This is a genomic window from Variovorax sp. Varisp85 (genome assembly GCF_047304045.1).
GTDB lineage: Bacteria > Pseudomonadota > Gammaproteobacteria > Burkholderiales > Burkholderiaceae_C > Variovorax.
In genome coordinates this window covers 55543-111067 of the sequence record NZ_JBGLYN010000004.1, presented here as the reverse complement: position 1 = coordinate 111067, position 55525 = coordinate 55543, and the positions used below count along the sequence as shown (strand labels likewise).

Genomic DNA, 55525 nt, shown 5'->3' with positions numbered 1-55525 from the left:
ACTTCATTTCGTCCATTTCGGCCGCGGGCTTGAGCGAGACACCGCCGGTATCGAAGGTGATGCCCTTGCCGACAAGCACCACGGGCGCCTCGTCCTTGGGCGCACCGTGGTAGCGCAGCACGATGAAGCGCAGCGGCTCCGCCGAACCTTGAGCCACGGCCGCGAAGGCACCCATGCCGAGCTTCTCGACTTCTTTCGGGCCCAGCACTTCGCACTTGATGTTCGGCAGCTTGGCCAGCCCCTTGGCGACCTCGGCCAGCAGCGTGGGCGTGGCATGGTTGGCCGGCCGGTTGCCCCATTCCTTGGCCAGTTCGATGCCCTGGACAGCGGCGCGGGCGGTGTCGAAGGCGCCGGTGACGACGGCGGCATCGGCCACGCCGACGATCAGCTGGCGGATGCTGCGGGGCTCGGCCTTCGACTTGGTGGTCGTGTAGACATAGCTGGCGTCGGCCGCCGCCGTGACGGCGCTCGCTACCGCCGCGCCGTCAGCGGGCTGCGCAAAGACGATGGCCACGCGCTTGGGCCCCTGGGCCTTGACCGCGTTGACCGCCGCGATCACCCCGCTGCGCACCGAGGCGGGCTTGCCGTCGCCGATGGCGGCGAGCACCACGCGGGACGCGACCACGTCTTCCGGACGGTAGAGCCCCAGCTGCTTGCCAGCCTTGTCGGGCAGGTCGCCGGCCTTGCGGGCACTGGCGGCGAGCACCGACAACGGGTCTTTGGAGGTGAGCGGAGCGCTGCCCACGAGCACGATCAGGACATCGGATTTCTCGGCTGCAGCCTGGGCGACGGTGAGGGTCTTGAGTTGAAAGTCCATAATCCTTTTTTTCCTCGAACGATGTTATTCCATTCTTCCCTACGCAAGGAGCTGTCCCGCAGCTTCGGAGCAACCCTCGTGGTCCTGGTCACCATCGTGATGACCATGATGCTCATCCGCACCCTGGGGCTCGCGTCCAAGGGCAGTGTGAACCCGCAGGAGGTGTTCCTGGTGATGACTTACACGGTGCTCGGCTACATGCCGACCATCCTGAGCCTGAGCCTGTTCATCGCCATCGTCGGCACCCTCTCGCGCATGTACCGCGACAGCGAGATGGTGATCTGGTTTTCCAGCGGGCGCGGCCTGATCGACTTCGTCAAGCCGCTGTTCCGCTTCGCCTGGCCAGTGCTGATCCTGATCGCGGTGATGGCGCTGGTGGGCTGGCCGTGGGCCAACTCGCAGACCATCGGCATGCGCAAGCAGTACGAGCAGCGCAGCGACATCGAGCGCGTGGCGCCGGGTGAGTTCCGCGAATCCGCCGGCCGGGTGCGCGTGTTCTTCATCGACAAGGAGACGGCGGACAACTCCAAGGCCACCAACGTCTTCATCTGGTCGATCGAGCGCAACATGCAGATCACGACCTCGGCGCGCAGCGGCAGCATCGAGAACATCGGCAATTCGCGCTACCTCTTGCTCAACAACGGACAGCGGCTCGAGCAGCCCATTGCCCAGACCGGCCTGAAGATCAGCGAATTCAAGACCTACGGCACCCGGGCTGGCGGCAACAACGGCCTGACCAACGACGCAACGCCGCCGCGCGCGCGCAACACGCTGTCCCTGCTGACCGATCCGAGCGACCCGAGCCGCGGCGAGCTGGCCTGGCGCATCGGGATGCTGCTGACGGCCGTCAACTTCGTGCTGCTGGCGCTGAATGTGTCGAGCGCCAACCCGCGCGTCGGCCGCAGCGGCAACCTGCTACTGGCGCTGTTCGCTTTCGTCGTCTACTACAACATGCTCAACCTGGGGCAGAGCTGGATCAGTTCAGGCAAATACAGCCTGGGTGGCTTCATGGTGCTGCTGCATGGCGGCGTGCTGCTGATCAACCTGGCATGGCTCGGCATACGCCAGAACAACTGGGGACGGCCGGGCAAGCCACGTCCGTCCGCCGCCGCGCTGCCTACACCCAAGATCGAACCCACGTGAAAACGATAAGACGCCTGATCTACGTGGAGGTGCTGAAGGCCGTGGCGTTCGTGACGCTCGGCTTTCTGAGCCTCTTTTTCTTCTTCGACTTCGTCGACGAACTGCAATCCATCGGCAAGCCGGACAGCCTCAACTACGGGCCGGCGCAGGCGCTGGTCTACGTGACGCTGCTGATTCCGAGCCACCTCTACGAACTGCTGCCGATCACGGTGCTGATCGGCTCCATCTTCGTGATGGCCCGGCTGGCGCAGAGCTCCGAATACACGATCCTGCGCACCAGCGGCCTGGGGCCCTGGCGTGCGCTGCGCACCCTGCTGCTGCTGGGCATCGGTTTCGTCATGCTGACCTTTGCCATCGGCGACTATGTCGCACCGGCGTCGGAGCGCACGGGCCAGCTGCTCAAGGCCAAATACCAGGGCGTCTATTCCCTGGCCGGCAACACGGGCGCCTGGCTCAAGGAAAAACGGGGCAATGTGTCGTTCGCAGTGAACGTGCTGTCGATCGACCGCAAGGGCGCGCTGAAGAGCCCGCGCATCTTCGAGTTCGATGACAACGGCTACATAAGCACCCAGATCGTCGCGGGCTCGGCCCGCATCGACAACGGGCACTGGATGCTCACCGACGTCGAAGAGCAGAAGTACGACACGCGCAGCTCGGCCGACCAGGCCCGCATTGCCACGACCAGGATTCCGCAGCTGAACTGGCCCACCACGCTGACCGCCGAAATGGTGTCGGTCGCGCTCCTGCGCCCCGACCGCATGGGCACGATCGACCTGTTCGACTACATCCGCCACCTCGACGCCAACGGCCAGACCGCGCAGCGCTACGAGATCGAGTTCTGGCGCAAGGTGTTCTATCCGCTCTCGTGCCTGGTGATGGTGGTGCTCGCCCTGCCCTTCGCCTATCTGCACTTCCGCCAGGCCGGCATCACCACCTACGTGTTCGGCGGCGTGATGATCGGCATCAGCTTCTTCCTGCTGAACAACGTGTTCGGCTATCTCGGCAACCTGAGCAACTGGTCGCCATGGCTCACGGCGGCGGCACCGGGAATGATCTATTCGGTGATGTCGTTGACGGCCTTCAGCTGGCTGGTGCTGCGACGATGACCCAGGGCATCGTCCTGCTGGCGCATGGTTCGCGCGACGAACGCTGGCGCCAGCCCATCGAGGCCGTGGCCGAGCGCGTGTGCAGGAACGAGCCCCGCGCCCGCGTAGCCTGCGCCTACATGGAACTGGCAACGCCCGACCTGCCCACGGCGACAGCGGCGCTGATTGCCGGCGGCGCCACCGCCATCCGCGTGGTCCCGCTGTTCCTCGGCATGGGCAAGCACGCGCGCGAAGACCTGCCGCACCAGCTCGAGGCGCTGCGCCAGCGCTGGCCCGACGTTGGCTTCTCGCTCGCCCGCATCGTTGGCGAGGAGCCCGAACTGGTCGATCTCCTGGCCAGAATTGCGGTCAAATCCTGAACATCCGGCAATTTCGATAGATTCCGAAGGCATAATAAATTCCGTAATAAGACGGAATTTGATATGAATCTGCACCAGTTCAAGTTTGTTCAGGAAGCCGTGCGGCGCAACCTGAATCTCACGGAGGCGGCCAAGGCGCTCCACACCTCGCAGCCCGGCGTTTCCAAGGCCATCATCGAGCTCGAGGAAGAACTGGGCGTTGAAATCTTCGCGCGCCATGGCAAGCGCCTGAAGCGCGTGACCGAGCCGGGCCAGCACGTCATCGCCAGCATCGAACTCATCATGCGCGAGGTGGGCAACCTCAAGCGCATCGGCGAGCAGTTCAGCGCGCAGGACAGCGGCACCCTCTCCATCGCCACCACCCACACCCAGGCGCGCTACGTGCTGCCCGTGCCCGTGGCCAACCTGCGCGAGGCGTACCCCAAGGTCAACGTCAGCCTGCACCAGGGCTCGCCCGACCAGGTGGCTCGCATGGTGATCGACGAGATCGCCGAGATCGGCATTGCCACCGAATCGCTCGACGGCTACGCCGAGCTCGTGACCCTGCCCTGCTACGAATGGCAGCACGTGCTGGTGCTGCCCAAGGACCATCCACTGGCCGCCAAGGAGCGCATCTCGCTCGAAGACCTGGCGAGCGAGCCGATCATCACGTATCACCCGTCGTTCACCGGACGCACGCGCATCGACCATGCGTTCGCGCAGAAGAAGCTCACGCCGCGCATCGCGCTCGAAGCCATCGACTCCGACGTGATCAAGACCTACGTGCGCCTCGGGCTGGGCGTGGGCATCGTGGCCGAGATGGCCGTGCGCGACGAATCGAACGCCGACCTCGTGGTGCGCCCGATGGGCCACGTGTTCGGCCAGAATATCGCGCGGGTCGCGTTCAAGCGCAGCGCCTACCTGCGCAACTTCGTCTTCAAGTTCGCCGAGCTGCTGTCCGACCGCCTCGACCGCAACCTGATCGCCAAGGCCCTGAGCGGCCATCAACAAGACTACGAACTATGAGCACAGCTCAATCCCCACGCACGCCCGACATCGCCACCAAGCTGCCGGCTGTAGGCACCACCATCTTCACCGTGATGTCGGCGCTGGCCGCCGAGAAGAATGCGGTCAACCTCGGCCAGGGCTTTCCGGATTTCAACTGCGATCCGAAGCTGCTCGAAGACGTGACGGCCGCCATGGCCGCGGGCCACAACCAGTACCCGCCGATGCCCGGCATCCCGGCGCTGCGCGCAGCGATTGCCGGCAAGATCGCTGCGCTCTACGGCCACGGCTACAGCGCCGCCGACGAAATCACGGTCACCGCGGGTGCGACGCAGGCCATCATCACCGCCATCCTCGCCGTGGTGCGCGCGGGCGACGAGGTGATCGTTCTCGAGCCCTGCTACGACAGCTACGTGCCCAACATCGAACTGGCCGGGGGCAGCGTGGTGCGCGTGCCGCTCGTGCCCGGCACCTTCCGCCCCGATTTCGACAAGATCGCCGCGGCGCTCACTCCGCGCACGCGCGCAATCATCGTGAACACGCCGCACAACCCGAGCGCCACGGTCTGGACCGCGGCCGAGATGCGCAAGCTCGAGGAACTGCTGGCCCCGACCGACGTCCTCGTGATTGCCGACGAGGTCTACGAGCACATGGTCTACGACGGTGCGCGGCACGAAAGCGTGGCGCGCTTTCCGGGCCTGGCGGCACGCAGCTTCATCGTGAGCAGTTTCGGCAAGACCTACCACGTCACCGGCTGGAAGGTCGGCTACGTGGCGGCACCGGCGCCGCTGATGGCCGAGTTCCGCAAGGTGCACCAGTTCAACGTGTTCACCGTCAACACGCCAATGCAGCATGCGCTCGCGCAGTACATGGCCGAGCCGAAGCCCTACCTCGAGCTGCCCGCCTTCTACCAGCGCAAGCGTGACCTGTTCGCGGCCGGCCTGGCCGAGAAGACCCGCTTCAAGCTGCTGCGCAGCGAGGGCAGCTATTTCCAGTGCGTCGACGTCTCGGCGGTGAGCGACCTGTCCGAAGCCGAGTTCTGCCTGTGGCTGACCCGCGAGATCGGTGTTGCGGCGATTCCGCTGTCGGCGTTCTACGGCAATGGCTTCGACCAGCGCGTGGTCCGATTCTGCTTCGCCAAGAAGGACGAAACGCTGGTCGCGGCGCTAGATCGGCTTGCACGACTCTGATCGGCTCGCACGGCTTGAATGCCGACGACACCGGTAGGAAAGCCCTGACCGTCGAAGAAGCGGCTATCCGGCGTGTCTCCGGTCTCCGGACATCGAGCATGAATGCTCGACAACAAGGCCCAGGAGAAACACATGTCCCTCTCGTTCATTCTGCTGATCGTTCTGATCCTGCTGCTGGTAGGTGCGCTGCCGAGCTGGGGCTACAGCCGGAGCTGGGGTTACTGGCCCAGCGGCGGCGTGGGCCTGATCGTGCTGATCCTCGTCATCCTGGTGCTCATGGGACGCATATGACGCTTCCAGACATTTCGCGCATCTGAAAGAAGCCCGCGGCAAGCGGGCTTTTTTTTCGCCATGCTGCCGTCAGGCCTGCAGCTGGGCCCAGGCCTTGTCCAGCCGCTTGACGCTGACCGGCTGCGGCGTGCGCAGCTCCTGCGCGAAGAAGCTCACGCGAAGCTCCTCGAGCAGCCAGCGGAATTCGAGCATGCGCTCGTCCACCACGCCCTTGCGCTCGGCCACCAGCCGCCAATAGCGTTGCTCCTGCGGCCGCAGTTCGGCCAGCTTGGCGGTGTCGCGCGCCGGGTCGCTGCGCAGCTTGTCGAGCCGCAGCACGATGGCCTTGAGATAGCGCGCGAAATGTTGCAGCTGTGTCCACGGCGCGTCGGCAATGAAGCGCTTGCCGACCAGGCGCTGCAGCTGCTGCGCAGCGTCCTGCACGGCTTCGGGCTGGATCCTGGTGTCCTTGATCTTGCGCGCGGCGGCCGCGTACTCGGCCAGGATGGTCGAGGCCAGCCGCGCCACCTCGTTGGCGATCAGCGTGAGCCGGCCCCGCCCCTCTTCCAGGCGGCGCTTGAAGGCGAACTCGTCGGTGGGCAGCGGCTCTTGCAGAAAGGCCCTGTCGATCGCCACATCGATGATCTGCGTGCGCAGCTCCTCGGAGGTACCCAGCGGCATGTAGGCCACGGCCATCTTCTGCAGATCGGGGATGTTCTTCTCGAGGTACTTGAGCGCGTCCTTCAGTTGCAGCGCAAACAACCGGCGCAGGCCCGCGCGATGCTTCGCGGCGGCCACGGCCGGTTCGTCGAACACCTCGATGGTGACGGCATCGCCCTCGTCACGCAGCGCCGGAAATCCGATCAGCGATTGCGATCCGCGGCGCACTTCCATCAGCTCGGGCAGCTCACCGAAGCTCCAGCCCGTGTAGCGCTGGCCCGCGGGCAGGCTGGGCGCGGCGGGTGCCGGCGCCGCGCTGTTGCCTTTGGCCTGGCCGCCTGCGTCGATGGTGTCGGCGGGCTTTCGCTCGGCGGAAGCCTTCACGTTGAGGCCCGCCAGCGCCTGGAAAGCGCCTCGTGCCTGCGCGCCCAGTTCCGCCTTGAGTGCGCCCAGGTTGCGTCCCATGCCCAGCTGGCGCCCGTGTTCGTCCACGATGCGCAGGTTCATGAACAGGTGCGGCGGCAGCATGTCGAGCTTGAAGTCGGCACGCTTGACGTCGATGCTCGTTGCGTCGCGCACGCGCTTGAGCAGCACGTCGGTCAGCGAGCCGTGGCCGAAAACCTCGGGCGCCGAAAGCTCTTCCGCCAGCTTCGCCGCCGACTCGGGCAGCGGCACCAGCCGCGAGCGCGGGCGCTGCGGCAGGCTCTTGAGCAGCGCCTGGATCTTGTCCTTGAGCATGCCCGTCACCAGCCACTCGCAGCGTTCCTCGCTCACCTGGTTGAGCACGAACAGCGGCACGCTAACGGTGAGGCCGTCCTTCGCGTCGCCGGGCTCGTGCAGGTAGGTCGCAGCACAATCGACGCCGCCCAGCCGCAGCGTGGCCGGAAAAGACTGCGTCGTGATGCCAGCCGCCTGGTGGCGCATCAGTTCATCGCGCGTCAGGAACAAGAGACGTGGCTGCTCCTTCGAGGCATGGCGGTACCAGTTCTCGAAGGTGATGCCGCTGGCCACGTCGGCGGGCAACTGCGCGTCGTAGAAGGCGAAGATCAGTTCGTCGTCGACCAGCACGTCCTGCCGGCGCGACTTGTGCTCCAGCCCTTCGACCTCGCGCACCAGCTTGCGGTTGGCCGTGAGGAACGGGAACTTGCTCTCCCATTGCCCACCGACCAACGCCTCGCGGATGAAGATTTCGCGCGCCGCGACCGGATCGACCTTGGTGAAGTCGACGCGGCGCCCGCTGTATACGACAAGCCCGTACAACGTCGCGCGCTCCAGCGCCGACACCTGCGCGCCCTTCTTCTCCCAGTGCGGGTCGAGCAATTGCTTCTTCAGCAGATGCCCCGCCACCTGTTCGAGCCACTGTGGCTCGATGTTGGCGATGCCGCGCCCGAAGAGCCGCGTGGTCTCGACCAGTTCGGCCGCAACGATCCAGCGGCCGGGCTTCTTCTTCAGATGCGCACCCGGGTGCTTGTAGAACTTGATGCCGCGCGCACCGAGATACGCCTCGTCATCTTCGAGCTTCCAGCCAATGTTGCCGAGCAGGCCCGCGAGCATCGACAGGTGCAGCGGCTCATAGCCAGCGGGCTCGGCGTTGAGGCGCCACTTGTGCTCGGTCACGACTGTGAGCAGCTGCGAGTGGATGTCGCGCCACTCGCGCACACGGCGGATGTTGATGAAGTTCTGGCGCAGCAGCTGCTCGTACTGGCGGTTGCTGAGCTTGTGCGTGTCTCCGTGGCCGCCGCGCGCGTCGGCGATCCACTTCCACAACCGCAGGTAGCCGCTGAACTCGCTCTTCTCGTCGTCGAATTTCGAATGTGCCTGGTCGGCCTGCTGCTGTGCGTCCATCGGGCGGTCGCGCACGTCCTGTACGCTGAGGGCCGAGGCGATGACCAGGACTTCTTCGAGCGCGCCGCGCGATCGGGCTTCCAGGATCATCCGGCCGACGCGCGGGTCGAGCGGCAGCCGCGACAGCTCGGCACCGGTTTGCGTCAGTTCGTTGGCGTCGTCGACCGCGCCGAGTTCGTTGAGCAGTTGGTAGCCATCGGCAATCGCGCGCGGCGATGGTGCCTCGAGGAACGGAAAGCGCGCCACGTCGCCCAGCCGCAGCGACTTCATTCGCAGGATCACGCCCGCGAGCGAGGAACGCAGGATTTCCGGATCGGTGAAGCGCGCCCTGCCTTCGAAATCCTTTTCGTCGTAGAGCCGGATGCAGATGCCGTTCGCCACCCGCCCGCACCGGCCCGCGCGCTGGTTGGCCGCGGCCTGGCTGATCGGCTCGACCAGCAACTGCTCGACCTTGCTGCGAAAGCTGTAGCGCTTGACGCGCGCCGTGCCGGTGTCGATCACGTAGCGGATGCCCGGCACGGTGAGCGAGGTCTCGGCCACGTTGGTGGCCAGCACGATGCGCCGGCCCGTGTGGCCGTCGAATATGCGGTCCTGCTCGGGACCCGACAGGCGCGCGAACAGCGGCAACACCTCGGCGTTGCGCAGCAGCGGCTGGTGACTCAGGTGGCGGCGCAGGTGGTCGGCCGCTTCACGGATCTCGCGCTCGCCGGGCAGGAAAACAAGGATGTCGCCCGCGTTGTGCGGGTCGCGCCAGAGTTCGTCGACACCATCGGCGATCGCATCGTTCAGGTCGTGCTCGCGCGACTCCTCGAACGGGCGGTAGCGCTGCTCCACCGGGAAAGTACGGCCGGAGACATAAATGATCGGCGCCGACCCCTTCCTGGACGCGAAGTGCTGCGCGAAGCGGTCGGCATCGATGGTGGCCGAGGTGACGATCACCTTCAGGTCGGGCCGGCGCGGAAGAATCTCGCGCAGGTAGCCCAGCAGGAAGTCGATGTTCAGCGAGCGCTCGTGGGCCTCGTCGATGATCAGCGTGTCGTAGGCCTTCAGCAGCGGGTCGGTCTGCGTCTCGGCCAGCAGGATGCCGTCGGTCATCAGCTTGACCGAGGCGTCGCGGCTCAACCGGTCCTGAAAGCGCACCTTGAAGCCGACCACGTCGCCCAGCGGCGTCTTCAACTCTTCGGCGATGCGCTTGGCGACCGAGCTCGCAGCAATGCGGCGCGGCTGCGTGTGGCCGATGAGCCGGCCCTTGCCTGGCTCGGCGTTGAGCTTGCCTCGACCCAGCGCCAACGCGATCTTGGGCAGCTGCGTGGTCTTGCCCGAGCCCGTTTCGCCGCAGACGATAACGACCTGGTGCGCCGAGATGGCGGCCATGATTTCGTCGCGCCTGCCCGAGACAGGGAGCGATTCGGGAAATTCGATGCGAAGAGGTGTCGTGGTCGTCAAGGGAAGGCAGTCGTCGGGCTGGCGCGGCGGGCAAACCGTCGATTATCGGTGCGCACGGCAGTTGTTGCAGGGCGCCCACAGTGCGCCGCCCCATGGCAACACGTCGTGTAAATAGTCTTTACTCCGCTGCACCCTCTCGCTACGATCGCGTCCATGTCCTGCCTTGCCCCCACCACCTTGCGCCGTCGCTGCGCAAGCCGTGCGCCCACCGCGCATGGACGGGCCAAGTTGCCTCGCCCGGCCTGAAGCCGCGCCCCCGCGCGCTTCGAGCACAGAAGCGCCGCGACCGCTCCCACAGCGTCTGACTGCCGACTCCTTCGCGCGAAGGAGCGGCCGCTTTTCCGTACCTGTTCGATAAAAAAGAAAAACACCATGTCCAAAGACATCCATTCCCGCCTGCACGCCGAGCTGTCCGAACGCACGCGCCATCTGCAGACCGTCGCCGAGGCGCTGAAGGCCGAACTCTTCGGCATCGATGACATCATCGACCGCGTGATCGATTCGCTGCGCGCCTGGTATGTGCTGCCGCAGCTCATCAGCCGCCCCGTGGTCATCTGCCTCTGGGGCCTGACCGGCACCGGCAAGACGCAGCTCGTGCGCCGCCTGGCCCAGCACCTGGGCTTCTACGACCGATTCATCGAAGTGCAGATGGACGGCTTCAGCCACGGCTCGGGCTATCACAGCCGCGGCTCCATCTCGGCCATGCTGGCCGAATCGGGCATTGCCGAAAGCACGCCCGGCATCCTGGTGCTCGACGAGTTCCAGCGCTTCCGCACCGTCGATGGCAACGGCAACGAGGCCAAAGTCGAGCGCTACCAGGATGTGTGGGCGCTGCTGTCCGACGGCCGCCTGCCGCCCGCGCTGTCGATGCTGGGCGAGATCGAATCGTCGCTCGCGCAGGCCGAGTACGTGCAGGACCGCGACGGCCCGGCCGACAGGAAGAAGGACGACAAGAAGCGCAAGCTGCACCTCTCGCCCTGGGAGGCGCGCGAAGTGAAGCGCTGCCTGAAGCTTTCCGAGACCCTGCTGCAGATCATGGCCTGGAAGCCCGCCGAGGTGCATGCGCGCCTGCGCGCCTTCCGCGACGCGCAGCAAGACTGGGAGACCGACTACAGCAGGCTGCTGGTGTTCGTCTCGGGCAATCTCGACGAGATGTACGCCGAGACGGCCCGCCGCGTCGAGGACTGCGACACCGACGCCGACATCTTCCACACACTGACGAAGAAGCTCTCCGTCATCGACGTGAAGAAGGCGCTGGCCGAGCGTTTCCGCCCCGAGCAGATCGCGCGCCTGGGCAACAACCACGTGATCTACCCGTCGTTCAACCGTGCGACCTACGTGCGCCTGATTCTGTCGATCTGCGACCGCTACGTGGGCGAGATCCAGGAGAGCTCCGGCGTGCGCTTCGTGCTCGACGCGAGCGTGTACGAGCAGATCTACGCCAACGCCGTGTTCCCGGCGCAGGGCACGCGCCCGCTGTTCTCTTCGATCCACGCGATCCTGAGCGCCACGCTGGTCAATGCCGCGCTGTGGGCGCTGGAGCAAGGCGCCGACGGCGGCGAGCCGGTGTGGCTCACGCTGGATGCGGGCGCCTCCTGCATCCAGGCCAAGTACCGCAAGGTGCGCCGCCAGTTCCCGGTGTCGCTGGAGCTGAACCGCCTCAAGCAGCGTTCGAGCGAGGACTTCCGCGCCCTGCTCGCCGTGCACGAGGCCGGCCACGGCGTGGCCTACGGCCTGCTGTTCGGCCGCGCACCGCAGGAGATCAAGATCAACGTCGCCTCGTTCGAGGGCGGCTACAACAGCTACGAGCAGCGCAAGGCCTGGTCGAAGGAGAACCTGCGCGACCGCATCTGCGTGAGCCTCGCGGGCCGTGCCGCCGAGCAACTGGTGTTCGGCGAGCAGGCCTGCACCTCCGGCGCCGTGCAGGACTTCATGCAGGCTACCGCCTGCGCGGCACAGTACGTGCGCCACTTCGCCTTCGGCACGCGCCTGAGCCGCACCGACGTGGCGAACGACCCGGAGGACAACCGCAATACCGACGTCGATGCCACCAACCCCGAGATCGAGGCCCTGCTCGCGCAGGAGCATGCGCGCGCCCTCGCGCTGCTCGACGCGCACACGCCGGCGCTGGTGGTGGTGGTCGACGCGCTGATGCGCGAGGGTTCCATCGCGCCGGCCGAACTGGCGGCAATGCTCGGCCTGCCAACCGCTCCCACCGGAGAGCCGACCGACGCCTATGCGGCGCTGCTGGCGAGCTTCCGCGCCCGCCATGCCGACCTGCTGCCCCCGGCGCAACCAGAGGCCGCCGCGGCAGCCGTTCCCGCCAGCGCGGCCCGCGTGCTGCGGGCGATCGCCTGAATCGCCCGAGTCAGGCAAACGACGCTCCATGAATGCACAATCACGCCCCATGTCCACCGTTTTCAACTTCACCTTCGTGCCCTGGTTCCGCTCGGTCGCGCCCTATATCCACACGCACCGCGGCAAGACTTTCGTGGTCGCCCTGGCGGGCGAGGCGATCGCGGCGGGCAAGCTGCAGAACATCGCGCAGGACTTGGCCCTGATCCAGAGCATGGGCGTGAAGATCGTGCTGGTGCACGGCTTCCGTCCGCAGGTCAACGAGCAGCTCGCAGCCAAGGGCCACGAAGCTAAGTACTCGCACGGCATCCGCATCACCGACGAGGTGGCGCTCGACTCCGCGCAGGAAGCCGCGGGACAGCTGCGCTACGAGATCGAGGCCGCCTTCAGCCAGGGCCTGCCGAACACGCCGATGGCGGGCTCGACGGTGCGGGTGATCTCGGGCAACTTCATCACCGCGCGACCCGTTGGCGTTGTCGACGGGGTGGACTTCAAGCATTCGGGCCTGGTGCGCAAGGTCGACTCGGCCGGCATCCGCCGCACGCTCGATTTCGGTGCGATGGTGCTGATGTCGCCCTTCGGCTTCTCGCCCACGGGCGAGGCCTTCAACCTGACGATGGAAGAGGTGGCCACCAGCGTCGCCATCTCGATCCAGGCCGACAAGCTGATCTTCCTGACCGAGATCCCGGGCATCCGCATCGACAGCGAGTTGCCCGAGAGCGAGGACAACCCGATCGACACCGAGCTGCCGCTGGATGCCGCGGAAAAACTGCTCGCCTCGCTGCCACCGCCGCAGAAGCCGACTGACACGGCTTTCTACCTGCAGCACTGCGTGAAGGCCTGCAAGGCCGGCGTTGAGCGCAACCACATCCTGCCCTTCGCGCTCGACGGCTCGCTGCTGCTCGAGGTGTACGTGCACGATGGCGTCGGCACGATGGTGATCGACGAAAAGCTCGAGAGCCTGCGCGAAGCCTCGGTGGACGACATCGGCGGCATCCTCCAGCTGATCGAGCCCTTCGAGCGCGACGGCACGCTCGTGAAGCGCGACCGCACCGAGATCGAGCGCGACGTGGGCCACTATACGGTGATCGAGCACGACGGCGTGATCTTCGGCTGCGCAGCACTCTACCCATACCCCGAGGCGCGCACCGCCGAGATGGCCGCGCTCACGGTGTCGCCTCAATCGCAGTCGCAGGGCGACGGCGAACGCATCCTCAAGCGTGTCGAACACCGCGCCAAGGCGATGGGCCTGGACAGCATCTTCGTGCTCACCACGCGCACCATGCACTGGTTCCTCAAGCGCGGCTTCCAGCAGGTCAACCCCGACTGGCTGCCCGAGGCGCGCAAGCGCAAGTACAACTGGGACCGCAAGAGCCAGGTGCTGGTCAAGAAGATCTGACCGACTGCTGAAATCCCCGAGAAGGAGACTGCCCCGATGACGCTCGCCACAGCCCTGCTCTTCGCCATCGTGGCCTTCGCCGCCATCGCCACGCCCGGTCCTACCGTCCTGCTGGCGCTCAGCAACGGCTCGCGCCACGGCGTACGGCGAGCCTTGCCGGGCATGCTCGGCGCGGTGCTGTCGGACTTCGTGCTGGTCGGCGCCGTGGCCCTCGGCCTTGGCGCGCTGCTGGCCGCGTCCGAGTTCTGGTTCTCGATGCTGAAGTGGGTCGGCGCGGTGTACCTGGCGTATCTCGGCCTGCGCATGCTGCGCTCCAGGGGCGGCGGCTTCCATCTGCCTGCCGCCGACGGCGCGCCGTCGACCACGGCGGGCGAGAGCAAGCGCATCTTCTTCAAGTCCTTCCTCGTGGCGGTGACCAACCCCAAGGGCTACATCTTCTGCTCGGCGCTGTTGCCGCAGTTCATCGATCCCTCGGCCGCGCAGGCGCCGCAATACTTCGTCATCGCCCTGATCTTCGCGGGCCTGGACATGGCGGTGATGCTGGCCTACGCCTTCGTCGGCGCCCGCGCGATCCGGCTGCTGACCGTATCGGCCACGCGCTGGATCGACCGCGCCTGCGGCGGCATGCTGCTGGCGCTGGCCGGCTCGCTCGCCTTCTACCGGCGCGGCGCGGCCTGACGACGACACCTGTCGCCGGCCAGTAGCCGCTTCGCCAGGAGCGGTAACAGCCGTCACCGATAATCCCGGGCATGAATCCCCTGCTTTCCCGGTTGCAACCCTATCCCTTCGAGCGGCTGAAGCAACTGTTCGCGGGCGTCACGCCCAATCCCGAGTTTTCCGCCATCAGCCTGGGCATCGGCGAACCCAAGCACGCCACGCCGGGCTTCATCAAGGACGCCTTGAGCGCCAGCCTCGGCGCGCTGGCCGCCTATCCCGCGACCGCCGGCGACGTTGCGCTGCGCACCGCCTTCACCGACTGGCTGAAAACCCGCTACAGCCTCGCCCTCGACCCGGCCACGCAGGTGCTGCCCGTCAACGGCTCGCGCGAGGCGCTGTTCTCGCTGGCCCAGACCGTGGTCGACCCAACCGCCTCGCCGCAGCCGGTGGTGATGTCGCCCAACCCGTTCTATCAGATCTACGAGGGCGCGGCCCTGCTCTCGGGCGCCGAGCCGTACTACGTGGCCAGCGTGCCCGCGCGCAATTTCGCGGTCGACTGGGACAGCGTGCCCGACGACGTCTGGGCCCGTACGCAACTGGTGTTCGTCTGCTCGCCGGGCAACCCGACGGGCGCCGTGATGTCGCTGGACGAGTGGAAGAAACTCTTCGCACTGTCCGACCGCCACGGCTTCGTGATCGCCGCCGACGAGTGCTACAGCGAAATCTACTTCCGCGACGAGCCCCCGCTCAGCGGCCTCGAAGCCTCGGTGAAGCTCGGCCGGCCCGACTTCAGAAACCTGATCGCACTGACCTCGCTGTCCAAGCGCAGCAACGTGCCCGGCCTGCGCAGCGGCTTCGTGGCGGGCGACGCGTCCATCATCAAGAAGTTCTTGCTCTACCGCACCTACCACGGCAGCGCCATGAGCGGCACCGTGGCCGCCGCCAGCATCGCGGCCTGGGGTGACGAGTCTCATGTGGTCGATAACCGCGCGCAGTACCGCGCCAAGTTCGCTGCCGTCACGCCGCTGCTCGAACCCGTGCTCGACGTGCGCCTGCCCGACGCCAGTTTCTACCTCTGGGCCGGCGTGCCCGAAGTGTGGGCTGGCGACGACGAAGCCTTCGCCCGCGCGCTCTACGCTCAATACAATGTGACGGTTTTGCCAGGCAGCTATCTGGCGCGCCATACGACATACGGGGCGCACAGCGCCAACCCCGGCCGGGGCCGCATCCGCATGGCGCTGGTGGCCGGAACGGCCGAGTGCGTCGAGGCCGCCGGACGCATCGTCCGCTTCTGCAACGAGGGCACGGACGCCCGCCGCTGATCCGCTTTCCCGCTCCCATTTTTCACCCGAGACCTTCTCCATGACCCAGCAACTGCAACAAATCATCGACGCCGCGTGGGAAGACCGCGCCAACATCTCGCCCTCCGCCTCGTCGGCCGAAGTGCGCGATGCCGTCGAGCACGTCATCACCGAACTCAACAACGGCAAGCTGCGCGTGGCCACCCGTGAAAGCGTCGGCAAGTGGACCGTGCACCAGTGGATCAAGAAGGCCGTGCTGCTGTCGTTCCGCCTGAAGGACAACGAGCAGATGCAGGCCGGTTCGCTCGGCTTCTACGACAAGGTGCCGACCAAGTTCTCGCACCTGTCGGCCAACGAGCTGAAGGAGTCGGGCGTTCGCATCGTGCCGCCGGCCGTGGCCCGCCGCGGCAGCTACATCGCCAAGGGCGCGATCCTGATGCCCTCGTACGTGAACATCGGCGCCTACGTGGGCGAAGGCACCATGGTCGACACCTGGGCCACCGTGGGTTCGTGCGCGCAGATCGGCGCCAACGTGCACCTGTCGGGCGGCGTCGGCATCGGCGGCGTGCTCGAGCCGCTGCAGGCCGGCCCCACCATCATCGAAGACAACTGCTTCATCGGCGCGCGCTCCGAAGTGGTCGAAGGCGTGGTGGTCGAAGAAAACTCGGTGCTGTCGATGGGCGTGTTCATCGGCCAGAGCACCCCGATCTACGACCGCGCCACCGGCGAAACCCACTTCGGCCGCGTGCCCGCGGGCTCGGTCGTCGTGGCCGGCAGCCTGCCCAAGGACAACGGCCGCTACAGCATGTACGCCGCCATCATCGTGAAGAAGGTCGACGCCAAGACGCGTTCCACGACCTCGCTGAACGACCTGCTGCGCGACTGAACGGTCCCAGGACCAATCCCTTTTCCCCTTAGAGAAAACAACAGCACCCGAGGAGAGAGACCGATGAACATGATGGAGCGGATTCTTCGTTTGATGGCCGAGCGCAAGGCCTCCGACATCTACCTCTCGGCCCACTCCCCGGTGCTGATCCGCATCAACGGCATCTGCGTGCCGATCAACGCGCAGGTGCTGCCGGCCACCGCGCCGCTCGCGCTGCTGTCCGAGGTGGTGCCCCCCGCCCGCATCCAGGAGCTGGAAAGCACGGGCGAACTCAACATGGCCGTCGCTCTCGAAGGCGCCGGCAACTACCGCATCAGCGCCATGCGCCAGCGTGGCACCTACGCGGTGGTGGTGCGGCACATCGCCTCGACGATTCCAAGCTTTGCCGACCTGAACCTGCCCGACATCCTCAAGACGCTCATCATGGACAAGCGCGGGCTGATCCTGATGGTGGGCGCCACCGGCGCCGGCAAGACCACCACGCTGGCCTCGATGCTCGACTACCGCAACGAGCACGCCAGCGGCCACATCCTGACGGTGGAGGAACCCATCGAGTTCACCTACACCAACAAGAAATCAGTGGTGAACCAGCGCGACGTGGGCAGCGACACCACCTCGCTGCAGATGGCGCTGAAGAACGCGCTGCGCCAGGCGCCCGACGTGATCCAGATCGGCGAAATCCGCGACCGCGACACCATGACCGCCGCCATCGCCTACGCGCAGTCGGGCCACCTGTGCGTGGCCACGCTGCACGCCAACAACAGCTACCGCGCGCTGAACCGCATCCTGAGCTTCTTCCCGGTCGAAGTTCGGCCCACGCTCCTGGGCGACCTGGGTGGCGCGCTGCGCGCCATCGTTTCGCAGCGCCTGCTGCGCACGCCGACCGGCGGCCGCGTGCCGGCGCTCGAAGTCATGCTCAACACCGCGCTGGTGGCCGAGCTGATCGAAAAGGGCGACTTCTCGGGCGTCAAGGAAGCCATGGAAAAGTCGATGGCCGAAGGCTCGCAGACCTTCGAGGAAGACATCGCCCGCCTCATCACCGAAGAGCGCGTGACCCGCGAGGAAGGCCTGTCGCACGCCGATTCGCCCACCAACCTGATGTGGCGCCTGCAGAACCGCGCCGCGCCCAAGCAGCAGGTGGATGACCGCCACCTGACCGACCAGGTCGACGAACCCACCTTCACCGACATCACGCTCGACGTGAAGTTTTGAACCAAGCCTTTTCCCGATGTCCCGTACGCTCCAGCTCGCCGAACAACTCATCTCGCGCCCCTCCGTCACCCCCGACGATGCGGGCTGCCAACAGATCCTCGGCGAGCGGCTGGCGCCACTGGGCTTCACCCTGGAAACCATCGAGAGCGGCCCGGCCGACTTTCGGGTGACCAACCTCTGGGCGGTGCGCCGTCCCACCAACGCGGCTGCGACCAAAACGCTGGTGTTCGCCGGCCACACCGATGTGGTGCCCACCGGCCCTGTCGAGCAATGGACCAGCCACCCTTTCACCCCCACGCATCGCGACGGCAAGCTCTATGGCCGTGGCGCCTGCGACATGAAGACCTCGGTGGCCGCCTTCGTGACCTCGATCGAGGAATTCCTGAAGGCCGTGCCCGACCCGCAGCTCACGCTCGCGTTGCTGCTCACCAGCGATGAGGAAGGCCCCGGCGTCGACGGCACCGTCATCGTCTGCAACACGCTGGCCGCGCGCGGCGAAGTCATCGACTACTGCATCGTCGGCGAGCCCACGGCGGTGGAGCGCTGCGGCGACATGATCAAGAACGGCCGCCGCGGCACCATGAGCGGCAAGCTCACCGTCAAGGGTGTGCAGGGCCACATCGCCTACCCGCACCTGGCGAAGAACCCCGTGCATTCGGTGGCGCCCGCGCTGGCCGAACTGGTGGCCATCAACACCGCGGGCGGCTGGGACACCGCGAGCAACCCCTACTTCCAGCCCACCAGCTGGCAGATCAGCAATTTCCATTCGGGCACCGGCGCAAGCAACGTGATTCCGGGCAGCGCAGTGATCGACTTCAACTTCCGCTTCTCGACCGAATCGACGCCCGAATCGCTGCAGCAGCGCGTGCACGCCGTGCTCGACGCGCACGGCATCGACTACACGCTGGCCTGGACCGTCGGCGGACTGCCCTTCCTGACGACGCCCGGCGAACTGGTCGCGGCCGTGCAGGGCGCGATCCGCGCAGAGACCGGCATCGAAACCGAGCTGTCGACGAGCGGCGGCACCAGCGACGCGCGCTTCATCGCCAAGATCTGCAGGCAGGTGGTCGAACTCGGCCCGGTGAACGCCAGCATCCACAAGATCGACGAGCACATCGACGTGGCCGAGATCGAGACGCTGAAGAACATCTACCTGCGCACGCTGAAGCAGCTCGATGCTGCACTCGCGGCATGAGCACCGTCATCGAGCTGATCGAGTCGGGCGCCAAGCGGCTCGAGGAAGCCGGCGTGGCTTTTGGCCACGGTACCGCCAACGCCTTCGACGAAGCCGCCTGGCTCGTGCTGTGGCGCCTGAAGCTGCCGCTGGACGACCTCGACAGCGTCGCCGACACGCCCGTGTCACCCGCAGAAGCCGGCAAGGTCACCGCGCTGATCGAAGAACGCATCGCCACGCGCAAGCCCGCCGCCTACCTCACGAAAGAGGCGTGGCTGCAGGGCGTGCCCTTCTACGTGGACGAGCGCGCCATCGTGCCGCGCAGCTTCATCGCCGAGCTGATCGCCGACGGTTCCATCGACTACTGGCTCGGCGAGCACACGCGGCGCGTGCTCGACCTGTGCACTGGCAATGGCAGCCTCGCGGTGCTCGCGGCGCTGACCTATCCGGACGTGACTGTGGATGCGGCCGACCTGTCGGCCGAGGCCCTCGAAGTGGCGGCCATCAACGTCACCCGCCACGAGTTGGACGCGCGCGTCACGCTCATCGAATCGGACGGCCTGGCGAACACGCCCGGCCCGTACGACCTCGTGCTGTGCAACCCACCCTACGTGAACAGCGCCAGCATGGCCGCCCTGCCCGCCGAATACCGTGCCGAGCCCGAGCTCGCACTGGCCGGCGGCACCGACGGCATGGATTTCGTGCGCCAGCTGTTCGCCGGCGCGCCTTCCTGCATGAGCGAGCGCGCCGTGCTGGTGCTGGAAATCGGCAACGAGCGCGACTACTTCGAGGCCGCCTTTCCGCAGCTCGAGGTCGTCTGGCTCGAAACCTCGGCGGGCGAGGACCAGGTCTTGCTGGTCACACGGGAGGCGCTGCTGAAATCGGACTTCCGGACGCAGAAGTAATACAAAACCATTTTTTGGTTTTCCTTTTGCGCTCTCTGCGAAATCTTCGCGTCCTCTGCGTCCGGTAACCCGCATTCGCGGCCCCCTTCAGCCCACCCGGGATAATCCCGGCCTAGGCCCATTTTCATGATCACTCTCAAAAACGTCATTCTTCGCCGCAGCGCCAAGGTTCTGCTCGACGGCGCCACCGTCACCCTCAACCCCGGCGAGAAGGTCGGCCTGGTGGGGCGCAACGGCGCCGGCAAGTCGACCCTTTTCGCCCTGCTCAACGGCACGCTGCACGAAGACGGCGGCGACTTCTCGGTGCCCAAGCACTGGCGCATGGCCCAGGTGGCGCAGAACATGCCCGAGACCGAGGAGTCGGCCACCGACTTCGTGGTGGGCGGCGACACCCGCCTGACCGAGCTGCGCGAGTCGCTGGCCGCCATCGAGGCCGCCTACACCGAGAACCCCGACGACGCCGACATCGGCATGGAGCTGGCCCACGCCTACACCGACCTGGCCGACGCAGGCGAGCACGACGCCGTGCCGCGCGCGCAGGCGCTCATCCTGGGCCTGGGCTTCAAGTCGCACGAGCTCGACGAGCCCGTCAACAGCTTCTCGGGCGGCTGGCGCATGCGCCTGCAGCTGGCCCGCGCCCTGATGTGCCCGAGCGACCTGCTGCTGCTCGACGAACCGACCAACCACCTGGACCTGGACGCCCTCGTCTGGCTCGAAGCCTGGCTGCAGAAGTACCCGGGCACCATGATCGTCATCAGCCACGACCGCGAGTTTCTCGACGCCGTGACCGACGTCACCCTGCACATCGCCAACGCCCAGCTCACGCGTTACGGCGGCAACTACAGCAAGTTCGAGGACATGCGCGCGCTGCAGATGGAGCAGCAGCAAGTGGCCTTCAGCAAGCAGCAGGACAAGATCGCCCACCTGCAGAAGTTCATCGACCGCTTCAAGGCCAAGGCCAGCAAGGCCAAGCAGGCGCAAAGCCGCGTCAAGGCGCTGGAGCGCATGGAAAAGGTGGCGCCGCTCCTGGCCGAGGCCGACTTCACCTTCGAGTTCAAGGAGCCGGGCAACATCCCCAATCCGATGCTGTCGATCAGCAACGCGAGCTTCGGGTACGAGATCGAGAACGAAGCGCCCAAGACCATCCTTCGCGGCGTGAGCCGTTCGGTGCTGGCGGGCCAGCGCATCGGCATCCTGGGCGCCAACGGCCAGGGCAAGTCGACGCTGGTGAAGACCATTGCGCGCGAAATGGGCGCGCTGGCCGGCCAGGTCACCGAAGGCAAGGGCCTGAACATCGGCTACTTCGCGCAGCAGGAACTCGACGTGCTGCGCCCGCAGGACACCCCGCTCGAGCACATGGTGCGCATGGCGCGCGAGCTCGGCAGCAGCGTCAAGGAAGCCACCGGCGAACAGGCCCTGCGCGGCTTCCTCGGCAGCTTCAACTTCAGCGGCGACATGGTCAAGCAGCCCGTGGGCACCATGAGCGGCGGCGAAAAGGCCCGCCTCGTGCTCGCGATGATGGTGTGGCAGCGCCCCAACCTGCTGCTGCTCGACGAGCCCACCAACCACCTGGACCTGGCCACCCGCGAGGCCCTCGCCGTGGCGCTCAACGAGTTCGAAGGCACGCTGATGCTCGTGAGCCACGACCGTGCGTTGCTGCGTTCGGTGTGCGACGAGTTCTGGCTGGTGGGCCGCGGCGTGGTCGGCGACTTCGACGGCGACCTCGACGACTACCAGCGCTACCTGCTCGACGAGGCCAAGCGCCTGCGCGAAGAAGCGAAGATGGCGACGCGCGAGGCCGTCAGCATCGCCGCTGCTGCCGCAGCAGCCGCGCCGGTGGCGGCGCCCGCCGCTGCGCAGCAACGCAAGCAGGACGCCCAGGAGCGCCAGCAGCGCAGCGACCAAGCCAAGCCGATCAAGCGCGAGATCGCGCAGATTGACGAGCGCATGGCCGCCGCCGGCACCGAACGCACCGCGCTCGAAGCGCGCCTGGCGCAGCCGCTGCCTCCTGCGGAGATTGCCGAAGCGGGCAAGCGGCTGAAGGCGCTCAACGATGAAATCGGTCGCCTCGAAGAGCGCTGGCTGGCCCTGTCGGACCAGCTCGAAGCCCTGGCGGCCTGACCTGGAACCAGGCAAGGGGAATCACCGGATGCCGTCCGCCATCGACCTGGCCCGGGGTGACGAGAAACTCGTCGCCGCCGTGCACCGCAGCCGCCGGCTCATCACCCGCAAGGCCCTGATGGCCGCCGCCGCCAGCGCCGTGCCCCTGCCCGGCATCGACTGGATGGCCGACGCCGCCCTGCTCTCGCGGCTGGTGCCGCAGATCAGTGCCGAGTTCGGCCTCTCGGTCACCCAGGTCGAAAAGCTCGCGCCCCACCAGCGCGAGCGCATCCAGAAGGCGGCGACCACCGTCGGCGCCCTGCTGGTCGGCCGGCTCGTCACGCGCGACCTGCTGATCCGGCTGGCCAAGCACGCGGGCGTGCGCCTTACCGCCAAGCAGGCAACCAAGTACGTGCCCATCGCCGGGCAGATCGTGTCGGCCGCGCTCGGCTATGCGGCACTGCGCGCGCTCGGCGAGCAGCACATCAAGGACTGTGTGCGCGTCAGCACGACCCTCGCTCTCGCGCCGCCCGAACCGCACGCGAACGCCTGAGCGACTCGCGGTCGAACAGCACCTGCGCCGCCCAGCCTGCACACACCAGTCCGAAGCAACCGGCTCCCGCGACGGCGGGGCGCGCCGCCATCAGCCCGACGATCAGCCCCACAAGGGACAGCAGCGCCAGCAGCGCGCACAGCACGCGATCAAGCCAAAGGCCCGACAGGCATCGTCTGAGCACGGTTTACTCATCGGCTGACGGTTGGCGCAAGGCCCGCGCAGCGGATTTGAGCGCCTCTTCCCGTACCTGCTGCTCGTAGGCAGCCAGCAGCGCAATGTAGTGGCGCGACATCACGTCGCTCACCCGTCCCAGGCCGATCTTGCTGATCGTCGGCTGCGGAATGCCTGTTCTCTGCTCGATCTGCTTCTGCGTGAGCCCCATGGCCCTCAGCGCCAGGACCAATTCGCGTGGCTTCATGGTTTTCTCCCTTTTTCTCATATTCTAAAGTCCAGGAAGAATATTCATCTGAGCTTAAATCCCGCTCGATGGAGACCATTGCCACACGCGCCTTGGCCGCGCGCAAATTCGCCAAGATGACGCAGAAGCAGGCAGAGGCAGCTTCCGGCGTCAAGCAGTCCAGCATTTCCAAGATCGAGCGGGGAGACACCAGCCGATCGATGAGCGTGCTCGCGCTGGCGCGCGCCTACCGTGTCGACCCCAACTGGCTGGACACCGGCGACGGGCCGGCTCCATGGGACGAAGACCAGATCCGCCAGGCCCGCGACAAGGCCAACGAACCGCCTGGCCCCTATCGCGTGACGCGCACTCCGCCGTCGATCCCCTCGTTCAATCCCCGCACTCCCGGTACCGTGCCGCTCATCGCGTGGGCGGATGCCGCCAACTGGGACAGCCTCGAAGTTTCGCAGCAGCCCAGCGCCGAGCGCTGGATCCCCTGCATCGCCCATCACAGCCTTCATACCTATGCGCTGCGCGTGCGCGGCGACAGCATGACCGCGCCCAGCGGCCATCTGAAGAGCTATCCGGCGGAGTCGATCGTGTTTGTCGACACACAACTGAAGACACCCGATGACGGCGAACGCATCATCGCGAAACTCGACGACAGCGGCGAGATCACCTTCAAGGTGTTCAAGGAAGACGACGGGCGCCGCTGGCTGCTGCCGTTGAACCCGACGCACGAGCCGGTGCGCCAAGCCTTCACAGTGCTCGGCACCGTCATCGGCAAATGGGAAGACGAAGACTGAGGCCGTTGAAACGAGATTCCATCAAGGTCAGCTTCCATGCAGGTTCACAGGCGATAGTCATGGCTCTCCCTGTGGCCTGCATTCTCTGATCCTCCCTCCTCCAGCAGGTCACCTTCCAGCCCGCCTTCGTGCGGGCTGTTTTTTTGTTGTTCCAGGTGCGCGCGCTTCGCGTTACCTCGCCGGGTAACTTTGAACGCCGCAAATGAAAAAGGCCGCTGGAAGGCGGCCTTGATCAACGTGTTTTCAGAGGAGAAGGGTTCTGGTAGGACGTACTGGATTCGAACCAGTGACCAACGGATTAAAAGTCCGCTGCTCTACCAACTGAGCTAACGTCCCGGAACCATTTTTTCTTCTAGCCGGTATCGAATCCGGCAAAGCCTAAGATTATAGCGTGACGTTTGAGGCGATTTGGTCGAGAACCCAACCCGCTGCACATTGACCGAAGGTCGCGGTGACGCTGACCACCGATCCGTAGCCATGGCAGTTGAGCGAGCCGTCGCCTTCGATGGCGCATGACGCGTCGGGCGGCGCCACGCTTTCGCGGCTGAAGACGCAGGCAATGCCGATCTTGCGGCCTTCGCGCGGCGCGCCGTGTTCCTTGCGCAGGCGCTGGCGCAATTGCGCCAGCAAGGGGTCGTGCGTGACGAGCGACAGGTCGTCGATGTCGACCTTGTGCGCCTGCCGCTTGCCGCCCGCCGCGCCCACTGTGACGAACGCAGCGCGCGATGAAGAAGATGCACGCGCCCACGCCGCCATGGCCACCTTGGCCTTCACCTGGTCGCAGGCATCGATGACGGCCGTTGCCGGCCCGTTCGCGGCCTGCGCCGCATCGAGCAGCGATGTCCAGTTGCCGGGCTCGACGAAATCGTCGATCGCCTGCACCTTGCATCCGGGGTTGATCTGCGCGATGCGGTCGCGCATGGCTTCGACCTTGGCCTGTCCCACGGTGGCATCGAGCGCATGGATCTGGCGGTTGATGTTCGACTCCGACACGTGGTCGAGGTCGATCATCGTCAGCCGCCCCACCCCGCTGCGCGCCAGCGCCTCGACCGCCCACGAACCCACGCCGCCGATGCCGACGACCAGCACATGCGCGTTGCGGATGCGCGCGGCACCGGCAACGCCGTACAGCCGCTCGAGTCCGCCGAAGCGGCGCGCAAGATCGGGCACCGCGGTGTCGGTGAGGACATCCGCGGCGGTGGGAGGAGTGGTGAAAGCGTCGATGACGATGGCACTCAAGCGCAAGGCTCCGCCGGCATCAACGCAGGCGCGAGAGGCGCTCGCGGCCGGCCTGCGCGGCTTCGGACTGCGGATAGGCCTTGGTCAGGTCTTCCAACGTGCGGCGCGCGGCGCGCGTGTCCTTCAGCTCGATCTGGCAGTTCGCGATCGACAGCACGGCCTCGGGGGCCTTGGCATGGTCGGGCGCGAGCGAGAGCATGGAGCGGAAGTTCGCGATGGCCTCGTTGTAGTTGCGCGTGGCGTACTGCGCATTGCCGAGCCAGAACAGCGCAGAAGCGTTGTAGCCGCTCTGCGGGTAGCGCTTGACGAATTCGGCGAACGCGGTCTGCGCCTGCGCGAACTGGCCCGAGCGGAACACGCCGAGGGCGGCGTCGAAGTCGGCCTTTTCCTTGGGATCGGCGGTGAACTCGCGGCCGTCCACCGATACCTTCGAGGGCTCGCTCTGCTTGAGCTTGTCGTCGATGGTGCTCTGGCGCGACTGCATCTCGCTCAGCGTGCGCGTGAGCTGCTCGTTCTGACCGGTCATGCGGGCGAGGTCGCCACGCATCTGCTCGATCTGGTTCTGCAGGTCGAGCAGGCTGCGGCGCAACTGACCGTTCTCGTCGGTCAGCCGCTGGTCGGTCTGCTGGCGCATGGCCTCGACGCGCTGGCGCAGATCGAGGATGGCGCGGCGAGCCTCGTCATCCTCGAACAGTGCGGCCTGCGACCCCATCGAGACGCAAAGCAGGGCGGCGGCCAGCGCCGCGCCTCGCATGAGAGCGCGTGGCATCACCGGGTGTAGCGGAGTTCGGCGCGGCGGTTCTGTGCCCATACTTCCTCACCCGAGCCCGGGACGGCAGGCTTTTCCTTGCCGAAGCTCACGGCCTCGATCTGGCCATCGCTCACGCCCAGCAGGGTCAGCGCGCGGCGGACGGCTTCGGCACGCTTCTGGCCGAGCGCCAGGTTGTATTCACGCCCGCCACGTTCGTCGGTGTGGCCTTCGATCGAGACGCGGCGCTGCGGATTGGCCTTGAGGAACCTGGCGTGGCCGTCGATCAGCGACTGGAATTCGGGCTTGACGGTGTAGCTGTCATAGTCGAAATAGACGATGCGCGCCACGCCAACCGGACCCTGCGCGGTGCCGGCGTTCTGATCGGCATTGACTGGCGTCACGGTGCTGGCGCCGCCGCCCTGCTGGCCCGCGGTGCCGCGCCCGTCGGTCACGGGCGTGTCGGTGAGCTTGGTGCCCGACGAGCAACCGGCGATGAGAGCCACGATGGCCAGCGAATAAATCGTACGTTTCAACATTTTTTCAAACTCCTCAAATAAACCTTGGTCATTGCTTTTGAAACGGACCCCAGTCCGGTTCCCTGATGTCTCCCGCCTGTCCCGCAAGCCGTGCCTTTATTTTTCCATCGAGCGTGGTCGTCATGAGCGCTTCGCGGCCTTGCAGGTGCGTTGCGTAGACGATCAGCTTGCTGTTCGGGGCAAAGCTTGGACTTTCGTCCGCGGAGGTGTCGGTGATCGCGCTGACGTTGCCGGTTGCCAACTCCATCACATGGAGTTTGAAGGCACCGCCCACGCGGGAGATGTAGGCCAACCACCGGCCATCGCCGCTGACAGACGGAGAGATGTTGTAGGTGCCGCTGAAGGTCACCCGCGTCGGGTTGCCGCCGCTGGCGCTCATCTTGTAGATCTGGGGCGCACCGCCGCGATCGCTCACGAAATAGATGGTGCCGCCGTCGGCCGAGTACACAGGCTCGGTGTCGATGCTTGCGCTTTGCGTCAGGCGACGCGGTTCGCCGCCGCCGGCCGGGATGGAGAACAGCTGCGAGCCGCCGTCGCGGCTGAGCGTGACGGCGAGCGAATTGCCGTCGGGCGCCCAGGCCGGTGCGCTGTTGGAACCCTTGAAGTTCGCAAGCAGCCGGCGCTGGCCGCTGGCCACGTTGTGCACGTACACGACCGGCTTGCGCGATTCGAAGGACACGTATGCCAGCTGCTGGCCATTGGAGGACCAGCAGGGCGAGATGATGGGTTCGGGGCTGGCGAGCGCGGCTTGTGCGTTCTCGCCGTCGGCATCGGCCACCCACAGCGAGTAGCGGCTGCCACCCTTGGTGACGTAAGCGATGCGGGTCGAGAAGATGCCCTTTTCGCCGGTCAGCTTCTCGTAGACGTAGTCGGCAATGCGGTGCGAGGCAAGGCGCAGGTCGCCTTGCGGCACGGTGTAGCTCTGGCCACCGAGATCCTGCCCCTTCACCACATCCCACAGGCGGAACTTCACGTCGAAGCGGCCGTCGCCCAGCCGGGTGACGCTGCCCACCACGAGCGAGTCGGCGGTGCGCTGGCGCCACAGCGACAGGTCGGGACGGGAGGCTTCGTCCAGCGCCTGGCCCGAGGCATCCACGCCGCGGAACTGGCCGCTGCGTTCCAGGTCGGCCTGGACGATGTCCGAGATCTTCTGGGGCGAGCCTTCCTGGCCCTTGAAAGGAACGAGCGCGATCGGCAACTGCGTGAGCCCGACGCCCGACACCTCGACCCGGAACTGGGCCAGTGCAGGAATCATGGGGGTGGCAGCGAGGGCCGCAATGAGAGTGCGGCGTGCAAAAAGTGATGAAGAAGGAGTTGGAATTGGAGTTGGCAACGGCTTGTTCATGCGATTCGGAGAGGTTTCCGGGTAAAAAGTTCTCCCCGGCTTTGTCGGGCCACATGTTACACACTGGCTTGGGGCGGCCGTCACAAAACGTTTATCGAGCGGCGCGGTCCTACAGAAGCAACCGCGGCAAGCGCTGAACAAGGCCCCCCGTAGAATCCGCCGCCATGCAAGCATCCCCCGGCGGCGAGAACGCCCGCCCTCCCCTGATGCGCCGTCTGGCGCGACTCATGACCTGGTTTGGCGGTTCGCGCCAATGGTGGGCCCTCGGACTGAGCGGGGCGATGCTGGCTGCAATCACCGAGCCGCTAATGGCCGCGCTGTTGAAGCCACTGCTCGATCGCGGCTTCACGCGCGGCGAAATGCCCCTGTGGTTCGTGCCTGCCGCCGTGCTGCTGCTGTTCGCGGTGCGCGGCATCGCCCAGTTCATCTCCCAGTACGCCCTGTCGCGCATCGCCAACGAAGGCATGCAGAAGCTGCGACGGGTGCTGTTCGAGCACCTGCTCGGCGCCGAACTCGCGCTGTTCGCGCGCCAATCGGCCAGCACCCTGTCGAACACGGTGGTCTACGAAGTGCAGACCGGCGCAATGCTGCTGGTGCAGGCGCTGCTCGGCCTTTCGCGCGACGGCTTCACGCTCATCGCGCTGCTCGGCTATCTGGTTTACCTGAACTGGAAGCTCACCCTGATCGTCGCATTCCTCGTGCCCAGCATCTCTTGGATCATGAAGGTGTTCTCCAAGCGGCTGTACCGCCTCACCCAGCAAGGCCAGCAGGCCACCGACGAACTGGCCTACGTGGTCGAGGAGAACGTGCTCGCCCACCGCGTGGTGCGCCTGCACGGCGCGGAAGGCGCGCAGGGCCGCCGCTTCGAACAGCTGAGCCAGCGCCTGAACCGTCTGGCCGTGAAGTCGACCATCGCGCAGGCGGCCACCACGCCGCTCACGCAGATGATGGCGTCTCTCGCGCTGTCGGTGGTGGTGATGATCGCGCTCTGGCAAAGCGGCAAGCAGGGCTTCACGGTGGGCGGCTTCGTTGCCTACATCACGGCCATGCTGATGCTGATTGCGCCGATCCGGCGCCTCGCCGAAGTGGCCGGCCCGATCACGCGCGGCCTCGCCGCACTGGAGCGCGGGCTGGTCCTGATCGACAACGTGGCACCGGAGTCGCAGGGCACGTTCCAGGTCAAACATGCGGAAGGACACATCGAGCTGCGCAATGTGCAGGTCAGCTACCGAGGCGAAGACGAACAACGCGCGCTCGACGGCGTGAGCCTGACCATCGAGCCCGGCCAGGTGGTCGCATTCGTCGGCCCCTCGGGTTCGGGCAAGACCACGCTGGTCAATCTGCTGCCCCGCTTCGTTCAGCCCAGCGGCGGCCAGGTGCTGCTCGATGGGCACGACACCAGCGAATGGCAACTGAAGAGCCTGCGCGCCCAGTTCGCCATGGTGAGCCAGGACGTCGTGATGCTCAACGAGACGCTGGCCGCCAACGTGGCGCTGGGCGCAGAGATCGACCGCGAGCGCGTGCTGCAGTGCATCGCGGCGGCCAACCTCAGTGCGCACGTCGAAAGCCTGCCCCAGGGCATGGACACGGTGCTCGGCCACAACGCCACACAGCTGTCGGGCGGCCAGCGCCAGCGCCTCGCCATTGCCCGCGCGCTGTACAAGAACGCCCCCGTGCTGCTGCTCGACGAAGCCACCTCGGCCCTCGACACCGAGTCCGAGCGGCTGGTTCAGGACGCCCTGCAGCGCCTGATGCAGAACCGCACGACGCTGATCGTGGCCCACCGCCTCTCGACCATCCAGCACGCCGACCGGATCATCGTGATGGAGCAAGGCCGCATCGCGGAGCAAGGCAGTCACGCACAGCTCATGGCGCTGGACGGGCTCTATGCGCGGCTGCAGACACTGGCCGTGCGCAGCGCCACGCCGGGGCAGGATCCGACGCTCTAAAGCAGCACGATGTCGTACTGCCCCTGCCCGATCGCGGGCTCGGACTGCAGCGAAATCGGCTTGCCGATGAAGTCGCTCAGCCCCGCCAGGTGCTGGCTTTCCTCATCGAGGAACAGCTCGATCACCTGCGGCGACGACACGATGCGGAACTCGCGCGGCGTGAACTGCCGCGCCTCGCGCAGGATTTCGCGCATCACGTCGTAGGCCACGCTGCGTGCGGTCTTCACGATGCCCTGCCCGCCACAGGCCACGCAGGGCTCGCACAGCATGTGCGCCAGCGATTCGCGGGTGCGCTTGCGTGTCATCTCGACCAGTCCGAGCTGCGAGAAACCGCCGGCCGTGGTCTTCACTCGGTCGCGCGCAAGCTGCTTGCGGAATTCCGCCAGCACCTGCTCGCGGTGGTCGTCGCGGCCCATGTCGATGAAGTCGACGATGATGATCCCGCCCAGGTTGCGCAGCCGCAGCTGCCGTGCGATGGCCTGTGCCGCCTCGAGGTTCGTCTTGAAGATGGTGTCGTCGAAGTTGCGCGCGCCGACGAAGCCGCCGGTGTTCACGTCCACCGTAGTCAGTGCCTCGGTCTGGTCGACCACCAGGTAGCCACCCGACTTGAGCTCGACGCGCCGGCCCAGCGCCTTCGCGATTTCCTCGTCGACCGAATACAGATCGAAGATCGGCCGCTCGCCCCTGTAGTGCTGCAGCTTGCCGGCCGCCTTGGGCATGAACTCGAGGCCGAACTTCAACAGCACCTCGAACTGCTCGCGCGAATCGATGCGGATGGTCTGCGTTTCCTCGCTGGTCATGTCGCGCAGCACGCGCTGCAGCAGGCTCAGGTCCTGGTGCAGCAGCGACATCGGCGGCATGCGCATCGATGCCTCGCGGATGCGCGACCAGGTCTTGCGCAGGTAGGCGATGTCTTCGGCCAGTTCGGGGTCGCTGGAATCTTCGCCGTTGGTGCGCAGGATGAAGCCGCCCGTGTTGACGGGCACGACGCCGCCGCTGTCGGCAGCCGCGGCCGCCTCGATCAGCGCGAGCATGCGGTTGCGCAGCGACTCGCGCTGGTCCGACGGAATCTTCTGCGAAACGCCGATGTGGTTGTCCTGCGGCAGGAACACCAGCAGCCGACCGGCAATGCTGATCTGCGTCGACAGCCGCGCGCCCTTGGTGCCGATGGGGTCCTTGATGACCTGCACCAGCAGCGACTGGCCTTCGAACACCTGCTTCTCGATCGGCACCATCGGGCCGCCGTTGCGATGGTCGCGCTCAGGCGCCGGTGCGCTGGGCCGCGAGCCCGGCGTGAACGGCGAGACGATGTCGGCCACGTGCAGGAAGGCAGTGCGCTCCAGGCCGATGTCGATGAAGGCCGACTGCATGCCCGGCAGCACGCGCGACACCTTGCCGAGGTAGATGTTGCCGACGAGTCCGCGCTCGAGCGTGCGCTCGACGTGCAGCTCTTGCACCGCGCCGTGCTCGACCAGCGCCACACGGGTCTCCTGCGGAGACCAGTTGATCAGGATGTCTTGCATGGAATTCTCAGGTATTGAAACCGGCGCTTCGAAGCAGCTGCGCGGTCTCGAACATGGGGAGGCCCATGATGCCCGAATAGGACCCGCTGATGTGCTCGATGAACGCGGCCGCCGCACCCTGGATGGCATAGGCCCCGGCCTTGCCGAGCGGCTCGCCGCTGTCGGCGTAGCGGGCGATCTGCGCATCGGTGATGTCGGCGAAGCGCACGCGCGACACGCTGAGCGCCGCATGGCGCTGCGTGCCGTGCTGCAGCGCCACGGCCGTCAGCACGCGATGCGTGCTTCCTGACAGCATCCGCAACATGCGCGCGGCATCCTTCTCGTCCTCGGGCTTGCCGAGGATGGCGCGGCCAAGCGTAACCGTGGTGTCCGCGCAGAGCACCGGCGCCTCGGCCAGTCCGCGGCTCCGGAGCCGGGCCACGGCGGCATCGAGCTTCAGCGCCGTGACGCGCTGCACGTAAGTCGCCGGGGCCTCATTGGGCAGCACGGCTTCGAGCGATTCGGCGTCTTCGCCGGCATCGGCCAGCAGCAATGCATGGCGAACGCCGAGCTGGCCGAGCAGTTGGGCGCGGCGGGGGCTTTGTGAAGCGAGGTAGATGAAATCCGACAAGGCTCAGTGCTCCTGAAGGGCCGAGCGGCGGCCGCCCGGGTCCGAAAAGAAAGTGAAGGACTGCAAGGCCACCGATGAGGCATCGAGCCGCGCGGCCCGCCCGTCGGTGCTGGTCATTCGCGGTGGTAGGGATGACCTGCGTTGACCGACCACGCCCGATACAACTGCTCGACCAGCAGCACCCGCGCCATCGCGTGCGGCAGCGTCAGGTCGGACAGCCGGATGCGCTCGTGGGCTGCAGCCTTGAAGGCCGGGTCGAGGCCGTCGGGCCCGCCGATGACCAGGGCCACGTCATCGCCCTCGCCCTGCCAGGCCTGCAGCCGTGCAGCAAGCGCCTTGGTGGTCAGTGCCGTGCCGCGTTCGTCGAGCGCGACGATGCGCATGGCGCGCGCCGAGCTTTTGGCAATGGCGCCCTCGATGCGTTCGCGCTCGGCGGCATACAGCGTTTCCAGCGACTTGGAGCCGCGCGGCTCGGTCTTGACGGCGCGCAGCTCGAGCTTGAGCTCGGGCGGGAAGCGCTTGGCGTAGTCGTCCCAGGCAGTCTGAGCCCAATCGGGCATGCGTTGCCCGACGGCGACCACCAGCAGCTTCATGCGCGGCGGGCTGGCGCCTTCTTGGCTGCCGCCGCCTTCTTCGCAGCGGGCTTCTTGGCGGCGGGCTTGCCGACGACCTTGACCGGCACGCGCGCGGTGGTTGCCTTCTTGGCAGGCACCTTCTTCGCAGGCACCTTCTTCGCAGCCGTTTTCCTGGCCGGGGCCTTAGCGACCTTGGCTTCCTGCTCGGCTGCGCGGATCGCGGTCTTGGAGGCGCTCGAACGGCGCAGCGTGGGCTCCTTGCCGGCGGCCTTCTTCTTGCCTTCGGGTTCGTCCTTGACCGACGAGCTGGTCGCCATGGCAGGCTTGGCGCCGCCGAGCTTGGCGCGCACCGGCTTGTCGCCCCAGATCTCTTCGAGGTGGTAGTACTGGCGGATGGCGGGCTGCATGATGTGCGCCACGGCCGCGCCGCAGTCCACGATGATCCACTCGCCGTTGTCCTCGCCCTCGATGCGCGGCTTGCCGAAACCGGCTTCGCGCACCGCATCGCGCACGCTGGCGGCCAGCGCCTTGGTCTGGCGATTGGAGGTGCCCGACGCGACGATCACGCGCTCGAACAGCGGCGAAAGATGTTCTGTGTCGAATACCTGGATGTCCTGCGCCTTGACGTCTTCGAGACCATCGATGATGGCTCGCTGGAGTTTCTGGGTGTCTTTCTTGGCGGCGGCTTCAGTGGTCATCAGGCAGAGCGGTAGAGGTGGTGTTGGTCAATATAGCGTGCAACCGTGGGCGGAACCAGCGAGGAAATGTCCACGCCAAGCGCCGCGCAGCGCCGGATCTCGGTGGCACTGGTGTCCATGGGTGGCAGTTCGAGCGCCTCGAAACGAGCGCCAGCCGGAAGGCCGGGCAGCATTTTCGGATCAAAACGAGCAGTGTCGCCCGTCGATAATGCGCGATACGCTACAGAAACAATAGCAATGCCGAGTATATCCTGCCAGCCGTGCCAGGTCGGCAATGCGCTCGCCTGGTCGGCGCCCATGATCAGGACCAGCTGTGCGCCGGGCTGCTCCCGCTGCAGTTCGTTCAGCGTGTCGAGGGTGTAGGTCGGGCCGTCGCGCAGCACTTCGCGGCTGTCGACGACGACGGTGCCCTTCAGGCCGGAGAAGGCCAGGCGCGTCATCGCGAGGCGGTCTTCCTTCGGCGTCAGCGCCCTGCTCTTGTGCCAGGCCTGCCCGGTGGGAATGACGTGCAGTTCGGCAAGGTCCAATTGAGCCAGCGCGGCTTCGGCAAGCGCCACATGGGCGTTGTGCGGCGGGTCGAACGCGCCACCGAAAACGCCGATGCGGGGAGCTTTGCCGGAAGGGTTCACAACCAGTCGCGCCGCACGATGAAGTCGCTGTACAGCGCGGCTTCGGGGCTGCCCGGTTCGGGCTGCTGCCGGTAGGCCCAGCTTGCCAGCGGCGGCATCGAGAGCAGGATCGATTCGGTGCGTCCGCCCGACTGGAGGCCGAAGTGCGTACCGCGGTCCCACACGAGGTTGAACTCCACGTACCGGCCGCGCCGGTAGAGCTGGAAGTTGCGCTCGCGCTCGGTGTAGGGCGTGGCGCGGCGGCGCTCCACGATGGGCAGGTAGGCCGGCAGGAAACCGTTGCCCACCGAACGGATCAGCGCGAAGCCGTTCTCGAAACCGCCCTCGGAAAAATCGTCGAAGAAGATGCCGCCGATGCCGCGCTGCTCGTTGCGGTGCTTCAGGAAGAAATACTCGTCGCACCACGTCTTGAAGCGCGGGTACTTGTCGTCGCCGAAGGGCGCAAGCGCATCGCGGCACGCGGCGTGGAAGTGAACCGCGTCTTCCTCGAAACCGTAGCAAGGCGTGAGGTCCATGCCGCCGCCGAACCAGCAGACCGGCTCGCCGCCTTCGGGCAGGGCAGCCAGCATGCGCACGTTCATGTGAACGATGGGCACGTAGGGGTTGCGCGGGTGGAACACCAGCGACACACCCATCGCCTCGAAAGGCGCGCCCGCCAACTCGGGCCGGTTCTGCGTGGCCGAGGGTGGCAGCTTCGCTCCGCGCACCTGCGAGAAGCCGCAGCCCGCGCGCTCGAAGAGTTCGCCGCCTTCGAGGATGCAGGTCAGCCCGTGGCCGCTCAGCGGCTCATCCGCAGCCTTCTGCCAGGCGTCGCGCACACATGCACCGCCATCGGCCTTCTCGAGCGCCGCGATGATCGACTGCTGCAGCCCGCGAAGATATTCGCCGACCGCTGCCGGATTGGTTTGCAGCATCAGGCGCCGTGAGGGTTGCGCGCATGAATCGCGCGGAATCCGATGTCCTTGCGGTATTGCGCGCCGTCGAAGCTGACGCGCGCCGCAACCTCATAGGCCCGTTGCTGCGCCTGCTTCACGCTGTCGGCCAGCACGGTCACGCAGAGCACGCGGCCGCCGCTGGTCTTGAGCTCGCCGTCCTGCAGCGTCGTGCCGGCGTGGAACACCACGGCGTCGGGCGCCTCGGCCGGAATGCCGGTGATGCGGTCGCCCTTGCGCGGCGACAGCGGGTAGCCGTGCGCGGCCATCACCACGCCCAGGGCCACGCGCCGGTCCCATTGGAGCTCGACCTGGTCGAGCGTGCCGTCGGTGGCATGCCAGAACACTTCGAAGAGGTCGGACTTGAGACGCATCATGATCGGCTGCGTCTCGGGGTCGCCCATGCGGCAGTTGAATTCGAGCGTCTTCGGATGGCCTGCGGCGTCGATCATCAGGCCGGCATAGAGGAAGCCGGTGAACGGAATGCCGTCTTTTTCCATGCCGCGGATGGTCGGCAGGATGATTTCGCGCATGGCACGCGCATGCACCTCGGCCGTGACCACCGGCGCGGGCGAGTACGCGCCCATGCCGCCGGTGTTGGGGCCTTCGTCATTGTCGAGCAGGCGCTTGTGGTCCTGGCTGGTGGCCAGCGCGGTCACGTTCTTGCCGTCGCACAGTACGATGAAGCTGGCTTCCTCTCCCTGCAGGAATTCTTCGATGACGACGCGCGCGCCGCCTTCGTTGTGCGACACACCGAACTTGTTGTCCACCAGCATGAAGTCGACGGCCTCGTGCGCTTCCTGCGCGGTCATGGCCACCACCACGCCCTTGCCTGCCGCCAGGCCGTCGGCCTTGACGACGATGGGTGCACCCTTGGCATCGATGTACGCATGCGCCGCGGCGGCGTCGGTGAAGGCCTCGTATTCGGCCGTCGGTATTTTGTGGCGCTGCATGAACGCCTTGGAGAACGCCTTCGAGCTTTCGAGCTGCGCGGCCGCCTGCGTCGGGCCGAAGATGCGCAGGCCGTGCGCACGGAACTCGTCGACCACGCCCGCGGCGAGCGGCCCCTCCGGGCCGACCACGGTCAGCGCGATCTTTTCCTTGATGGCCCACTCGCGCAATGCGGCAGGCTCGGTGATGTCGATGCAGTCGTAGCGTTCGTCGCCCGCAGTGCCGCCGTTGCCCGGCGCCACGTACACGCGGCTCACCCGGGCAGCTTGCGCCAGGCGCCATGCCAGAGCGTGTTCACGGCCCCCGCCCCCAATTACCAGTACCTTCATTCGCGGGCCTTCATTTCTCGCAGTGATTCAACAAACAAACAGTCATTCATTCCGACAGCGAGGCGTTGTGATAAACGTCCTGCACGTCGTCCAGGTCCTCGAGCACGTCGAGCAATTTCTGCATTCTTGCGGCGTCCTCGCCAGTCACGTCCACGGTGTTCTCGGCGCGCATGGTGACTTCAGCCGCGTCGGGCTTCAGGCCCGCGGCTTCGAGCGCGTTCTTCACTGCTTCGAAGTCAGCCACGGCGGTGATTACCTCGATGGCGCCGTCGTCGTCGGTCACCACGTCCTCGGCGCCCGCTTCGAGCGCCACTTCCATCACCTTGTCTTCACTGGTGCCCGGCGCAAAGACGAACTGGCCGCAGTGCTTGAACTGGAAGGCCACCGAGCCTTCGGTGCCCATGTTGCCGCCGTGCTTGGAGAAGGCGTGGCGCACTTCGGCCACGGTGCGCACGCGGTTGTCGGTCATGGTGTCGACGATGATCGCCGCACCGCCGATGCCGTACCCTTCGTAACGAATTTCTTCGTAATTCACGCCTTCGAGATTGCCCGTGGCCTTGTCGATGTTGCGCTTGATGGTGTCGATCGGCAGGTTCACCGCCTTGGCCTTTTCCACCGCCAGCCGCAGCCGGGGGTTGGAGCCCAGGTCGGCGCCGCCGGCGCGGGCGGCCACCGTGATTTCGCGAATGGCGCGGGTCCAGAGCTTGCCCCGCTTCTCGTCCTGGCGGCCCTTCCGGTGCTGAATGTTCGCCCACTTGCTATGTCCGGCCATGGCTTTCTATCTCGCTGTCTTGTGTTTTCAAAGCAAGCTCCGAGTTTACTGTCCGGCGCACACAACGCCCGCCGCGGGCCGGGAATTCGGGGTAGGGCTTTTGGTGATAATCGTTCGATGACGCCATCGCCTTCCGTCGGGCCCGGGAATCCCGACATCCTGCCGCCGCACGCTCCTTTGCCGCTGTACTACAAGACCGAGGCCGAGCATCAGGCGTTCCTGCTGCGCATCTTCGACAGCACGGCGGCGGACTACGACCGCATCGAGAGCGTGCTGGCCTTCGGCACCGGTCCGTCGTACCGCCGTGCGGCACTGCAGCAGGCCGGACTCTCGGCAGGCATGCAGGTGCTGGACGTGGGCATCGGCACCGGACTCGTGGCCCGGGAGGCGCTCAAGCTCATTGGCTCCATGGGCCACCTCGTGGGCGTCGATCCCAGCGCCGGCATGATGAGCCAGGTCAAGCTGCCCGGCGTCGAGCTGGTGCGCGGCGTGGCCGAAGCCCTGCCCCGGCCCGACGCCAGCTGCGACTTCGTGAGCATGGGCTACGCCATGCGCCACATCAGCGACGTGGCGGCGGCCTTCGGCGAATTCCACCGCGTGCTGCGCCCCGGCGGGCGCGTGGCGGTGCTCGAAATCACCAAGCCCGAAGGCCGCGTCGCCACGACGCTGCTCAAGGGCTACATGCGTGCCGTCGTGCCGCTGATCGCCCGCGTGGTCGGCCGCCAGCGCAACACTTCCGAACTGTGGCGTTACTACTGGGACACGATCGAGGCCTGCATTCCCCCCGAGCGGGTGATGCAGGCGCTGGCCGCCGCGGGCTTTCGCGACGTGCGCCGGCATGCGAGCCTCGGCGTCTTCTCTTCCTATACCGCCATCAAACCCGAACATCCCGTCGAGGCCAGCTGACAGTGCGAGTTCAGGACGACACCTCTTCTTCCCATCTGCGCGTCGAGCGCCTGTCGCTGCCGGCCAGCCTGGCGCTGGCCACCGACGGCAAGGCGCCTTTCGCGGCGCTCGGCTATGGAACGCCGCACGGCGTGGCCTGGATGCCGACGGTCAACGCGCGTGTGCTGTCTGCCAACGGTGCCATGGCCGACGTGTGGCACGCGAGCGGCCCGAACATCAAGTCGGGCACCACCGGCATTGCGCGCTGGCGCACCGACGGGCACTGGCTGCTCGGCGCCATCGATCTCGACGAGGCCAAGGAAAGGCAGGGCCTCGCCGAACTCGCGCACCGCGCCTACCGCGATCTCTTCAAGACGCTCGACCAGGCCGGCACACCGCACCTGCAGCGCATCTGGAACTACCTGCCGCAGATCAACGCCGATGGCGGCGGGCTGGAACGCTACCGCCAGTTCAACCTCGGCCGGCAGGAAGCGTTTCTCGAAGCCGGCCGCGCTGCTTTCGAAGGCGCACCGGCGGCCTGCGCGCTGGGCATCCACCAGGGCGCCCTGTCGATCCGTTTCCTGGCCGGCCAGCAGGCGCCGCTACCGGTCGAAAACCCGCGGCAGGTCTCGGCCTACCGCTATCCCGAAACCTACGGCCCGCGCTCGCCGACCTTCTCGCGCGCCGCGCTGGCAGACATCGGCGATGGAAACATCGCGCTCTTCATCTCGGGCACCGCGAGCATCGTCGGCCACGAGACCGTGCACCGCGGCAACCTGCCGGAGCAGACGCGCGAAACGCTGCGCAACCTGCAGGCCGTGATCGCGGCCGCCAACGAGCGCGGCACGGCGAAGTTCTCGCTGGCCGAACTCGACTGCGTGGTCTACGTGCGGCATCCGTCGGACACCGAGACGGTGCGCAGCATCATCGAGGACACGCTCGGCGCCGACGCCCCGATGGCGCGCCACGCGGTGTACCTCGAAGCCGACATCTGCCGCAGCGACCTCCTGGTCGAGATCGAGGCCCACACGGTCGCGGCCGGCCAGCTGCGGGCCTGACCGGTCGTTGCCCGGCACCCATCGTCCGATTGACTGATTCAATGACTCGCGTGCTGCGATTTCTCATGTCGATTCCGCTCGCGTTGATGCTCTACGCGCTGTTGCTGTTCCTGGGCCTGATCTCGTTGGTCTGGAACTTCGTTGCCATGCTGATCCACCCGGTGATGCCGGCCGCGCCAGCACGCGCTCTGGGCCGCATGACCATCGCCTTTGCGTACCGCATGTTCTGGTGGCTGGCATCGGTGACCGGCATGATGCGCATCGACGCCACCTGCCTCGACCCGATGCGCAAGGAGCCCGGCGTGATCTTCGTGGCCAACCACCCGACCATGCTCGATGCACTGCTGCTGGTGGCGCGCCTGCCGCGCAGCGCCTGCATCATGAAGGCCGACCTGATGGGCAACATCTTCCTGGGCGCGGGTGCGCGGCTGGCGCGCTACATCAGCAACAGGTCGGCGCGCACGATGGTGCGACTGGCCGTGAACGACCTGCGCAACGGCGGCCAGCTGGTGATCTTTCCAGAAGGCACACGCACGGTGACGCCGCCGCTCAACCCGTTCCGCCCCGGCACCACGCTGATCGCCAAGCTCGCGCAGGCGCCCATTCAAACAGTGTTCATCGACACCGATTCGCCCTACCTCAGCAAAGGCTGGCCGCTGTGGCGCGTGCCGCCATTGCCCATCGTCTTCACCTTGCGGCTCGGCAAACGCTTTGCGCCCACGCAGAACAGCGACGTGCTGCAGGCCGAGCTCGAACAATACTTCCGCCAAAACATGGAGCAGCGCGCCATCGACGCGTCCCCCGAATGCCAGACGCCTCGCGCACCCACCTTGTCCTGATCCCCAGCTACAACACCGGCGAACGCCTGTTCTCGACAGTCGCGGCGGCGCGCGCGCAATGGAACCCCGTGTGGGTGGTGGTCGACGGCAGCGACGACGGCACGGGCGAGCGGCTGCAGCAGATGGCCGCCAGCGATCCTGGCCTGCGCGTGTGGGTGCTGCCGCAGAACCAGGGCAAGGGTTCTGCCGTGCTGCACGGACTGCGCGCCGCGAAGGACGCGGGCTTCACGCATGCGCTGACGATGGACTCCGACGGGCAGCATCCGGCGGACCTGATCCCGGCATTCATGAAGGCATCGCTGACCCGACCCGAGACGATGGTGCTCGGGCGCCCGGTGTTCGACGCCAGCGCGCCGCTGCTGCGCGTACGCGGGCGGCGCGTGTCGAACGGATGGACGCAGCTGGAAACGCTGTTCGCCGGCGTGGGCGATTCACTCTACGGATTCCGCGTGTACCCGGTGGCCGACCTGATCGCCGTGATGGCACGCCAGCCGTGGATGCGGCGCTTCGACTTCGATACCGAAGCCGTCGTGCGGCTGGCATGGCGCGGCGTCAAGCCCGTGAACATCGATGCGCCCGTGAAATACCTGACGGCCGAAGAAGGCGGAGTCTCGCACTTCCGCTATGGGCGCGACAACGTGCTGCTGACGTGGATGCATGCACGGCTGATGGTCGAATTCGTGTTGTGGCTGCCTGCGCTGGTGTTGCGCAAGCTGGCAAAGAAGCCGCCGTTCCAGGACTGATGTCTTGTCCCCTCCCCCTCCTGGAGAGGGTTGGGGTGAGGGGTTCAGCGCGCGCGGCGCGAACGCAGCAGCAGCGTGACCAGCAGCAGCGAGAGAACGACGAAAGCAATGAACGACCAGTTCGCCAGCGTCAGGCCGAACAGCGTCCAGTCGACCTTGGAACAGTCACCGCCGCCGCGGAAGATCATCGGCAGTGCGCGCTTCAGCGGGAAGGTCTCGATCATCCCGTAGAGGTCGCGCCCGCAGGAGACGACCTCGGGCGGATACCACTGCAGCCAGCTTTGCGAGGCCGCCGTGTAGGCGCCGCCAACTGCTGCGATCAGCGCCAGCACTCCGCCCGTGACACGCAGGCCGACGTTGCGGAACACCCCGGCCAGCCCGGTGAACAGCGCCACCAGCACCAGCGCATAGCGCTGCACGATGCACATGGGACAAGGCTCGAGCCCGACCACGTGCTGCAGGTAGAGCCCGAAGGCCAGCATGAGAACGCAGGCCAGGCAGATCAGCGCGAACGCGCGGCGCGGCGCGCCGAAGTACCAATCGATCAAGGAGACACCCAATCTTCTTCTACGAACACCCTGGCCTTGCGCGGATTGGCGACGACGGTGTCGCCTTCCTTCAAGCCCAGTTCCCGGAACTGTTGCGCAGGGAGTTGCGCCTCGATGATGGTTCCGGAGCCCGGATTATCTGGATTCGTTTCGGTGGGTTCAAGTTCCAGCCGCGCGATGGGCCCGACCACGATGGCGCGCGCCAGCGTGGCGACGATGCCGGAGGCGCCAGGCACATAGCGTGTCACGTCGATGTCATGCGGGCGCACATAGGCGCGCGCCCTGGCGTCGCGCGCGCCGCTGTGCTCGGGCGAGTCGAGGCGCATGCCTTCGAGCTGCACCTGGCCGTTGTCGGCCCGTCCATGGAACAGGTTCACGTCGCCCAGGAAGCCGTAGACGAACGGGCTCGCGGGCTTGTCCCACACGTCCTGCGGCGAGCCGACCTGTTCGATCTGGCCCTTGTTGATGACCACCACGCGGTCGGCCACCTCGAGCGCCTCTTCCTGGTCGTGCGTGACGAAGATGGAAGTGACGTGCAGCTCGTCGTGCAGCCGGCGCAACCAGCGGCGCAGTTCCTTGCGCACCTTGGCGTCGAGTGCGCCGAAGGGTTCGTCGAGCAGCAGCACCTTGGGCTCTACCGCCAGCGCGCGGGCCAGCGCAATGCGCTGGCGCTGGCCGCCGGAGAGCTGCGACGGGTAGCGGTCGGCCAGCCAGTCGAGCTGCACCAGCTTGAGCAGCTCGGTCACCTTGGCCTTGATCTGCGCGTCGCTCGGGCGCTCCTTGCGTGGCTTCACGCGCAGGCCGAAGGCCACGTTCTCGAACACGGTCATGTGGCGGAACAGCGCGTAGTGCTGGAACACGAAGCCCACCTGCCGCTCGCGCACGTGCACGTCGGTGGTGTCCTCGCCCGAGAAAAGAATGCTGCCCGCGTCGGCCGTTTCCAGGCCCGCGATGATGCGCAGCAGTGTGGTCTTGCCGCAGCCCGAAGGGCCGAGCAGCGCGACCAGTTCGCCCGAATCGACGTCGAGGCTCACGTCGCGCAGTGCGCGGAAGTCGCCGAACTGCTTGCTGATGTTGCGGATTTCGATGCTCATGATTTCTTCTCTCTCACTCTCTCAGGCCGCGGTGGCTTCAGGGGGGCGCTCCGGGGGCAGCTCGGCAATGGCTTTCATCTCGCGCTCGTGGCGCCATTCGATCACCGACTTGATCACCAGCGTGACCAGCGCCAGGATCGCCAGCAGCGAGGCCACGGCGAAGGCGGCCACCGACTGGTATTCGTTGTAGAGCACTTCCACGTGCAGCGGCATGGTGTTGGTCTGCCCGCGGATGTGGCCCGACACCACCGACACCGCACCGAACTCGCCCATGGCACGCGCGTTGCACAGGATCACGCCGTACAGCAGGCCCCACTTGATGTTGGGCAGCGTCACGCGCCAGAAGGTCTGCCAGCCGGTCGCGCCGAGCACGATGGCCGCCTGCTCCTCGTCGGTGCCCTGCGCCTGCATCAGCGGCACGAGCTCGCGCGCGATGAACGGGAAGGTCACGAACACGGTCGCCAGCACGATGCCGGGCACGGCGAAGATGATCTTGATGTCGTGCTCGGCGAGCCACGGACCGAGCCAGCCTTGCGCGCCGAACACCAGCACATAAATCAGTCCCGCCACCACCGGCGACACCGCGAACGGCAGGTCGACAAGCGTGGTGAGGAAGGCCTTGCCGCGGAACTCGAACTTGGCGATGGCCCAGGCCGCCGCCACGCCGAACACGAGGTTCATCGGCACCGCGATGGCGGCCGTGATCAGCGTGAGGCGGATCGCGCTCCAGGCATCGGGCTCCTTCAGTGCGTCGAGGTAGGCACCGACGCCCTTGCGCAGCGCCTCGGTCGCCACGGCAGCTAGCGGCAGCACGAGGAACAGGAACATGAATGCCAGCGCGAGGCCGATCAGCACCCAGCGCACCCAGGGCGACTCGGTGGTGCCGGCTTGCGCGCGGCGAATGACTTTGGAAGGGGCGCTCATCTCATGCTCCCGCGCGGCGGCGCTGCCAGGCTTGCAGGCCGTTGATGACCAGCAGCAAGAGGAACGAAATGACCAGCATCACGAGCGCAACAGCCGTGGCGCCCCCGTAGTCGTACTGCTCCAGCTTCCCGATGATGATGAGCGGCGTGATCTCCGAGATCATCGGCATGTTGCCGGCGATGAAGATCACAGAGCCGTACTCGCCGATCGCCCGTGCGAAAGCCATGGCAAAGCCGGTGAGCAGCGCGGGCGCGATCGACGGAAAGATCACCTTGGTGAAGGTCTGCAGGCGCGTCGCGCCCAGCGAGGTGGCGGCTTCTTCCAGCTCCTTCTCGGTGTCTTCGAGCACCGGCTGCACCGTGCGCACCACGAAGGGCAGCCCGATGAAGATCAGCGCGATCACGATGCCCGCCGGCGTGAACGCCAGCTTGATGCCGTGCGGCTCCAGCAGTTGCCCGACCCAGCCATTGCCCGCGAGCAGCGCGGTCAGCGAGATGCCGGCCACGGCCGTCGGCAGCGCGAACGGCAGGTCGACCAATGCATCGACGATGCGCTTGCCCGGGAACTTGTAGCGCACCAGCACCCAGGCCACCAGCAGGCCGAACACCGCGTTCACGATGGCCGCGATCAGCGAGGCGCCGAAGGTCAGCCGGTACGAGGCCATCACGCGCGGCGCGGTCACGGCCACCCAGAACTGCTCCCAGGTCAGCGTGAATGTCTTGAAGACCAGCGCCGACAGCGGGATCAGCACGATCAGGCTGAGGTAAAGAATCGAGAAGCCGAGCGTGATGTGGAAACCGGGCAGCACGCGCTTGGCGCCCCCTGCCCGGTTGGCACGAGAAAAAGGCGCTCCCGCTGACGGGAGCGCCGAAGAAACAGCGCCGCTCATTACCTGCCGCCGGGGGTGTACAACTTGTCGAACTGGCCGCCGTCGTTGAAGTGCACCTTCTGCGCTTCGCCGAGGCTGCCGAACAATTCTTGCACCGTGAACAGTTGCAGCGGCTTGAAGGTCGATGCGTACTTCTTGAGCACAGCCTGCGAGCGCGGGCGCAGCGCATGCTTGGCCGCGATTTCCTGCGCTTCGTCGGAGTACAGCCAGTCGAGGTAAGCCTTGGCCAGTTCGCCCGTGCCCTTCTTGTTGACGGTGCGTTCCACCACGGCCACCGGGTTCTCGGCCACGATGCTGATCGACGGGTACACCGAGTCGACCTTGCCGGTGCCGAATTCACGGTCGATGGACACCACTTCCGATTCGAAAGTGATCAGCGCATCGCCGATGTTGCGTTGCAGGAAGGCGGTGGTCGCGTCGCGGCCACCGCGCGCCAGCACCGGCACGTTCTTGAACAGCTTGCCGACGAACTCGGCGGCCTGGGCGTCGGTGCCGCCCTTCTTCTTGATGTAGCCCCAGGCGGCCAGGTAGGCGTAGCGGCCGTTGCCGCCGGTCTTGGGGTTGACGATCACGACCTGCACGCCGGGCTTGACCAGGTCGTCCCAGTCCTTGATGCCCTTGGGGTTGCCGTTGCGCACCAGGAACAGCATGGTCGACGTGGTCGGCGATGCGTTGTCGGGGAATTTCTTGTTCCAGTCCTTCGCGACCACGCCGGCGTTGGCGAGGAAGTCGATGTCGGTGGAGGTGTTCATCGTCACCACGTCGGCGTCGAGGCCGTCGGCCACCGCGCGGGCCTGCGCGCTGGAGCCGCCGTGCGACTGGTCGATCTTCACGTCCTTGCCGGTGGCCTTCTTGTAGTGCGCCACGAAGGCCGCGTTGTAGTCCTTGTAGAACTCGCGCGCCACGTCGTACGAGGCGTTCAGCAGCCCGGTGCCCTGGGCAAAGGCGCTGCTGCCGGCGAGTGCGGAAGACGCCAGCGCGAGCACGGCGACGAAGGTCTTGATTCTGGAAGTCATGTGGTTGCCAGGTTTTCTGAAAATTCACGGCCCGCCGACCAGGCGGCGGGCTCGTCGGTCAAGGACTGAAGCAAGGCAAGGCCCAGCGGCCAGTCCCCGTGCCCCGAATCGATGTTGATGTGGCCCGCATTCTGCATCCGCACGAACTCGCTGCCCCAGGCGCGCGAATAGGCGCCCGCCAGGCGGATCGGACAGTACGGATCGTTGCTGCTGGCCACCACGATGCTGCGGTACGGCAGCGCGGCGTACGGCACGGGCGCGAAGTCGGACAGCACGGCGCGGCGTTCGGGGTCCGCAGGCGCCACCAGCAGCGCGCCCTGGATGCGGGCAGCGGCTTCGGCCGGCAGGTGCGCCGTGGCGATGCAGCCCAGGCTGTGCGCTGCGATCACCACCGGGCCGGGGCTGTCGAGCACCAGCTTCGCCAGCGTCGACACCCACGCATCGCGCTTGGGCGAGGCCCAATCGTCCTGCACCACCCGCGCCGCGCCGGGAATGCGCTCCTGCCACAGGCTCTGCCAGTGGCCGGGCCCGGAGTCGCGCCAACCTGGCACGATGATGACGCGGGTGTTCATGAGCACTCCCCCAGGCTTCGCGCACTTCGTGTCGCTTCGCCTCCCCCCTCGCCGGGGGCAACACCAGCGGCCCGGCAAAGCCGGTTCCGCGGTGTTCCACGAAGGAGCGTCGATGCTTTCACCGCCTGCTGTTCCGCTCTTACTTGTTCGGCTGCGGCGTGATGCGCAGGTAAGGCTTGACGGCCTTGAAGCCCTTGGGGAAGCGCTGGGCCAGTTCGGCCGGGTCCTGGATGCTCGGGATGATGACCACGTCGTCGCCGTCCTTCCAGTTCACGGGCGTGGCCACCTTGTGGCTGTCGGTGAGTTGCAGCGAGTCGATCACACGCAGGATCTCGTCGAAGTTGCGGCCGGTCGAGGCCGGGTAGGTGATGGTCGCGCGGATGACCTTCTTCGGGTCGATGATGTAGACGCTGCGCACCGTGGCCGTGGCCGAGGCGTTCGGGTGAATCAGGTCGTACAGGTCGGCCACCTTGCGGTCTGCGTCCGCAATGATCGGGAAGTTGACCGTGGTGTTCTGCGTCTCGTTGATGTCGCCGATCCATTCCTTGTGCTTGTCGGCCGGATCGACGCTCAACGCGATGGGCCTCACGCCGCGCTTGGCGAACTCGCCCGACAGCGCCGCGGTCTTGCCGAGTTCGGTGGTGCACACGGGCGTGAAGTCGGCCGGGTGCGAGAAGAACACCACCCACGAATCGCCGGCCCATTGGTAGAAGTCGAGGGGGCCTTCGCTGGAATCCTGGGTGAAATTGGGGGCTGTATCGCCGAGTCGCAGAGTCGCCATGGTCGCTCCTGGGATGGATGGGAGCTTCGGATTGTGCGAACCATTGCTTCAATGCCAAACGAATATCTGCTTGTTTGGATATGGCGTTTTCCGCATAACGAAGACATGGCGGGGAAATTTGGCGCTCATCTTTTCACAGCAAGCCGCGGCCCCCTCAGTACATCCGCATCTCCACGCCCTGCATATGCTCGACGAGGAAATCGATCAGCCGCCGCACTGCCGGCACCAGCGCGCGCCGCGGCGGAAACACCATGTGCGCGATGACCGTTGACGGCCCCCAGTCGCACAACACCTTCACGAGCCGGCCCGCATCGAGATCGGGGCGGCACATGTAGTCGGGCAGCAGCGTGGCGCCGATGCCGGCGAGCGCGGCCGCCTGCAGGGTCGCGATGTCGTCCGCTACGTAGCGCGGTGTGTGCGAATGCAGGTGGATCTCGCCATTCGGGCCTTCGAGGCGCCATTCGCTGCGGCCCTCGCCGTTGGCCGACATCGCCAGCGTCGGCAGCCGCGCCAGGTCGGCCGGCGCCTGGACCGGCCCCTGGCGCTGCATCAGCTCGGGGCTGGCTACCAGCACGCCACGGCTGGTGCCCAGGACTTTGGCCACCAGCGCCGTGCTGTCCTCGATGCTGGGCCGCACGCGCAGCGCGATGTCGATGCCCTCCTCGATCAGGTCCACCGGTCGGTTGATGACCCGCACGTCGACCCGCACCGCCGGATAGCGCTCCATGAACTGAGGCAGCAGATGGGCGAGCCCGCTGTAGGCGATGGTGACGGGGCAGCTCAGCCGCACCAGCCCGCTCGGCTCGGTCTGCACCTGCGCCACCGCCTCGGCCGCCGCCTGCGCCGCATCGCGCATGGCGGACGAATGCCGCAAGTAGATCTCGCCGGCCGGCGTGAGCGACAGGCGCCGCGTGCTGCGCTGCATCAGCTGCACGCCGAGCCGCTCCTCCAGATCCGCCACGCGGCGAGACAGGCGCGATTTGGGAATGCCGAGCGCCCGGCTGGCTGCCGCGAAGCCGCCGCGCTCAGCCACTTCGGCGAAGAAAACCATGTCGTTGAGGTCTTGCATGGCATCGATTGTCCTGCAAACAGGACGATCTAGGCAATTTTTGGCCACTTATCGAAGACTCGATACAAAAATAGAATTCTTCCATCCGCCGGCCACCTTGAGCGCCGACAGCCAACACAGAAAGTGATTGATTGACATGAAGCTGCTCCACATCGACTCCAGCATCCTCGGTACCAACTCCACCTCGCGCCTGCTCTCGGCCGAGGTCGTGACCGCGTGGCGCGCCGCCCACCCCGACACCGCCGTCGAATACCTCGACCTGGCCGTCGACACCCCCTCGCACTTCAGCGCCGATGCGCTGGGCATCAAGACCGGCGTGCAAGCACAGCCCACGGAAGCACAACAGCGTGAAAACGCCCTGTCCGAAAAGCTCGTGAGCCAGTTCCTGGCCTCGGACGTGATCGTCATCGGCACGCCCTTCTACAACTTCTCGATCCCGACGCAACTGAAGGCCTGGATCGACCGCCTCGCGCAGATCGGCCGCACCTTCAAGTACACCGACAAGGGCCCCGTGGGCCTGGCCGGCGGCAAGACCGTCATCGTGGCCTCGACCCGCGGCGGCATCTACTCGACCAGCGAAGGCGGCCAGGCAATGGAACACCAGGAGAGCTACCTCAAGGTGATCTTCGGCTTCTTCGGCATCACCGACGTGCGCTTCGTGCGCGCCGAGGGCGTGGCGATGGGCGACGAAGCCAGGGGCAAGGCCCTGGCCGCGGCCCGCGCCGACATCCTGGTGGCGACGGCCGAAGCCGCGAACCAGCGCGATGCCGCCATCGCAGCCTGAGTTCGCTCCCGCACCATGAAAAAAGCCGCCCGGCAGGGCGGCTTTTTTTGCTTTGCGCGGAGCAGATCAGATCAGGCTGCGTGGTTCTTGACCCAGGCCACGTACTTGTCCATCCAGCTCTGCAGGAACTTCTTCGAGCCTTCGTTGCCGATGTGGCCCTTGTCGTCGAACAGGTCGTCCTTGGCTTGCAGGAACACTTCGGGCGTGCCCATCGTGGGCACATCGAGGTAGGCCAGGATGTTGCGCAGATGCTGCTGCGCCAGCGCGGTGCCGATGGCACCCACCGAAATGCCGAGCACGCCGGCCGGCTTGCCCGCCCATGCGCTCTGGCCATAGGGGCGCGACGCATGGTCGATGGCGTTCTTCAGCACGCCGGGCACCGAACGGTTGTATTCGGGCGTGACAAACAGCAGGCCCTGAGCCGCCGCGATCTCGGTCTTGATGCGCTTCACCGCCGGCGCCTGGTTGCCGTCGTCGTCCTGGTTGTACAGCGGCAGGTCGTCGATGCGCAGGTTCTCGAAAGTGAAGTCCGCGGGTGCGAGGTGCGCCAGCGCGAGGGCCAGCTTGTGGTTGTACGAATCCTTGCGCAGGCTGCCGACAATGACGGCGATCCGGGTCTGGGCCATGGACGAAACTCCTTGTGTGAGGGGTTGGAATGACGGACACGATTATGCGAAGCGCCCAAGACCTTATCTGGAAAAGCCCATGCGGTGCCGGGCGTACGGCGTCGAATTGAACCGCATTCCGCCAACCCCATCAAGGCGCAGGACGCTCCCGTGACCCGGTCCTCTTCTTCGCACTGCGCCCCCAAGGCGCACGCCTGATGCGGCCCTTTGCCCGCCAGCGACTGCTGGAGAAGGCGACGGCGCAAAGCAGCCTCGCGCGAACGAAGGCATCATCGCTTCCGATCTTTTTTTGGCTCAGGAGCGACACGCGATGAGATTTCTGGTGGTGGGTGCCGGCGCACTCGGTGGTTATTTCGGCGGCCGTCTGCTGGAGGCGGGGCGAGACGTCACCTTCCTGCTGCGCCCGCGCCGTGCGGCACAGCTCGCAAAAACCGGGCTGGTGGTGCAGAGTCCCTTCGGCAACCTGCAGCTGCCCGCACCCAGGCACGTGCTGGCCGACGGCATCGACGGCCCCTACGATGTGGTCGTGGTCGGCAGCAAGGCCTACGACCTCGATTCGACGATGGACTCCTTCGCGCCGGCGGTCGGCCCCGACACCGTGATCCTTCCGCTGCTCAATGGCATGAGCCACCTCGACCGCCTGGCCGAACGCTTCGGCAGCGAGCGTGTGCTGGGCGGCCTGTGCATGATCTCGGCCACGCTCGACGACGAGGGCCACGTGCTGCACCTCAACGACATGCATGGGCTGAGCTACGGCGAACGCGCCGGCGGCCGCTCGGCCCGCGTAGATGCCATCGCGGCACAGTTCGCGGGTGCGAAATTCGATGCCACGGCCAGCGAGAGCATCTCGCAGGACATGTGGGAAAAGTGGGTCTTCATCGCTTCGGCAGCAGGCCTCACGAGCTTGATGCGCGCGTCCATTGGCGACATCGTGAGCGCCGGCGGGCAGGACGTGGCGCTGTCGATCTTCGACGAGTGCTGCGCCATCGCCGCGCACAAAGGCTTTGCGCCCCGCCCCGCCGCCGTGCAGCGCGGGCGCGCCATCATGACGGCCGCCGGCTCGCCGATGACGGCGTCGATGTACAAGGACATGGTGCGCGGCGCGGCGGTCGAGGCGGATCACATCGTCGGCGACCTGCTGAGCCGCGCGGCGCCAAGTAATTCGCCAGTGCCGACGGTGCTGCGCACCGCATACGTCCACCTCAAGGCCTACGAAGCGCAACGCGCCCGCACGGCGAGCGCCTGAGGCCATGCGCGACGCGCTGGCGTTCCTGCACACGGCACACGTGCATGTGCCGACCTTCGAGCGGCTGGCGAGCGAGATCGCGCCCGCCCTGCGCGTGCGGCATTCGGTGCGGGAGGACCTGCTGGCCGATGCGCGCGTGGTGGGCCTCGATGACTCGGGGCTCGTGACACGCGTTCACGACGCCATGCGCGAAGCCGCATCCGGCGGTGCTGCGGTCGTCGTCTGCACCTGCTCGACCATTGGCGCCATCGCGGAACGAACAGCTCCGAGCGGCGCGTTCAAGGCCATGCGCATCGATCGCGCCATGGCCGACCGCGCTGTGCGCGCCGGGCCGCGCGTGCTGATCGTGGCGGCGCTCGAAAGCACGCTTGCGCCTACAGAGGCCTTGATTCTCTGCGCTGCGGAGAACGCGAGCGTCACGGTGCAGCCAGACGCATTGCTCGTCGAAGAAGCCTGGCCCTATTTCGAAGCCGGCGACGGCACGCGCTACATCGAGGCCCTGGCCCGTTCGATCCGCGCTGCGTCAGGCAGGGCTGACGTCGTCGTGCTGGCACAGGCCTCGATGGCCCCCGTGGCCGCCCTGCTCGCGGACCTCGGCATCGACGTACTCAGCAGCCCCGCACTGGGCGTTGAACGCGCAGTAGCGCTGGCGGCTACTCCGACTTGAGGATCGTCTCCCCCTTCAACATGCCCATGTCCCGGATGTTGAAGCGATGCCGCTTCCAGCCCTCCCAGGTCCGCCGCATGTGCGTGACCGAGATGAAATAGTACAGAACCTTGAACATGCCGAGCGGCCCCCGCATCGGCGTGCCGCGGTAGATGTCGCCGGCCAGCAGCGACATCAGCCCCTCCTTCACGCGGAAGGGGTTGCCCGGGTGCATGAACATGTCGCGGATGGTCGGGTTGGTCACGCGGTAGATGAACCACGAGTACTCGCTCGGGCCCTTGCGCATCATGGCCTCGAAGTCCTTGCGTGCGGCCGCCAGCTCGGTGGGCCGATCGAGCGCCTTTGCCACCAGTTCGGCGCCGTCGAAGGCGCTGTGCATCGCGAGGTACACGCCCGAGGAAAACATCGGGTCGATGAAGGTGAAGGCGTCGCCCAGCAACAGGTAGCGATCGCCCGTGGCATGCGTGCTCGAATACGAGAAATTGCCGGTGGCGTGCACCGCATCGTCGACCAGCGTGGCGTTCTTCAGGCGTTCCACCAGCACCGGACAGGTCGCGATGGTGTCGTAGAAGAACTCCTTCAGCGGCTTGTCGCGCGTCTTCAGGTAGTACGGCCAGCACACCGCGCCCACGCTGGTGGTGCCGTCGGCCAGCGGAATGAACCAGAACCAGCCATGCGGGAACCAGCAGATGCTGATGTTGCCTTCCTTCTTGCCCTCCAGCCGCTCGGCGTTCGTGAAGTGGCCGAACAGCGCGGTGCTGTTGTGGTCGGGGTTCTTTTCCTTGCAGCGGAACTTGTTGGCCAGCAGCGTGTCGCGGCCGGTGGCATCGACCACGAAGCGGGCGCGCCAGCTGCGGCGTGCGCCGTCGTCCATCTCGGCTCGCACCGTGGCGCCGTCGGCATCGAAGGCCACGTCGCGCACCTTGCAGCCTTCGATCGTCTGCGCGCCGCGCGCGGCCGCGTTGCGGAACAGCAGTTCGTCGAGCTCCGAACGGCGCACCTGCCAGGCGGAGTCGAGCGACTTGTCCATCCCTTCGGCAAAGTCCACGTAGCTGCGGTGCTCGTGCTCGGGCGAGACGAACTCGATGCCGAACTTGGGCATGCCGATCTTCTCGACCTGGTCGCGCACGCCGAGCTTGTCGAACAATTCGACGTTCGCGGGCAGCAGCGATTCGCCGATGTGAAAACGCGGATGGTGTTCCTTCTCGACCAGCACCACCTTGCGGCCCTGCTGCGTCAGCAGCGCCGAAATCGTCGACCCGGCGGGGCCGCCGCCGATCACGAACACGTCGCAGGATTCTGGAGAACTGGAAACGCCGGGGGAGGAAACCTGAGGCTGGGACATGCGAAGACAAGCTGCGTTGTTGACAGCGACAGAGCATAGCGCGCTCGCATCGCCCGACGCAAAACGGGCTGGTCGCATGGGTCGGGAGACGGCACACTTGTGCCCCACCATCCCTTGCCCTTGAGGCATTGCACGCCATGTTCCTGCATCGCCTTGCCTTGGCTGCCGCGCTCTGCCTGACTGCCGCATGGAGCCATGCGGCGGGCTTCAGCTTCATCGAAGTCCCGGCCGACAAGGACGGGCCGGCCTTGCGTGGCGCGGTGTGGACACCTTGCGAGACGGCGCCCGGCGAGATCGCGTTCGGACTGATCGCCATTTCGGCCGCCAGGGATTGCCCCATCGCCGGCACGAAGCTCCCGCTGGTGCTGATGTCGCATGGCTCGGGCGGCTCGTTCCTGGGTCACCACGACACCGCCGCCGCGCTGGCCGATGCCGGCTTCGTGGTCGCCGCCATCAACCACCCGAACGACAACTTCCAGGATCTCGAACGTCGGGGCCATCTCTCGACGCTGGCCGCGCGGCCGGTCGACATGCGGCGGCTGACCGACCACATGCTCGGCGCATGGCCCGCGCGCGAGAAGCTCGCCGCCGACCAGGTCGGCTTCTTCGGCTTCTCCCGCGGTGGCTTCACCGGCCTCGTGGCGACGGGCGCGGTGCCTGACTTCAGGCTCGGCCTGCGCTTTTGCACGCCGACATCGAAGATTCCGTTCTGCGGACAGATCCAGCGCCAGGAGCTGCCTGCGCCTCCGGTGCGCGATGCGCGCATCAAGGCCGCCGTCATCGTCGATCCGCTGAGCTTCTTCGACGCCGAGGGGTTGAATCAGGTCGCGGTGCCCGTCCAGCTTTGGGCCTCTGCCCGTGGCGGCGACGGGGTGACTCCGGACGACGTGGAAGCCATCCGCCGCAACCTTCCCGTGCCGCCGGACTGGCACGTGGCCGCGAACGCCGGGCACTTCGCGTTTTTGGCGCCCTGCGCGCCCGCCATGGCCAAGGCCCTGCCGGAGATCTGCAACGACGGCGCCGGCTTCGACCGCTCCGCCTTCCATGCGGACTTCAATGCCAGGGTGCTCGCCTTTTTCAGGCAGCACCTCACATCGAAGCCCTGATCCGGCCGCGCTACCGCGTGCGCCGCTGGCCAGCCAGTCGCCGTACCACCGCCACCAGCCGGTCGATTTCGTCGAAGGTGTTGTAGAACGCCAGCGACGGCCGCACTGTGGTCTCGACGCCGAAGCGCCGCAGGATCGGCTGCGCGCAGTGGTGCCCCGTGCGCACCGCAATGCCCTCGTCGTTGAGCGCGTGGCCCACCTCCTCGGTGCTGTAGCCGTCGAGCACGAAGGACATCACGCTGGCCTTGTCGGCCGCCGTGCCGATCAGCCGCACACCCGCAATCGCACCGAGCTGCGCCATGCCGTACAGCAGCAGGTCGTGTTCGTAGCGCGCGATGTTCTCGATACCGACCTTGTTGACATAGTCGATGGCGGCGCCTAGCCCCACGGCGTCGGCAATGTTGCCGGTGCCGGCCTCGAACTTGTTCGGGATCGGCTGGAACACGGTCTTCTCGAAGGTCACGTCGGCAATCATGTTGCCGCCGCCCTGCCAGGGCGGCATGTCTTCGAGCACCTCGCGCTTGCCCCAGATCACGCCGATGCCGGTGGGGCCGAAGACCTTGTGGCCCGAGAACACGAAGAAGTCGGCTCCGATGTCCTGCACGTCCACGCGCATGTGCGACACCGATTGCGCGCCGTCGACCAGCGCCTTCGCGCCCGCGCGGTGCGCCAGCTCGACGATCTCCTTCACCGGTACCACGGTGCCCAGCGCATTCGAGACCTGCGTGACTGCCACGATCTTCGTGCGGTCGTTCAGCAGCTTGCGGTATTCGTCGAGCAGCACCTGGCCCGAGTCGTCCACCGGGATCACGCGCAGCTTCGCGCCCTTGGCGGCGGCGAGCTGCTGCCAAGGGACGATGTTGGCGTGGTGTTCGAGGTTCGACACGATGATCTCGTCGCCCTCGCCCACGTGCTGCCCACCCCAGCTCTTGGCCACGAGGTTGATGGCCTCGGTGGTGCCGCGCACGAAGATCACCTCTTCGATTTCGGGTGCGTTGATGAAGCGGCGCACCCGTTCGCGCGCACCTTCGTAGGCGTCGGTAGCGCGCGCGGCCAGCTCATGGGCTGCGCGGTGGATGTTCGAGTTCTCGTGCTCGTAGAAGTACGCGATGCGGTCGATGACCGATTGCGGCTTGTGCGTGGTGGCGGCGTTGTCGAACCACACGATCTGCTTGCCGTTCACCCGCTCCTGCAGGATCGGGAAGTCGCGTCGCACGGCGTGCACGTCGAACGGCGGGTGCTGGCCGCGGCCGGCCAGTGGCACTGCATCGGGCCTGCGCGGATCAGCCTTTGCCGGCGTAACGAAGCCGTTGGGCAAACGCACCGCATCGACAAAATAGAACTGCGGCTCACTCCCTCGCCCCTCTGGGAAGAGGGTTGGGCTGAAAGGTTGCCCCGCCCCCTGATACGGCCGCTGGCCCTCACCCCAGTCCTCTTCCGGAGGGAGAGGGGGCAAGACTCCAGCGGTCGCGCCGGCCGGTGGATGCCCGTAGCTGTTGCCCACGAAGTAGAACGGCGAGGCCCCGGCATGCCGTGCAACGGGTGCGGCAGGCGCATTCGCCTGCTGCGGCACGCCCAGCACCGCACCGCCCGAGCGCGGCTCGAACGCCGGCGCCACCGACAGCACGCTGTCCGGCACGCCATTGCCTGCCACCGCATGCGGCCGCAAGGCCGGCGCGCGGTTCGCGAGCGAGGGCAGTTGCGTGGGTGATGCCGGCAGCAAGTTGGCGCCCGGAATCTGCCCTTGCGGAACCGGCGTGCCCGGCACGCTCGGCCCGAAGCCCGCAGGGCTTGCCAGCGGCGAACCCGGTGGCGCGACGTTGGCGGGAAACTGCGCGCCCGGCACCTCGGAGAACATGGCGCTCGCCATGCGCGCGAGGATGGCCGGGTCGAACGGCGCGTCGGGCGCCTCGCCCGGAATCGATGGAGTGCTGCTCACCGCGGCTTACTTGTAGGTGTCGGGATAGTCGTGGTACTTGCCGATCTCGACGTCGTCGAGCACGGCCAGCGCGTCGGTGGTCAGCACCGCGAGCGAGCAGTACAGCGAGATCAGGTAAGACGCGATCGCGTGATTGTTGATGCCCATGAAGCGCACCGACAGCCCCGGGCCCTGCTCGCCCGACAGACCCGGCTGGAACAGGCCCACCACGCCCTGGCGCTTGTCGCCCACGCGCAGCAGCAGGATCTTGCTCTTGCCGTCGGCCACCGGCACCTTGTTCGACGGAATCAGCGGAATGCCGCGCCAGGTGATGAACTGCGAACCGAACAGGCTCACAGTCGGCGGCGGCGTGCCGCGGCGCGTGGCTTCGCGCCCGAAAGCGGCGATGGCCAGCGGGTGCGTGAGGAAGAATGCCGGCTCCTTCCACACCTTGGTCAACAGCTCGTCGAGGTCATCAGGCGTGGGCGCACCGGTCAGCGGGAAGATGCGCTGCTCTTCCGTCACTTGCGCCAGCAGGCCGTAGTCGGGGTTGTTGATGAGCTCGCTCTCCTGGTTCTCCTTGATCGTCTCGATCGTGAGGCGCAGCTGCTCCTTGATCTGGTCGTGCGGGCTGCTGTAGAGGTCGGAGATGCGGGTGTGCACGTCGAGCACGGTGCTCACGGCATTGAGGTAGTGCTCGCGCGGGCTTTCTTCGTAGTCGACGAAGGTGCGCGGCAGCTGGTTTTCTTCTTCGCGCGAGGTGCAGGTGACCTTGATCGATTCGGGATTCTTGACCTTGTTCACGCGGTAGATGCCGGCCTCCACCGGCACCCATTGCAGCAGGTGCGTCAGCCAGCGCGGGCTGATGGTTTCGAGCTGGGGGACTGTCTTGGTGGCATTGGCCAGCTGGCGTGCGGCGTTGTCGCCAAGGGCGGTGATACCACCGACTGTTGCGCTCATGAATCAAGGCTCCGTGTTGAGAAGAAAGTGGCCGCCAGTGTCCGGTAG

Annotated in this window: 54 protein-coding genes and 1 tRNA gene (1 of these 55 cut by a window edge); 26 read left to right on the top strand and 29 right to left on the bottom strand. The window is 66.5% G+C overall.

The genetic code is table 11. From position 1 onward, the window contains the following. On the bottom strand, positions 1-817 hold the 5' portion of the coding sequence (locus ACCC97_RS03430; RefSeq protein WP_413331581.1) for a leucyl aminopeptidase. The gene continues 698 nt to the left of window position 1, outside the view; 817 of the gene's 1515 nt are visible here — the first part of the coding sequence; its start codon is at positions 815-817; its stop codon lies off the left edge, out of view. A 21-nt stretch (positions 818-838) separates the two neighbouring features. Here ACCC97_RS03430 and lptF point away from each other — a divergent pair, with 21 nt between their 5' ends. From lptF to ACCC97_RS03400, 6 genes are all read left to right on the top strand, one after another. Then, the gene (gene lptF / locus ACCC97_RS03425; protein WP_007832293.1) at positions 839-1960 is read left to right on the top strand and encodes an LPS export ABC transporter permease LptF; all 1122 of its coding nucleotides are present in this window, start codon (positions 839-841) and stop codon (positions 1958-1960) included. Further along, entirely contained in the window at positions 1957-3066 is a 1110-nt protein-coding gene (gene lptG / locus ACCC97_RS03420; protein WP_413331580.1) for an LPS export ABC transporter permease LptG, read from the top strand. Before lptF ends, lptG begins: the two co-directional genes overlap by 4 nt. Then, on the top strand, positions 3063-3425 hold the full coding sequence (locus ACCC97_RS03415) for a sirohydrochlorin chelatase (RefSeq protein WP_007832296.1): 363 nt from the start codon (positions 3063-3065) through the stop codon (positions 3423-3425). The genes lptG and ACCC97_RS03415 overlap by 4 nt, the downstream gene beginning before the upstream one ends. A 63-nt stretch (positions 3426-3488) precedes the next feature. Then, a complete protein-coding gene (locus tag ACCC97_RS03410; RefSeq protein ID WP_007832298.1) occupies positions 3489-4430 on the top strand; it encodes a CysB family HTH-type transcriptional regulator in 942 nt (313 codons plus the stop codon). After that, a complete protein-coding gene (locus ACCC97_RS03405; RefSeq protein WP_413331579.1) occupies positions 4427-5599 on the top strand; it encodes a pyridoxal phosphate-dependent aminotransferase in 1173 nt (390 codons plus the stop codon). Before ACCC97_RS03410 ends, ACCC97_RS03405 begins: the two co-directional genes overlap by 4 nt. A 132-nt stretch (positions 5600-5731) precedes the next feature. Next, the gene (locus ACCC97_RS03400) at positions 5732-5890 is read left to right on the top strand and encodes a DUF3309 family protein (RefSeq protein WP_413331578.1); all 159 of its coding nucleotides are present in this window, start codon (positions 5732-5734) and stop codon (positions 5888-5890) included. A gap of 69 nt (positions 5891-5959) precedes the next feature. Here ACCC97_RS03400 and hrpA read toward each other — a convergent pair whose 3' ends face one another. Next, positions 5960-9748, bottom strand: a complete 3789-nt coding sequence (hrpA, locus tag ACCC97_RS03395) for an ATP-dependent RNA helicase HrpA (protein ID WP_413331590.1) — start codon at positions 9746-9748, stop codon at positions 5960-5962. Positions 9749-10192: 444 nt separating this feature from the next. Between hrpA and ACCC97_RS03390 the strand changes: the two genes are divergently transcribed. The 10 genes from ACCC97_RS03390 (at position 10193) to ACCC97_RS03345 (ending at position 22362) form a co-directional block, all read left to right on the top strand. Then, a complete protein-coding gene (locus ACCC97_RS03390) occupies positions 10193-12178 on the top strand; it encodes an AAA family ATPase (RefSeq protein WP_413331577.1) in 1986 nt (661 codons plus the stop codon). Between the two features lie 49 nt (positions 12179-12227). Then, positions 12228-13574, top strand: coding sequence for an amino-acid N-acetyltransferase (gene argA, locus ACCC97_RS03385; protein WP_007832305.1), 1347 nt, complete (start codon positions 12228-12230; stop codon positions 13572-13574). A gap of 36 nt (positions 13575-13610) precedes the next feature. Further along, positions 13611-14252, top strand: coding sequence for a LysE family translocator (locus ACCC97_RS03380; RefSeq protein ID WP_413311670.1), 642 nt, complete (start codon positions 13611-13613; stop codon positions 14250-14252). 71 nt (positions 14253-14323) lie between these two features. Further along, on the top strand, positions 14324-15553 hold the full coding sequence (dapC, locus tag ACCC97_RS03375; RefSeq protein WP_007832308.1) for a succinyldiaminopimelate transaminase: 1230 nt from the start codon (positions 14324-14326) through the stop codon (positions 15551-15553). 40 nt (positions 15554-15593) lie between these two features. Further along, positions 15594-16418, top strand: coding sequence for a 2,3,4,5-tetrahydropyridine-2,6-dicarboxylate N-succinyltransferase (gene dapD / locus ACCC97_RS03370; RefSeq protein ID WP_007832310.1), 825 nt, complete (start codon positions 15594-15596; stop codon positions 16416-16418). Between the two features lie 63 nt (positions 16419-16481). Continuing rightward, on the top strand, positions 16482-17630 hold the full coding sequence (locus ACCC97_RS03365) for a PilT/PilU family type 4a pilus ATPase (protein WP_007832312.1): 1149 nt from the start codon (positions 16482-16484) through the stop codon (positions 17628-17630). Between the two features lie 16 nt (positions 17631-17646). Continuing rightward, positions 17647-18825 (top strand): succinyl-diaminopimelate desuccinylase, encoded by a 1179-nt coding sequence (dapE, locus tag ACCC97_RS03360; protein ID WP_413331576.1) that lies wholly within the window; start codon positions 17647-17649, stop codon positions 18823-18825. Next, the gene (gene prmB, locus ACCC97_RS03355) at positions 18822-19709 is read left to right on the top strand and encodes a 50S ribosomal protein L3 N(5)-glutamine methyltransferase (protein ID WP_413331575.1); all 888 of its coding nucleotides are present in this window, start codon (positions 18822-18824) and stop codon (positions 19707-19709) included. Before dapE ends, prmB begins: the two co-directional genes overlap by 4 nt. A gap of 126 nt (positions 19710-19835) precedes the next feature. Beyond that, on the top strand, positions 19836-21830 hold the full coding sequence (locus tag ACCC97_RS03350; RefSeq protein WP_413331574.1) for an ABC-F family ATP-binding cassette domain-containing protein: 1995 nt from the start codon (positions 19836-19838) through the stop codon (positions 21828-21830). Positions 21831-21858: 28 nt separating this feature from the next. After that, on the top strand, positions 21859-22362 hold the full coding sequence (locus ACCC97_RS03345; RefSeq protein ID WP_413331572.1) for a hypothetical protein: 504 nt from the start codon (positions 21859-21861) through the stop codon (positions 22360-22362). A gap of 187 nt (positions 22363-22549) precedes the next feature. On the opposite strand, the gene ACCC97_RS03340 is transcribed toward ACCC97_RS03345, so the two are convergent. Further along, positions 22550-22783, bottom strand: a complete 234-nt coding sequence (locus ACCC97_RS03340; protein ID WP_007832323.1) for an XRE family transcriptional regulator — start codon at positions 22781-22783, stop codon at positions 22550-22552. A 68-nt stretch (positions 22784-22851) separates the two neighbouring features. Here ACCC97_RS03340 and ACCC97_RS03335 point away from each other — a divergent pair, with 68 nt between their 5' ends. Further along, positions 22852-23568, top strand: coding sequence for a helix-turn-helix domain-containing protein (locus ACCC97_RS03335; RefSeq protein ID WP_007832324.1), 717 nt, complete (start codon positions 22852-22854; stop codon positions 23566-23568). Positions 23569-23612: 44 nt separating this feature from the next. On the opposite strand, the gene ACCC97_RS03330 is transcribed toward ACCC97_RS03335, so the two are convergent. The 6 genes from ACCC97_RS03330 to tolB form a co-directional block, all read right to left on the bottom strand. Further along, complete coding sequence (locus ACCC97_RS03330) at positions 23613-23804, bottom strand: hypothetical protein (RefSeq protein WP_413331571.1); 192 nt, start codon at positions 23802-23804, stop codon at positions 23613-23615. A 24-nt stretch (positions 23805-23828) separates the two neighbouring features. Continuing rightward, positions 23829-23904 (bottom strand) — tRNA-Lys (locus tag ACCC97_RS03325). A gap of 48 nt (positions 23905-23952) precedes the next feature. Further along, a complete protein-coding gene (locus tag ACCC97_RS03320; RefSeq protein ID WP_413331589.1) occupies positions 23953-24792 on the bottom strand; it encodes a ThiF family adenylyltransferase in 840 nt (279 codons plus the stop codon). Between the two features lie 34 nt (positions 24793-24826). Beyond that, positions 24827-25576, bottom strand: coding sequence for a tol-pal system protein YbgF (ybgF, locus tag ACCC97_RS03315; RefSeq protein WP_042672779.1), 750 nt, complete (start codon positions 25574-25576; stop codon positions 24827-24829). Beyond that, positions 25576-26094, bottom strand: coding sequence for a peptidoglycan-associated lipoprotein Pal (gene pal, locus ACCC97_RS03310; protein WP_007829187.1), 519 nt, complete (start codon positions 26092-26094; stop codon positions 25576-25578). The genes ybgF and pal overlap by 1 nt, the downstream gene beginning before the upstream one ends. Positions 26095-26122: 28 nt before the next feature. Continuing rightward, complete coding sequence (gene tolB / locus ACCC97_RS03305) at positions 26123-27349, bottom strand: Tol-Pal system beta propeller repeat protein TolB (protein WP_007829189.1); 1227 nt, start codon at positions 27347-27349, stop codon at positions 26123-26125. 254 nt (positions 27350-27603) lie between these two features. Here tolB and msbA point away from each other — a divergent pair, with 254 nt between their 5' ends. Further along, positions 27604-29388, top strand: coding sequence for a lipid A export permease/ATP-binding protein MsbA (msbA, locus tag ACCC97_RS03300; protein WP_413331570.1), 1785 nt, complete (start codon positions 27604-27606; stop codon positions 29386-29388). On the opposite strand, the gene rng is transcribed toward msbA, so the two are convergent. The 8 genes from rng to ACCC97_RS03260 form a co-directional block, all read right to left on the bottom strand. After that, positions 29385-30911: a ribonuclease G gene (rng, locus tag ACCC97_RS03295; RefSeq protein WP_413331568.1), complete on the bottom strand. Its 1527-nt coding sequence runs from the start codon at positions 30909-30911 to the stop codon at positions 29385-29387. The genes msbA and rng overlap by 4 nt on opposite strands. A 7-nt stretch (positions 30912-30918) precedes the next feature. Further along, positions 30919-31521 (bottom strand): Maf family protein, encoded by a 603-nt coding sequence (locus ACCC97_RS03290; protein ID WP_413331567.1) that lies wholly within the window; start codon positions 31519-31521, stop codon positions 30919-30921. A 113-nt stretch (positions 31522-31634) separates the two neighbouring features. Further along, the gene (gene rlmH, locus ACCC97_RS03285; RefSeq protein ID WP_007829199.1) at positions 31635-32114 is read right to left on the bottom strand and encodes a 23S rRNA (pseudouridine(1915)-N(3))-methyltransferase RlmH; all 480 of its coding nucleotides are present in this window, start codon (positions 32112-32114) and stop codon (positions 31635-31637) included. Further along, positions 32111-32794 carry a ribosome silencing factor gene (gene rsfS, locus ACCC97_RS03280; protein ID WP_007829208.1) on the bottom strand — a complete coding sequence of 228 codons (684 nt, stop codon included), beginning with the start codon at positions 32792-32794 and terminating at the stop codon, positions 32111-32113. The genes rlmH and rsfS overlap by 4 nt, the downstream gene beginning before the upstream one ends. After that, a complete protein-coding gene (gene nadD, locus ACCC97_RS03275; RefSeq protein ID WP_413311647.1) occupies positions 32794-33423 on the bottom strand; it encodes a nicotinate (nicotinamide) nucleotide adenylyltransferase in 630 nt (209 codons plus the stop codon). The genes rsfS and nadD overlap by 1 nt, the downstream gene beginning before the upstream one ends. Then, positions 33420-34337, bottom strand: a complete 918-nt coding sequence (gene hemF / locus ACCC97_RS03270; RefSeq protein WP_007829212.1) for an oxygen-dependent coproporphyrinogen oxidase — start codon at positions 34335-34337, stop codon at positions 33420-33422. The genes nadD and hemF overlap by 4 nt, the downstream gene beginning before the upstream one ends. After that, the gene (purD, locus tag ACCC97_RS03265) at positions 34337-35635 is read right to left on the bottom strand and encodes a phosphoribosylamine--glycine ligase (protein WP_413331566.1); all 1299 of its coding nucleotides are present in this window, start codon (positions 35633-35635) and stop codon (positions 34337-34339) included. The genes hemF and purD overlap by 1 nt, the downstream gene beginning before the upstream one ends. A 46-nt stretch (positions 35636-35681) precedes the next feature. Further along, positions 35682-36407 (bottom strand): YebC/PmpR family DNA-binding transcriptional regulator, encoded by a 726-nt coding sequence (locus tag ACCC97_RS03260; protein ID WP_007829214.1) that lies wholly within the window; start codon positions 36405-36407, stop codon positions 35682-35684. A 117-nt stretch (positions 36408-36524) separates the two neighbouring features. Here ACCC97_RS03260 and ACCC97_RS03255 point away from each other — a divergent pair, with 117 nt between their 5' ends. The 4 genes from ACCC97_RS03255 to ACCC97_RS03240 are packed head-to-tail and all read left to right on the top strand — an operon-like array spanning position 36525 to position 39932. Beyond that, positions 36525-37313 (top strand): class I SAM-dependent methyltransferase, encoded by a 789-nt coding sequence (locus tag ACCC97_RS03255; protein ID WP_413331565.1) that lies wholly within the window; start codon positions 36525-36527, stop codon positions 37311-37313. Positions 37314-37315: 2 nt separating this feature from the next. Further along, the gene (locus tag ACCC97_RS03250) at positions 37316-38350 is read left to right on the top strand and encodes a hypothetical protein (protein ID WP_413331564.1); all 1035 of its coding nucleotides are present in this window, start codon (positions 37316-37318) and stop codon (positions 38348-38350) included. A gap of 41 nt (positions 38351-38391) precedes the next feature. Further along, complete coding sequence (locus tag ACCC97_RS03245) at positions 38392-39189, top strand: lysophospholipid acyltransferase family protein (RefSeq protein WP_007829217.1); 798 nt, start codon at positions 38392-38394, stop codon at positions 39187-39189. Next, entirely contained in the window at positions 39156-39932 is a 777-nt protein-coding gene (locus ACCC97_RS03240; RefSeq protein WP_413331563.1) for a glycosyltransferase family 2 protein, read from the top strand. Before ACCC97_RS03245 ends, ACCC97_RS03240 begins: the two co-directional genes overlap by 34 nt. A gap of 44 nt (positions 39933-39976) precedes the next feature. Here the strand turns inward: ACCC97_RS03240 and ACCC97_RS03235 are convergent, their stop codons facing one another. The 8 genes from ACCC97_RS03235 to ACCC97_RS03200 form a co-directional block, all read right to left on the bottom strand. Continuing rightward, entirely contained in the window at positions 39977-40480 is a 504-nt protein-coding gene (locus tag ACCC97_RS03235; protein WP_007829219.1) for a disulfide bond formation protein B, read from the bottom strand. After that, on the bottom strand, positions 40477-41574 hold the full coding sequence (locus ACCC97_RS03230) for a sulfate/molybdate ABC transporter ATP-binding protein (RefSeq protein ID WP_007829220.1): 1098 nt from the start codon (positions 41572-41574) through the stop codon (positions 40477-40479). The genes ACCC97_RS03235 and ACCC97_RS03230 overlap by 4 nt, the downstream gene beginning before the upstream one ends. 21 nt (positions 41575-41595) lie before the next feature. Beyond that, complete coding sequence (cysW, locus tag ACCC97_RS03225; RefSeq protein WP_413331562.1) at positions 41596-42498, bottom strand: sulfate ABC transporter permease subunit CysW; 903 nt, start codon at positions 42496-42498, stop codon at positions 41596-41598. A gap of 1 nt (position 42499) precedes the next feature. After that, on the bottom strand, positions 42500-43387 hold the full coding sequence (cysT, locus tag ACCC97_RS03220; protein WP_007829222.1) for a sulfate ABC transporter permease subunit CysT: 888 nt from the start codon (positions 43385-43387) through the stop codon (positions 42500-42502). After that, a complete protein-coding gene (locus tag ACCC97_RS03215; RefSeq protein ID WP_007829223.1) occupies positions 43387-44403 on the bottom strand; it encodes a sulfate ABC transporter substrate-binding protein in 1017 nt (338 codons plus the stop codon). Before ACCC97_RS03215 ends, cysT begins: the two co-directional genes overlap by 1 nt. Further along, the gene (locus tag ACCC97_RS03210; protein ID WP_413331561.1) at positions 44400-44975 is read right to left on the bottom strand and encodes an RBBP9/YdeN family alpha/beta hydrolase; all 576 of its coding nucleotides are present in this window, start codon (positions 44973-44975) and stop codon (positions 44400-44402) included. The genes ACCC97_RS03215 and ACCC97_RS03210 overlap by 4 nt, the downstream gene beginning before the upstream one ends. A 139-nt stretch (positions 44976-45114) precedes the next feature. After that, entirely contained in the window at positions 45115-45756 is a 642-nt protein-coding gene (locus tag ACCC97_RS03205; protein ID WP_413331560.1) for a peroxiredoxin, read from the bottom strand. Positions 45757-45910: 154 nt separating this feature from the next. Beyond that, a complete protein-coding gene (locus ACCC97_RS03200) occupies positions 45911-46825 on the bottom strand; it encodes a LysR family transcriptional regulator (RefSeq protein ID WP_007829226.1) in 915 nt (304 codons plus the stop codon). 136 nt (positions 46826-46961) lie between these two features. On the opposite strand from ACCC97_RS03200, the gene ACCC97_RS03195 reads away from it, so the two are divergent. Continuing rightward, positions 46962-47609, top strand: a complete 648-nt coding sequence (locus ACCC97_RS03195; protein WP_007829228.1) for an FMN-dependent NADH-azoreductase — start codon at positions 46962-46964, stop codon at positions 47607-47609. A 71-nt stretch (positions 47610-47680) separates the two neighbouring features. On the opposite strand, the gene ACCC97_RS03190 is transcribed toward ACCC97_RS03195, so the two are convergent. Beyond that, a complete protein-coding gene (locus ACCC97_RS03190) occupies positions 47681-48235 on the bottom strand; it encodes an NADPH-dependent FMN reductase (protein WP_413311623.1) in 555 nt (184 codons plus the stop codon). Between the two features lie 310 nt (positions 48236-48545). Here ACCC97_RS03190 and panE point away from each other — a divergent pair, with 310 nt between their 5' ends. After that, entirely contained in the window at positions 48546-49481 is a 936-nt protein-coding gene (panE, locus tag ACCC97_RS03185; RefSeq protein ID WP_413331559.1) for a 2-dehydropantoate 2-reductase, read from the top strand. A 4-nt stretch (positions 49482-49485) separates the two neighbouring features. Next, the gene (locus ACCC97_RS03180; protein WP_007829242.1) at positions 49486-50148 is read left to right on the top strand and encodes an aspartate/glutamate racemase family protein; all 663 of its coding nucleotides are present in this window, start codon (positions 49486-49488) and stop codon (positions 50146-50148) included. Here the strand turns inward: ACCC97_RS03180 and ACCC97_RS03175 are convergent. Beyond that, positions 50135-51493, bottom strand: a complete 1359-nt coding sequence (locus ACCC97_RS03175) for an NAD(P)/FAD-dependent oxidoreductase (protein WP_007829243.1) — start codon at positions 51491-51493, stop codon at positions 50135-50137. The genes ACCC97_RS03180 and ACCC97_RS03175 overlap by 14 nt on opposite strands. 137 nt (positions 51494-51630) lie before the next feature. Between ACCC97_RS03175 and ACCC97_RS03170 the strand changes: the two genes are divergently transcribed. Next, positions 51631-52599, top strand: coding sequence for an alpha/beta hydrolase family protein (locus tag ACCC97_RS03170; protein WP_413331558.1), 969 nt, complete (start codon positions 51631-51633; stop codon positions 52597-52599). Between the two features lie 10 nt (positions 52600-52609). Here the strand turns inward: ACCC97_RS03170 and ACCC97_RS03165 are convergent, their stop codons facing one another. Both ACCC97_RS03165 and ACCC97_RS03160 read right to left on the bottom strand, forming a co-directional pair. Continuing rightward, positions 52610-54469, bottom strand: coding sequence for a family 2A encapsulin nanocompartment cargo protein cysteine desulfurase (locus ACCC97_RS03165; RefSeq protein ID WP_042672785.1), 1860 nt, complete (start codon positions 54467-54469; stop codon positions 52610-52612). A 75-nt stretch (positions 54470-54544) separates the two neighbouring features. Continuing rightward, entirely contained in the window at positions 54545-55477 is a 933-nt protein-coding gene (locus ACCC97_RS03160) for a family 2A encapsulin nanocompartment shell protein (RefSeq protein ID WP_056598965.1), read from the bottom strand. Positions 55478-55525 lie beyond the last annotated feature (48 nt).

Bases quoted from the DNA above. Each gene is read 5' to 3' on its own strand.
- lptF (WP_007832293.1), top strand. From the start codon at position 839: ATGTTATTCCATTCTTCCCTACGCAAGGAGCTGTCCCGCAGCTTCGGA.
- ACCC97_RS03415 (WP_007832296.1), top strand. From the start codon at position 3,063: ATGACCCAGGGCATCGTCCTGCTGGCGCATGGTTCGCGCGACGAACGC.
- ACCC97_RS03410 (WP_007832298.1), top strand. From the start codon at position 3,489: ATGAATCTGCACCAGTTCAAGTTTGTTCAGGAAGCCGTGCGGCGCAAC.
- ACCC97_RS03405 (WP_413331579.1), top strand. From the start codon at position 4,427: ATGAGCACAGCTCAATCCCCACGCACGCCCGACATCGCCACCAAGCTG.
- ACCC97_RS03400 (WP_413331578.1), top strand. From the start codon at position 5,732: ATGTCCCTCTCGTTCATTCTGCTGATCGTTCTGATCCTGCTGCTGGTA.
- hrpA (WP_413331590.1), bottom strand. From the start codon at position 9,748: ATGGCCGCCATCTCGGCGCACCAGGTCGTTATCGTCTGCGGCGAAACG.
- ACCC97_RS03390 (WP_413331577.1), top strand. From the start codon at position 10,193: ATGTCCAAAGACATCCATTCCCGCCTGCACGCCGAGCTGTCCGAACGC.
- argA (WP_007832305.1), top strand. From the start codon at position 12,228: ATGTCCACCGTTTTCAACTTCACCTTCGTGCCCTGGTTCCGCTCGGTC.
- ACCC97_RS03380 (WP_413311670.1), top strand. From the start codon at position 13,611: ATGACGCTCGCCACAGCCCTGCTCTTCGCCATCGTGGCCTTCGCCGCC.
- dapC (WP_007832308.1), top strand. From the start codon at position 14,324: ATGAATCCCCTGCTTTCCCGGTTGCAACCCTATCCCTTCGAGCGGCTG.
- dapD (WP_007832310.1), top strand. From the start codon at position 15,594: ATGACCCAGCAACTGCAACAAATCATCGACGCCGCGTGGGAAGACCGC.
- ACCC97_RS03365 (WP_007832312.1), top strand. From the start codon at position 16,482: ATGAACATGATGGAGCGGATTCTTCGTTTGATGGCCGAGCGCAAGGCC.
- dapE (WP_413331576.1), top strand. From the start codon at position 17,647: ATGTCCCGTACGCTCCAGCTCGCCGAACAACTCATCTCGCGCCCCTCC.
- prmB (WP_413331575.1), top strand. From the start codon at position 18,822: ATGAGCACCGTCATCGAGCTGATCGAGTCGGGCGCCAAGCGGCTCGAG.
- ACCC97_RS03350 (WP_413331574.1), top strand. From the start codon at position 19,836: ATGATCACTCTCAAAAACGTCATTCTTCGCCGCAGCGCCAAGGTTCTG.
- ACCC97_RS03345 (WP_413331572.1), top strand. From the start codon at position 21,859: ATGCCGTCCGCCATCGACCTGGCCCGGGGTGACGAGAAACTCGTCGCC.
- ACCC97_RS03340 (WP_007832323.1), bottom strand. From the start codon at position 22,783: ATGAAGCCACGCGAATTGGTCCTGGCGCTGAGGGCCATGGGGCTCACG.
- ACCC97_RS03335 (WP_007832324.1), top strand. From the start codon at position 22,852: ATGGAGACCATTGCCACACGCGCCTTGGCCGCGCGCAAATTCGCCAAG.
- ybgF (WP_042672779.1), bottom strand. From the start codon at position 25,576: ATGCCACGCGCTCTCATGCGAGGCGCGGCGCTGGCCGCCGCCCTGCTT.
- pal (WP_007829187.1), bottom strand. From the start codon at position 26,094: ATGTTGAAACGTACGATTTATTCGCTGGCCATCGTGGCTCTCATCGCC.
- tolB (WP_007829189.1), bottom strand. From the start codon at position 27,349: ATGATTCCTGCACTGGCCCAGTTCCGGGTCGAGGTGTCGGGCGTCGGG.
- msbA (WP_413331570.1), top strand. From the start codon at position 27,604: ATGCAAGCATCCCCCGGCGGCGAGAACGCCCGCCCTCCCCTGATGCGC.
- rng (WP_413331568.1), bottom strand. From the start codon at position 30,911: ATGCAAGACATCCTGATCAACTGGTCTCCGCAGGAGACCCGTGTGGCG.
- rlmH (WP_007829199.1), bottom strand. From the start codon at position 32,114: ATGAAGCTGCTGGTGGTCGCCGTCGGGCAACGCATGCCCGATTGGGCT.
- rsfS (WP_007829208.1), bottom strand. From the start codon at position 32,794: ATGACCACTGAAGCCGCCGCCAAGAAAGACACCCAGAAACTCCAGCGA.
- hemF (WP_007829212.1), bottom strand. From the start codon at position 34,337: ATGCTGCAAACCAATCCGGCAGCGGTCGGCGAATATCTTCGCGGGCTG.
- purD (WP_413331566.1), bottom strand. From the start codon at position 35,635: ATGAAGGTACTGGTAATTGGGGGCGGGGGCCGTGAACACGCTCTGGCA.
- ACCC97_RS03260 (WP_007829214.1), bottom strand. From the start codon at position 36,407: ATGGCCGGACATAGCAAGTGGGCGAACATTCAGCACCGGAAGGGCCGC.
- ACCC97_RS03255 (WP_413331565.1), top strand. From the start codon at position 36,525: ATGACGCCATCGCCTTCCGTCGGGCCCGGGAATCCCGACATCCTGCCG.
- ACCC97_RS03245 (WP_007829217.1), top strand. From the start codon at position 38,392: ATGACTCGCGTGCTGCGATTTCTCATGTCGATTCCGCTCGCGTTGATG.
- ACCC97_RS03240 (WP_413331563.1), top strand. From the start codon at position 39,156: ATGCCAGACGCCTCGCGCACCCACCTTGTCCTGATCCCCAGCTACAAC.
- ACCC97_RS03230 (WP_007829220.1), bottom strand. From the start codon at position 41,574: ATGAGCATCGAAATCCGCAACATCAGCAAGCAGTTCGGCGACTTCCGC.
- cysW (WP_413331562.1), bottom strand. From the start codon at position 42,498: ATGAGCGCCCCTTCCAAAGTCATTCGCCGCGCGCAAGCCGGCACCACC.
- cysT (WP_007829222.1), bottom strand. From the start codon at position 43,387: ATGAGCGGCGCTGTTTCTTCGGCGCTCCCGTCAGCGGGAGCGCCTTTT.
- ACCC97_RS03215 (WP_007829223.1), bottom strand. From the start codon at position 44,403: ATGACTTCCAGAATCAAGACCTTCGTCGCCGTGCTCGCGCTGGCGTCT.
- ACCC97_RS03210 (WP_413331561.1), bottom strand. From the start codon at position 44,975: ATGAACACCCGCGTCATCATCGTGCCAGGTTGGCGCGACTCCGGGCCC.
- ACCC97_RS03205 (WP_413331560.1), bottom strand. From the start codon at position 45,756: ATGGCGACTCTGCGACTCGGCGATACAGCCCCCAATTTCACCCAGGAT.
- ACCC97_RS03200 (WP_007829226.1), bottom strand. From the start codon at position 46,825: ATGCAAGACCTCAACGACATGGTTTTCTTCGCCGAAGTGGCTGAGCGC.
- ACCC97_RS03195 (WP_007829228.1), top strand. From the start codon at position 46,962: ATGAAGCTGCTCCACATCGACTCCAGCATCCTCGGTACCAACTCCACC.
- ACCC97_RS03190 (WP_413311623.1), bottom strand. From the start codon at position 48,235: ATGGCCCAGACCCGGATCGCCGTCATTGTCGGCAGCCTGCGCAAGGAT.
- panE (WP_413331559.1), top strand. From the start codon at position 48,546: ATGAGATTTCTGGTGGTGGGTGCCGGCGCACTCGGTGGTTATTTCGGC.
- ACCC97_RS03180 (WP_007829242.1), top strand. From the start codon at position 49,486: ATGCGCGACGCGCTGGCGTTCCTGCACACGGCACACGTGCATGTGCCG.
- ACCC97_RS03175 (WP_007829243.1), bottom strand. From the start codon at position 51,493: ATGTCCCAGCCTCAGGTTTCCTCCCCCGGCGTTTCCAGTTCTCCAGAA.
- ACCC97_RS03170 (WP_413331558.1), top strand. From the start codon at position 51,631: ATGTTCCTGCATCGCCTTGCCTTGGCTGCCGCGCTCTGCCTGACTGCC.
- ACCC97_RS03165 (WP_042672785.1), bottom strand. From the start codon at position 54,469: ATGGCGAGCGCCATGTTCTCCGAGGTGCCGGGCGCGCAGTTTCCCGCC.
- ACCC97_RS03160 (WP_056598965.1), bottom strand. From the start codon at position 55,477: ATGAGCGCAACAGTCGGTGGTATCACCGCCCTTGGCGACAACGCCGCA.